Source organism: Gammaproteobacteria bacterium, assembly GCA_035546635.1.
Lineage (GTDB): Bacteria > Pseudomonadota > Gammaproteobacteria > JAURND01 > JAURND01 > DASZWJ01.
Map to the genome: position 1 here is coordinate 1 of DASZWJ010000028.1, position 57,671 is coordinate 57,671.

Annotated in this window: 59 protein-coding genes and 1 tRNA gene (1 of these 60 running past the window's edge); 42 read left to right on the top strand and 18 right to left on the bottom strand. The window is 41.6% G+C overall.

Translation table 11 applies throughout. The features are described 5' to 3' along the window. Positions 1-399 precede the first annotated feature (399 nt). Positions 400-675, top strand: coding sequence for a type II toxin-antitoxin system Phd/YefM family antitoxin (locus tag VHE99_06695; GenBank protein ID HVV68701.1), 276 nt, complete (start codon positions 400-402; stop codon positions 673-675). Next, complete coding sequence (locus VHE99_06700; protein HVV68702.1) at positions 675-1,001, top strand: type II toxin-antitoxin system RelE/ParE family toxin; 327 nt, start codon at positions 675-677, stop codon at positions 999-1,001. The genes VHE99_06695 and VHE99_06700 overlap by 1 nt, the downstream gene beginning before the upstream one ends. A 15-nt stretch (positions 1,002-1,016) precedes the next feature. Here the strand turns inward: VHE99_06700 and VHE99_06705 are convergent, their stop codons facing one another. Next, the gene (locus VHE99_06705; GenBank protein ID HVV68703.1) at positions 1,017-1,724 is read right to left on the bottom strand and encodes a TerC family protein; all 708 of its coding nucleotides are present in this window, start codon (positions 1,722-1,724) and stop codon (positions 1,017-1,019) included. A gap of 94 nt (positions 1,725-1,818) precedes the next feature. Further along, a complete protein-coding gene (locus VHE99_06710) occupies positions 1,819-2,103 on the bottom strand; it encodes a YhbY family RNA-binding protein (protein ID HVV68704.1) in 285 nt (94 codons plus the stop codon). A 106-nt stretch (positions 2,104-2,209) separates the two neighbouring features. On the opposite strand from VHE99_06710, the gene rlmE reads away from it, so the two are divergent. The 22 genes from rlmE to nuoN all read left to right on the top strand — a co-directional run bounded on the left by rlmE (position 2,210) and on the right by nuoN (position 24,558). Then, positions 2,210-2,842, top strand: a complete 633-nt coding sequence (gene rlmE, locus VHE99_06715; protein ID HVV68705.1) for a 23S rRNA (uridine(2552)-2'-O)-methyltransferase RlmE — start codon at positions 2,210-2,212, stop codon at positions 2,840-2,842. 235 nt (positions 2,843-3,077) lie between these two features. Then, on the top strand, positions 3,078-4,985 hold the full coding sequence (gene ftsH / locus VHE99_06720) for an ATP-dependent zinc metalloprotease FtsH (protein HVV68706.1): 1,908 nt from the start codon (positions 3,078-3,080) through the stop codon (positions 4,983-4,985). A 211-nt stretch (positions 4,986-5,196) separates the two neighbouring features. Then, positions 5,197-6,072, top strand: a complete 876-nt coding sequence (folP, locus tag VHE99_06725) for a dihydropteroate synthase (protein ID HVV68707.1) — start codon at positions 5,197-5,199, stop codon at positions 6,070-6,072. Positions 6,073-6,090: 18 nt separating this feature from the next. Next, the gene (gene glmM, locus VHE99_06730; GenBank protein HVV68708.1) at positions 6,091-7,431 is read left to right on the top strand and encodes a phosphoglucosamine mutase; all 1,341 of its coding nucleotides are present in this window, start codon (positions 6,091-6,093) and stop codon (positions 7,429-7,431) included. 73 nt (positions 7,432-7,504) lie between these two features. After that, positions 7,505-8,296, top strand: a complete 792-nt coding sequence (locus VHE99_06735; GenBank protein ID HVV68709.1) for an ankyrin repeat domain-containing protein — start codon at positions 7,505-7,507, stop codon at positions 8,294-8,296. A gap of 26 nt (positions 8,297-8,322) precedes the next feature. After that, on the top strand, positions 8,323-9,081 hold the full coding sequence (gene tpiA, locus VHE99_06740; GenBank protein HVV68710.1) for a triose-phosphate isomerase: 759 nt from the start codon (positions 8,323-8,325) through the stop codon (positions 9,079-9,081). Further along, complete coding sequence (gene secG / locus VHE99_06745) at positions 9,069-9,458, top strand: preprotein translocase subunit SecG (GenBank protein ID HVV68711.1); 390 nt, start codon at positions 9,069-9,071, stop codon at positions 9,456-9,458. Before tpiA ends, secG begins: the two co-directional genes overlap by 13 nt. A gap of 9 nt (positions 9,459-9,467) precedes the next feature. Next, positions 9,468-9,552: transfer RNA gene (locus VHE99_06750), tRNA-Leu, on the top strand. A gap of 210 nt (positions 9,553-9,762) precedes the next feature. Continuing rightward, the gene (locus VHE99_06755; GenBank protein ID HVV68712.1) at positions 9,763-10,119 is read left to right on the top strand and encodes an NADH-quinone oxidoreductase subunit A; all 357 of its coding nucleotides are present in this window, start codon (positions 9,763-9,765) and stop codon (positions 10,117-10,119) included. Continuing rightward, a complete protein-coding gene (locus VHE99_06760) occupies positions 10,110-10,616 on the top strand; it encodes an NADH-quinone oxidoreductase subunit B family protein (GenBank protein ID HVV68713.1) in 507 nt (168 codons plus the stop codon). The genes VHE99_06755 and VHE99_06760 overlap by 10 nt, the downstream gene beginning before the upstream one ends. 16 nt (positions 10,617-10,632) lie before the next feature. Further along, positions 10,633-11,331: an NADH-quinone oxidoreductase subunit C gene (locus VHE99_06765; GenBank protein HVV68714.1), complete on the top strand. Its 699-nt coding sequence runs from the start codon at positions 10,633-10,635 to the stop codon at positions 11,329-11,331. Then, entirely contained in the window at positions 11,324-12,577 is a 1,254-nt protein-coding gene (locus VHE99_06770; protein HVV68715.1) for an NADH-quinone oxidoreductase subunit D, read from the top strand. Before VHE99_06765 ends, VHE99_06770 begins: the two co-directional genes overlap by 8 nt. After that, complete coding sequence (gene nuoE / locus VHE99_06775) at positions 12,574-13,122, top strand: NADH-quinone oxidoreductase subunit NuoE (GenBank protein ID HVV68716.1); 549 nt, start codon at positions 12,574-12,576, stop codon at positions 13,120-13,122. The genes VHE99_06770 and nuoE overlap by 4 nt, the downstream gene beginning before the upstream one ends. Continuing rightward, on the top strand, positions 13,115-14,383 hold the full coding sequence (gene nuoF / locus VHE99_06780) for an NADH-quinone oxidoreductase subunit NuoF (protein ID HVV68717.1): 1,269 nt from the start codon (positions 13,115-13,117) through the stop codon (positions 14,381-14,383). The genes nuoE and nuoF overlap by 8 nt, the downstream gene beginning before the upstream one ends. Before the next feature lie 76 nt (positions 14,384-14,459). After that, positions 14,460-16,841, top strand: coding sequence for an NADH-quinone oxidoreductase subunit NuoG (nuoG, locus tag VHE99_06785; GenBank protein HVV68718.1), 2,382 nt, complete (start codon positions 14,460-14,462; stop codon positions 16,839-16,841). A 96-nt stretch (positions 16,842-16,937) separates the two neighbouring features. Next, a complete protein-coding gene (gene nuoH, locus VHE99_06790) occupies positions 16,938-17,963 on the top strand; it encodes an NADH-quinone oxidoreductase subunit NuoH (GenBank protein HVV68719.1) in 1,026 nt (341 codons plus the stop codon). A 23-nt stretch (positions 17,964-17,986) separates the two neighbouring features. Beyond that, on the top strand, positions 17,987-18,475 hold the full coding sequence (gene nuoI / locus VHE99_06795) for an NADH-quinone oxidoreductase subunit NuoI (GenBank protein ID HVV68720.1): 489 nt from the start codon (positions 17,987-17,989) through the stop codon (positions 18,473-18,475). A gap of 27 nt (positions 18,476-18,502) precedes the next feature. After that, positions 18,503-19,093 (top strand): NADH-quinone oxidoreductase subunit J, encoded by a 591-nt coding sequence (locus VHE99_06800; GenBank protein ID HVV68721.1) that lies wholly within the window; start codon positions 18,503-18,505, stop codon positions 19,091-19,093. A gap of 17 nt (positions 19,094-19,110) precedes the next feature. After that, the gene (nuoK, locus tag VHE99_06805; GenBank protein HVV68722.1) at positions 19,111-19,416 is read left to right on the top strand and encodes an NADH-quinone oxidoreductase subunit NuoK; all 306 of its coding nucleotides are present in this window, start codon (positions 19,111-19,113) and stop codon (positions 19,414-19,416) included. Between the two features lie 5 nt (positions 19,417-19,421). Next, positions 19,422-21,392 carry an NADH-quinone oxidoreductase subunit L gene (nuoL, locus tag VHE99_06810; GenBank protein HVV68723.1) on the top strand — a complete coding sequence of 657 codons (1,971 nt, stop codon included), beginning with the start codon at positions 19,422-19,424 and terminating at the stop codon, positions 21,390-21,392. A gap of 189 nt (positions 21,393-21,581) precedes the next feature. Next, on the top strand, positions 21,582-23,102 hold the full coding sequence (locus VHE99_06815; GenBank protein ID HVV68724.1) for an NADH-quinone oxidoreductase subunit M: 1,521 nt from the start codon (positions 21,582-21,584) through the stop codon (positions 23,100-23,102). Between the two features lie 4 nt (positions 23,103-23,106). Then, positions 23,107-24,558 carry an NADH-quinone oxidoreductase subunit NuoN gene (gene nuoN, locus VHE99_06820; protein HVV68725.1) on the top strand — a complete coding sequence of 484 codons (1,452 nt, stop codon included), beginning with the start codon at positions 23,107-23,109 and terminating at the stop codon, positions 24,556-24,558. Here nuoN and VHE99_06825 read toward each other — a convergent pair. After that, complete coding sequence (locus tag VHE99_06825) at positions 24,555-24,908, bottom strand: hypothetical protein (protein HVV68726.1); 354 nt, start codon at positions 24,906-24,908, stop codon at positions 24,555-24,557. The genes nuoN and VHE99_06825 overlap by 4 nt on opposite strands. Before the next feature lie 103 nt (positions 24,909-25,011). Here VHE99_06825 and VHE99_06830 point away from each other — a divergent pair, with 103 nt between their 5' ends. Next, positions 25,012-26,832: a monovalent cation:proton antiporter-2 (CPA2) family protein gene (locus tag VHE99_06830; protein HVV68727.1), complete on the top strand. Its 1,821-nt coding sequence runs from the start codon at positions 25,012-25,014 to the stop codon at positions 26,830-26,832. Between the two features lie 96 nt (positions 26,833-26,928). On the opposite strand, the gene VHE99_06835 is transcribed toward VHE99_06830, so the two are convergent. The 4 genes from VHE99_06835 to VHE99_06850 form a co-directional block, all read right to left on the bottom strand. Continuing rightward, positions 26,929-28,896, bottom strand: coding sequence for an ankyrin repeat domain-containing protein (locus VHE99_06835; protein HVV68728.1), 1,968 nt, complete (start codon positions 28,894-28,896; stop codon positions 26,929-26,931). Between the two features lie 82 nt (positions 28,897-28,978). Continuing rightward, positions 28,979-29,710 carry an MIP/aquaporin family protein gene (locus VHE99_06840; GenBank protein HVV68729.1) on the bottom strand — a complete coding sequence of 244 codons (732 nt, stop codon included), beginning with the start codon at positions 29,708-29,710 and terminating at the stop codon, positions 28,979-28,981. Between the two features lie 35 nt (positions 29,711-29,745). Continuing rightward, on the bottom strand, positions 29,746-30,312 hold the full coding sequence (locus VHE99_06845; protein HVV68730.1) for an NADPH-dependent FMN reductase: 567 nt from the start codon (positions 30,310-30,312) through the stop codon (positions 29,746-29,748). A gap of 198 nt (positions 30,313-30,510) precedes the next feature. Then, positions 30,511-33,468 carry a hypothetical protein gene (locus tag VHE99_06850; protein HVV68731.1) on the bottom strand — a complete coding sequence of 986 codons (2,958 nt, stop codon included), beginning with the start codon at positions 33,466-33,468 and terminating at the stop codon, positions 30,511-30,513. Between the two features lie 324 nt (positions 33,469-33,792). Here VHE99_06850 and VHE99_06855 point away from each other — a divergent pair, with 324 nt between their 5' ends. Continuing rightward, positions 33,793-34,368: a hypothetical protein gene (locus VHE99_06855; GenBank protein ID HVV68732.1), complete on the top strand. Its 576-nt coding sequence runs from the start codon at positions 33,793-33,795 to the stop codon at positions 34,366-34,368. Between the two features lie 87 nt (positions 34,369-34,455). On the opposite strand, the gene VHE99_06860 is transcribed toward VHE99_06855, so the two are convergent. Beyond that, a complete protein-coding gene (locus VHE99_06860) occupies positions 34,456-35,676 on the bottom strand; it encodes an MltA domain-containing protein (protein ID HVV68733.1) in 1,221 nt (406 codons plus the stop codon). 228 nt (positions 35,677-35,904) lie between these two features. Between VHE99_06860 and VHE99_06865 the strand changes: the two genes are divergently transcribed. Next, positions 35,905-36,213, top strand: a complete 309-nt coding sequence (locus VHE99_06865) for a hypothetical protein (protein ID HVV68734.1) — start codon at positions 35,905-35,907, stop codon at positions 36,211-36,213. Between the two features lie 14 nt (positions 36,214-36,227). Here the strand turns inward: VHE99_06865 and VHE99_06870 are convergent, their stop codons facing one another. From VHE99_06870 to VHE99_06885, 4 genes are all read right to left on the bottom strand, one after another. Further along, the gene (locus tag VHE99_06870; protein ID HVV68735.1) at positions 36,228-37,148 is read right to left on the bottom strand and encodes a DNA ligase; all 921 of its coding nucleotides are present in this window, start codon (positions 37,146-37,148) and stop codon (positions 36,228-36,230) included. Positions 37,149-37,191: 43 nt separating this feature from the next. Continuing rightward, positions 37,192-37,854 (bottom strand): hypothetical protein, encoded by a 663-nt coding sequence (locus tag VHE99_06875; protein ID HVV68736.1) that lies wholly within the window; start codon positions 37,852-37,854, stop codon positions 37,192-37,194. Between the two features lie 264 nt (positions 37,855-38,118). Continuing rightward, the gene (locus VHE99_06880; protein HVV68737.1) at positions 38,119-38,667 is read right to left on the bottom strand and encodes a ferritin-like domain-containing protein; all 549 of its coding nucleotides are present in this window, start codon (positions 38,665-38,667) and stop codon (positions 38,119-38,121) included. Positions 38,668-38,773: 106 nt separating this feature from the next. Continuing rightward, positions 38,774-39,046: a hypothetical protein gene (locus VHE99_06885; GenBank protein ID HVV68738.1), complete on the bottom strand. Its 273-nt coding sequence runs from the start codon at positions 39,044-39,046 to the stop codon at positions 38,774-38,776. A gap of 119 nt (positions 39,047-39,165) precedes the next feature. Here VHE99_06885 and VHE99_06890 point away from each other — a divergent pair, with 119 nt between their 5' ends. The 7 genes from VHE99_06890 (at position 39,166) to VHE99_06920 (ending at position 43,566) form a co-directional block, all read left to right on the top strand. Then, entirely contained in the window at positions 39,166-39,459 is a 294-nt protein-coding gene (locus VHE99_06890; GenBank protein ID HVV68739.1) for a hypothetical protein, read from the top strand. A gap of 83 nt (positions 39,460-39,542) precedes the next feature. Continuing rightward, complete coding sequence (locus VHE99_06895) at positions 39,543-39,974, top strand: hypothetical protein (protein HVV68740.1); 432 nt, start codon at positions 39,543-39,545, stop codon at positions 39,972-39,974. Positions 39,975-40,088: 114 nt separating this feature from the next. Then, positions 40,089-41,006, top strand: coding sequence for a LysR family transcriptional regulator (locus VHE99_06900; protein ID HVV68741.1), 918 nt, complete (start codon positions 40,089-40,091; stop codon positions 41,004-41,006). Positions 41,007-41,095: 89 nt separating this feature from the next. After that, positions 41,096-42,028 (top strand): L,D-transpeptidase family protein, encoded by a 933-nt coding sequence (locus VHE99_06905; GenBank protein ID HVV68742.1) that lies wholly within the window; start codon positions 41,096-41,098, stop codon positions 42,026-42,028. 88 nt (positions 42,029-42,116) lie between these two features. After that, positions 42,117-42,455, top strand: a complete 339-nt coding sequence (locus VHE99_06910) for a hypothetical protein (protein HVV68743.1) — start codon at positions 42,117-42,119, stop codon at positions 42,453-42,455. Between the two features lie 155 nt (positions 42,456-42,610). Next, complete coding sequence (locus tag VHE99_06915; protein ID HVV68744.1) at positions 42,611-43,171, top strand: biotin transporter BioY; 561 nt, start codon at positions 42,611-42,613, stop codon at positions 43,169-43,171. Then, complete coding sequence (locus VHE99_06920; GenBank protein HVV68745.1) at positions 43,168-43,566, top strand: DUF1284 domain-containing protein; 399 nt, start codon at positions 43,168-43,170, stop codon at positions 43,564-43,566. Before VHE99_06915 ends, VHE99_06920 begins: the two co-directional genes overlap by 4 nt. 7 nt (positions 43,567-43,573) lie before the next feature. Here the strand turns inward: VHE99_06920 and gcvA are convergent, their stop codons facing one another. Then, positions 43,574-44,479: a transcriptional regulator GcvA gene (gene gcvA / locus VHE99_06925; protein HVV68746.1), complete on the bottom strand. Its 906-nt coding sequence runs from the start codon at positions 44,477-44,479 to the stop codon at positions 43,574-43,576. 111 nt (positions 44,480-44,590) lie between these two features. Between gcvA and VHE99_06930 the strand changes: the two genes are divergently transcribed. Both VHE99_06930 and VHE99_06935 read left to right on the top strand, forming a co-directional pair. Beyond that, on the top strand, positions 44,591-45,175 hold the full coding sequence (locus tag VHE99_06930) for an isochorismatase family cysteine hydrolase (protein ID HVV68747.1): 585 nt from the start codon (positions 44,591-44,593) through the stop codon (positions 45,173-45,175). 23 nt (positions 45,176-45,198) lie between these two features. Beyond that, positions 45,199-45,609, top strand: a complete 411-nt coding sequence (locus VHE99_06935; GenBank protein HVV68748.1) for a carboxymuconolactone decarboxylase family protein — start codon at positions 45,199-45,201, stop codon at positions 45,607-45,609. 266 nt (positions 45,610-45,875) lie between these two features. On the opposite strand, the gene VHE99_06940 is transcribed toward VHE99_06935, so the two are convergent. The 3 genes from VHE99_06940 to VHE99_06950 all read right to left on the bottom strand — a co-directional run bounded on the left by VHE99_06940 (position 45,876) and on the right by VHE99_06950 (position 48,912). After that, positions 45,876-46,226, bottom strand: a complete 351-nt coding sequence (locus VHE99_06940; protein ID HVV68749.1) for a hypothetical protein — start codon at positions 46,224-46,226, stop codon at positions 45,876-45,878. A 298-nt stretch (positions 46,227-46,524) separates the two neighbouring features. Next, positions 46,525-48,207, bottom strand: coding sequence for a thiamine pyrophosphate-binding protein (locus VHE99_06945; protein HVV68750.1), 1,683 nt, complete (start codon positions 48,205-48,207; stop codon positions 46,525-46,527). 162 nt (positions 48,208-48,369) lie between these two features. After that, on the bottom strand, positions 48,370-48,912 hold the full coding sequence (locus VHE99_06950) for a VOC family protein (GenBank protein HVV68751.1): 543 nt from the start codon (positions 48,910-48,912) through the stop codon (positions 48,370-48,372). 126 nt (positions 48,913-49,038) lie between these two features. On the opposite strand from VHE99_06950, the gene zwf reads away from it, so the two are divergent. The 4 genes from zwf (at position 49,039) to VHE99_06970 (ending at position 54,388) form a co-directional block, all read left to right on the top strand. Beyond that, positions 49,039-50,574 carry a glucose-6-phosphate dehydrogenase gene (zwf, locus tag VHE99_06955; protein ID HVV68752.1) on the top strand — a complete coding sequence of 512 codons (1,536 nt, stop codon included), beginning with the start codon at positions 49,039-49,041 and terminating at the stop codon, positions 50,572-50,574. A 312-nt stretch (positions 50,575-50,886) separates the two neighbouring features. Beyond that, positions 50,887-51,795 (top strand): DMT family transporter, encoded by a 909-nt coding sequence (locus VHE99_06960; GenBank protein HVV68753.1) that lies wholly within the window; start codon positions 50,887-50,889, stop codon positions 51,793-51,795. After that, on the top strand, positions 51,780-52,907 hold the full coding sequence (gene proB, locus VHE99_06965; protein ID HVV68754.1) for a glutamate 5-kinase: 1,128 nt from the start codon (positions 51,780-51,782) through the stop codon (positions 52,905-52,907). Before VHE99_06960 ends, proB begins: the two co-directional genes overlap by 16 nt. A gap of 215 nt (positions 52,908-53,122) precedes the next feature. After that, on the top strand, positions 53,123-54,388 hold the full coding sequence (locus VHE99_06970) for a glutamate-5-semialdehyde dehydrogenase (GenBank protein HVV68755.1): 1,266 nt from the start codon (positions 53,123-53,125) through the stop codon (positions 54,386-54,388). A 3-nt stretch (positions 54,389-54,391) separates the two neighbouring features. Here VHE99_06970 and VHE99_06975 read toward each other — a convergent pair whose 3' ends face one another. Next, positions 54,392-54,817 carry an SRPBCC family protein gene (locus VHE99_06975; protein HVV68756.1) on the bottom strand — a complete coding sequence of 142 codons (426 nt, stop codon included), beginning with the start codon at positions 54,815-54,817 and terminating at the stop codon, positions 54,392-54,394. A 27-nt stretch (positions 54,818-54,844) separates the two neighbouring features. Further along, positions 54,845-55,501, bottom strand: coding sequence for a hypothetical protein (locus VHE99_06980; protein HVV68757.1), 657 nt, complete (start codon positions 55,499-55,501; stop codon positions 54,845-54,847). Between the two features lie 140 nt (positions 55,502-55,641). On the opposite strand from VHE99_06980, the gene VHE99_06985 reads away from it, so the two are divergent. Further along, a complete protein-coding gene (locus VHE99_06985; GenBank protein HVV68758.1) occupies positions 55,642-56,541 on the top strand; it encodes a hypothetical protein in 900 nt (299 codons plus the stop codon). A 448-nt stretch (positions 56,542-56,989) separates the two neighbouring features. Continuing rightward, positions 56,990-57,671: the 5' portion of a hypothetical protein gene (locus VHE99_06990; GenBank protein HVV68759.1), read on the top strand. Its footprint extends 53 nt past the window's final position; only the first 682 of its 735 coding nucleotides appear in the window; its start codon is at positions 56,990-56,992; its stop codon lies off the right edge, out of view.

The window sequence follows — 57,671 nt, forward strand, 5'->3', positions numbered from 1 at the left end:
TGTCGCCCACAACCTTACCCACACTTCGCCCACAGATAATATTGATAATATTACTATAAAATTTTTACTTATTTGGGTTAGGTGATTTCTGAGTCAACGTTGGAGCCTCCTAAAGTTAGGTAAAATGATGAGGCAACGCGACATTAATTGCCGATAGGGTTTGATATGGGATTAAAATACGTTTTGGAAGTCGCACAAAACGGCCAGATATTTCCAAGGTCACCCCTAAAAATTTAGGGAAAAGCGCAGCATACACAGTATGTGAGCATTTTTACTAAATTTTTAGGGGTGAGATTGGGAGAATATGGGCGTTTCAATCCTGTGGTGAATAGTTACTTCTTAATTTTGACAAGGGTCTAAATTAAGACTATATTTAGTCTAACATTGCAGGAGATCATTATGAAATTTTCAGAGCAAGTTCAACCTATTAGTTATCTCAAATCCCACTGTGCTGAAGTCGTCAAAAATTTGCAGGAACAGCAAGAACCCCTGATTATTACTCAGAATGGCAAAGCGGTTATGGTTATTCAGGATATAGAAAGCTATGAGAAAACTAAAGAAACATTGGCATTATTAAAAATTTTAGCTTTGGGCAATCGCCAGATTGAAGAGGGTAAAGTTCAGGTGGCTACTGAAGCATTAAATAAGTTACGTAGTGGCAAAACGAGCGGCTAATGTCTTATCGAGTATTAATTACTGATAGCGCTGCAATGGATTTAGAGGATATTTATAACTATATCGCCATGCATGATGCGCCTCGAAAGGCTGATTACATATTAGGAAAAATTGAAGATGCTTTCCAGAGCTTATCTGAGTTTCCAGATCGTGGGTCTTATCCCAAAGAATTATCAGCTATTGGGATATATGAATATCGAGAAATATATTTCAAACCTTATCGCATTATCTACAAAAGAGTTGAGAAAATAGTTTACATCTCTTTGATTGTCGATGGTCGACGTAGTTTCCAAACAATATTAAATCGCAGGCTATTTGAGGTTTGACTAATCTTACTGGATTCAACTTTTCTTCTGCATTTTCCGCTGTCGCAGCATATTTAAGACCTCAACCAGCAAAGAAAAGCATATCGAGCAATAAATGTAAGCTCTGGGTATATGATAGTGGAATCCGTCAGCGACCAGCACCACGCCTATCAACAGTAAGAAACTTAAGGCCAGCATACGCACAGTAGGGTGGGCATTAATAAAGCGGCTTAAAGGTTCGCTGCATATTATCATTAAAATAATAGCGATAATAATAGCAGTTGCCATAACAAAATAATGCTGCGTTAGGCCGATGGCGGTTAATATAGAATCCAGAGAAAAAATGATGTCTAAAATGACGATTTGCGTTACTACGGCTAGAAAACTTGAATATTTGGCTTGGGTTTTCTCAGGGGTGCTGGATTCAAACTCGTGGTGAATTTCTACGGTGGCTTTGTAGAGCAAAAACAGTCCGCCCAAAATCAAAAACAAGTCTCTTACTGAAAAGGACTGTTGCATAATGGTAAACAGTGGCTTGGTTAAACCGATAATCCAAACCACGGAAGCCAAAAAAATCAGGCGTGTAAATAATGCGAACAATAATCCTAGTCGACGGGCAGTTTTTTGTTGTGCAAGCGGCAGACGACTGCTGGTAATTGAAAGAAAAACCAGGTTGTCAACTCCAAGAATGACTTCAAGTATAGTCAGGGTAAATAGGCTAACTAGTATATTTGTAAAATCCATAATTTTTTATTTAAATGAGTTGGTTGATATTTATACCCATTACACCTCTAGAGGTGTAATGGGTATATCATTGTGTCAGTCAAAAACGGGTTCATTATTTAGATTCTTGCTGTGGACGGTAAATCACGCTAACATGACCAATAGAGTCGATCAGGGCAGCATCATGGTATTCGCAGATCAAAAGAACGGCCTGTTTATGGAAAGCGCGGTCTTTGCTATGGAAACGGATTTTAATCAGCTCATGGGCAGTTAGTGCTTGGGCTATTTCTTTTTGCACAGCCTCCGTTAAGCCTTTATTTCCTATCAGTATTACAGGATTTAATCTTGTAGCCTGGATTTTTAGCTGTTTTTTTAATTTTGGAGTGATAGAAAGCAACATTTGACTCACTGGATGTTTATTGGATGGATCCCAGCAGTTTCTGGGAGGCAGAAGATTACCATTTGCCGAGTGATTTTAAATCTAATCCATAGTAAATGAAAGAGCTATGCGCCGAACCAACAGCAGTGCCCGCTGGCTAGATGAACACTTCAATGATCCTTATGTTAAACGTGCCCAAAAGGCGGGTTATCGATCCAGAGCAGCGTTTAAGCTTTTAGAGATTCAGGAGCGCGATAAACTGCTCCGTTCTGGAATGACTATAATCGATTTGGGTGCGGCGCCTGGAGGATGGGCGGCAGTAGCCAAGCAGTTGGTGGGCGAAGGGGGCAGAGTCATTGCCCTAGATATATTGCCTATGCCCGCATTAGCTGGGGTTGAGTTTATCCAGGGTGACTTCAACGAGGAAGCAGTAGAAGCCAGGTTGTTGACACACATTGACAATTGCCCAGTTGACCTTGTAATGTCTGATATGGCACCCAATATGAGTGGTATAGGCGACGTAGATCAATCACGCTCCATGCTGCTTGCGGAACAGGCCTTAGCTTTTGCGGAAAAGGTACTAAAGCCAGGGGGTTGTTTATTGGTTAAAGTTTTTCAGGGAGCTGGATTTGATGAGTTTTTGCGGGATATGCGGGTAGGTTTTTCACAGGTGAAAATCCGCAAACCCAAAGCATCGCGTGCACGTTCAAATGAAATTTATCTACTAGGGTTTGGCTATAAACGAAGTAGGAACAGCTGATAGGTAACTATTCAGCATATTGAAGGTAACCGTTCAGGACCCTACTAAACTAGGCATAAACGGTCAGAATTTTCCAAGGCTGCCCCTAAAAATTTGGGAAAAAGCGCAGCATACGTGGTTGGTATGCGAGTATTTTCCAAAATTTTTAGGGGTGAGATTGGGAAAATCTGACCGTTTCCATCTAGGGGCTGAATGCTTATGAAGTTACATTACCATCACAACGGGTTTAAGGGGCATGGCTAAAAATTTATTATTATGGCTCATCGTAGGCATAATCCTTATCACAGTGTTCAGTAATTTTGGGCCACGTCGTGAGACCGGCCAAAGACTGACCTACTCACAATTCTTACAGGCTGTAGATCAAGGTAATGTGACCAGCGTCACTATCGAAAACCAGTCAATCACGGGTACTACGCGTAGCAATACCACTTTTACCACCTATATGCCGATACAAGATCAGTATCTCTTAGGTGAGCTGATGAAAAAGGGCGTCAATGTTGAAGGCAAGCCTCCAGAACAAGAAAGCCTCTTGATGCATATATTTATTAACTGGTTCCCAATGTTGTTACTGATAGGGGTCTGGGTATTTTTCATGCGTCAGATGCAAGGTGGGGGCAGTGGTCGAGGTGGTCCGATGTCATTTGGGCGTAGTCGCGCCAGAATGTTGACTGAAGACCAGGTCAAAGTCACCTTTACTGATGTAGCCGGTTGTGACGAGGCCAAAGAAGAGGTACAAGAATTAGTCGAATTTTTGAAAGATCCCACTAAATTCCAGAAGTTGGGCGGTAAAATCCCTTGTGGTGTTTTATTAGTAGGCGCACCTGGTACGGGTAAAACCCTGCTGGCAAAAGCGGTGGCGGGGGAGGCCAAAGTGCCATTTTTCACCATCTCAGGTTCGGATTTTGTGGAAATGTTTGTAGGTGTCGGCGCCTCAAGGGTGCGTGACATGTTCGATCAGGCCAAAAAACATGCGCCATGCATTATTTTTATTGATGAAATCGACGCAGTAGGCCGTCATCGCGGTGCTGGTTTAGGCGGCGGACATGATGAGCGTGAGCAGACATTAAACCAGTTGCTGGTGGAGATGGATGGTTTTGAAGGTAAGGAAGGCGTCATTGTGATGGCAGCAACCAATCGACCGGATGTGTTGGATCCTGCACTATTACGTCCTGGACGTTTTGATCGTCAAGTGGTGGTGCCGTTGCCGGATATCCGTGGACGTGAGCAGATACTGACGGTACATATGCGTAAAGTGCCATTAGCCAATGATGTGAAACCTGCAGCGATTGCGCGCGGTACACCTGGGTTCTCTGGCGCTGATTTGGCTAACCTGGTTAACGAAGCGGCTTTATTTGCTGCACGTTCCAATCGCCGTCTGGTAGGTATGGAAGAGTTTGAAAAAGCCAAAGATAAACTAATGATGGGCGCTGAACGTCGTTCCATGGTAATGAGTGAAGAGCAGAAAAAACTCACGGCCTATCATGAAGCCGGTCATGCCGTAGTTGGTTTATCTGTGCCCGATCATGATCCAGTTTATAAAGTCAGTATTATTCCCCGTGGTCGTGCATTGGGAGTGACCATGTTTTTGCCGGAGGAAGACCGCTATAGTTATTCCAAACGGCGTTTAGAAAGTCAGATTTCCGGTCTATTTGGTGGGCGTTTAGCGGAAGAATTATTCTTTGGTTTAGATCATGTGACCACTGGCGCATCAAATGATATTGAACGTGCGACTGAGATTGCTCGCAATATGGTTACGAAATGGGGATTATCTGATAAGTTGGGTCCGTTAACTTATGGTGAAGAAGAAGGTGAGGTGTTTTTAGGTCGCTCTATGACTAAACGTCGCGAGGTTTCCGATGCGACTGCTGAAACAATAGATGCTGAAGTACGTCTTATCATCGATCGTAATTATCAGCGGGCTAAATCGATTATTATTGAAAAAACCCCGATAATGCATTTGATGGCTGCAGCTTTGATAAAATATGAAACGATAGATGAAGATCAAATTAAAGACGTGATGTCAGGTAAGCCAGCGCGTGCACCCAAGGATTGGGACGATTTGCATCTGGAGCCAGTTAAGGAAACTACTGAGACAAGCGGTTCAACAGGAACAAATACAACGGATCAGGAAGGGGTGAAGTAGTAGGTTAATTTTTAATTTCTCATACAGCTGTAGCTTTTTTCCTTCTCCCCTTGTGGGAGAAGGAAAAAAGCTACAGCTGTAAGAAGTTGTGCCACAAACTGGTGTTGAGACTACTTGCTTTGATAATAAAAATATAAAAATAATAAATTTCCCAGCGCAAATTGCATCACTTTCAACGTTCTCCAACCTAGTATAAACATAGAACAGACTAATGACATCTTTAAGCTGCGCCGGAAAATATCTCGATTTATCTATGCCTTGCGTCATGGGCATTCTCAACATCACTCCCAATTCTTTCTCTGCCGTTGGACGCTTTCAATCTGTAGATCAAGCGGTAAACCATGCCAAACAAATGGTTGCCGATGGCGCCGCTATTATTGATGTAGGTGGTGAACCCACAAATCCAGGGGTACATCCAGTAGTTTCCTTGCAGGAGGAGTTGGAGCGTGTTATTCCCGTTATCACGGCATTGGCGCGTGAATTATCAGTGCCGATTTCTATCGATACCAGCAAGCCTGAAGTGATGCGTGAAGCGGTTTTGGCAGGAGCAGGTTTTATTAATGACGTGCGAGCATTGCGGGAGCCAGGGGCGCTAGAGGTTGCTTTGCAGTTGGGAGCTGCCATATGTATCATGCATATGTCTTTTCCTTATGGTAAAGACGTTGCAGTTGCGGCAGACCCTTTAGGCGTTTTTCCTATAGATAGCGTGAGTGAGTTTTTACAACAGCGTCTGGAAATTTGTGAGTCAGCTGGCATTCCACGTAGCCAGATTGTAATAGACCCAGGCATAGGTAGTGGTAATTTTGGCAAAGACCTACAGCAAAATTTGCAATTATTGGCACATTTGCATAAATTTAGAAAACTAGGCGTACCTATTTTAGTTGGGGTATCGCGAAAGATGTTTATTGGAGAGTTGCTGGATTTGCCGGCAGAAGAAAGGCTTTACGGTAGTCTAGCTGCCGCTGCAATCGCAGTAAATAATGGCGCATCTATTATTCGTGCGCATGATGTTAAGGCAACGGTAGAGGCGATCAAAGTGGCAGGGGCTATTTCTTGTGCAGTTAACACATATTTGCCAGCACAATAACTTCCGAGGTAAATGATAATGGTTCAAACTCCAAAATATTTTGGCACTGACGGTATTCGTGGCTCTGTCGGTGCGTCATTGATTAACCCGGAATTTATCCTTAAGTTGGGTTGGGCGGCTGGCATGGTGTTAAGTCGTGGCAATGGTGGCAAGGTACTAATAGGTAAAGATACCCGGATTTCCGGTTATATGCTGGAGTCGGTGTTGGAGGCGGGTTTATCTGCAGCCGGCATAGACATTCACTTGTTGGGGCCTATGCCTACCCCTGCCATTGCTTATCTGACCCGCACTTTCCGTGCCCAAGCCGGCATTGTCATCAGTGCATCGCATAATCCTTATTACGATAACGGCATTAAGTTTTTTTCCATTCAAGGCGTGAAGATACCTGTTGCCATTGAGCAAGCCATAGAAATTCAGTTAAGTCAGCCCATGGTCACGGTGGATTCAGCAAAACTAGGCAAAGCCGTGCGTATTGAAGACGCTGCCGGTCGCTATATCGAATTCTGTAAAAGTACCGTACCTAATGGACTGACGCTCACTGGTATGAAAATAGTCGTTGACTGCGCACATGGTGCGACTTATCACGTAGCTCCGCATGTGTTTCGTGAATTGGGAGCTAAGGTGGTTACTTTAGGTGCGGAACCGAATGGTTTAAATATCAATGCAAAGTGCGGTTCTACTTGTCCCGATGTATTAAGAGAAAAAGTATTGGCAGAAGATGCGCATCTAGGTATTGCATTTGATGGCGATGGTGACCGTGTGATTATGGTGGATCACAAGGGTGAGATTGTCGATGGGGATGAATTATTGTTTATCATGGTGCGTGACAGCTACCAAAAAGGACGCTTAACAGGCGGGGTGGTAGGCACCATTATGAGTAATTTTGGCTTTGAGCTAGCAATGCGTGATTTGAAAATTAATTTTATCCGCGCTCAAGTTGGTGACCGCTTTGTGATGGAGCAACTCAAAGAGGCGGGTTGGATGCTAGGTGGTGAACCTTCAGGACATATCGTGAATTTAGGTTTAACGACAACGGGTGATGGAATTATCTCAGCATTACAAGTCCTGCGTGCCATGTGTGAAGCCGGACAGTCTTTGCATGAAATTAAACAAGGTATGGCTAAGGTACCGCAAGTATTGATTAATGTCCCAGTGACACAACCATTTGCCGTTGCCAATCATGAAACGATCAAACAAGCAGTGACCTATGCCGAACAAAAACTTGGCGCCTCTGGCCGGGTGTTATTGCGTGCTTCTGGGACAGAGCCGGTTATTCGTGTTATGGTAGAAGGGGAAAACGACGATCATGTCAATACATTGGCTAAAGAATTGGTTGAGGTAGTTAAGAAACAGCAATAATTATAAAAATAATGTGCTCTGATGATTCTGTGGGTAAGTAGCAAAAATAACAATAAAAATTGGAGAACATCAAATGAGTTACGAACTTGCTGAAGATAAAAAAAATAAATTTGATAAAAAATTTGATGCTAATGTTTTTAAATCAGACGAGCGTTTTGAGGATTGGGTTGAATCATTAATCTTTAGTCAATCAGAACGTGATGGAATGTGTTTGCTTTATGCAGCAATGCGGGGTGAAGCTGGCGTAATAAAAGCTATCATTGCCGGTGGAGTGCCTGTTGATTTCAAATCACGTAGACGTTGTGATTTTCCTCTAGAAGGCAGTCACCCTGATGATGTGCATTTTAATGTTTTGTGTGGGACTACTGCGTTGCATCTTGCTAGCACTGATAAAGTTAGAACATCATTGGTTCAGGAAATGAGGAAGAAGGGTTTACCTATTGACACCCGAGATGCTTCTGGAAGAACGCCTTTGATATGTTGTGTCATCAATAATGATATTAGGGGAATTCAATTTATGATAGATCGGGGGGCTTATGTAAGCGATCGCGATCCCACAGGTTATACTGTCTTACATCATGCCGTGTTTACTAACAATGCTGAGACTGTAAGATGTGTGCTTAATTATAGGCCTAGAATAGTGCCTGATGCATCAGGCTTAACCCCGGCCGATTATGCTCGTAACTATTCGGAGTTTTCAGCGTCTCACCCGCTATTTGTCCTGTCCCCAGCGGCAAGGCAAGGTTTCAGATCGGATTCTCCAGTGACTGCACCCAGAAACAGACTCGCAAGAACAACCCATTTAGCCTCTTCGCATTTGAAAGAAATGGCTGAATTAGATTCTTTATCACCCTCTCCGCTTTAATATTTTGAATTTATTTGTAGGAAAAAATAATGCGTAAACCTTTAATTGCCGGTAATTGGAAAATGAATGGCAGCTGTGCCAGTGTAGATGCCTTATTGCGTGCCTTAAGCAAAGGTGCGGCTTCAGTTACAGCCGAACTTGCGGTATTCCCCGCATTTGTGTTTTTAGAGCGGACTCGGCGGTTGCTAGCCAGTGGTACTATTGCCTGGGGTGGTCAAAATTTAGCGCCAGAGCCATCGGGTGCGTTTACTGGTGAAGTTTCCGCAGAGATGTTGCGTGATTTTGGCTGTCGTTATGTATTAGTAGGTCATTCAGAACGCCGCACTTTATTTGGTGAGACCAATGAATGGGTGGCTGCTAAATATCAGGCAGCACTACGCGCAGGCCTATCGCCAATCTTGTGTGTAGGTGAAACCTTGCAAGAACGTGAGCAAGGATTAACTTATGATGTATTGCGAACCCAGTTGAATGCCATATTGACTCTACCGACTGGCGTTAAAAGTTTGGAGCAAGCGGTGATTGCCTATGAACCGGTTTGGGCAATAGGCACCGGTTTGACAGCACAGCCGGAAACAGCACAAGAAGTCCATGCGAAAATTCGCAGCTGGGTTGCAGAATATGATATAAAGGTTGCTGAAAACTTGCGAATCTTGTATGGTGGCAGCCTCAAGCGCGATGGTGCTGCTCTACTATTAGCCATGCCGGATATTGATGGCGGATTGGTGGGTGGCGCTTCTTTAAATGCTGAAGAATTTTTGGATATTGCACTATCATGCAACAAATAATTACCCTATTACATATTTTAGTGTCGATTTGTATTGTATGCTTGATTTTGATTCAACGTGGTAAAGGCGCAGATGCTGGCGCAGGTTTTTCTGGTGGCGGTTCTAGCACAATGTTCGGTAGCCAAGGCTCAACACCGTTTTTAGTGAAGTTGACTGGCGGGTTGGCTATTGTTTTTTTTATTACCAGCACGATATTAAGTTTAATTATTGGTCGGCAAGCGCCACAACATAATCCTTTACCGCTTCCTGTAAACCAGACTCAGGAAATACCAACATCGATCAATGCAGGAGAGAGTACAGCGCCAAAGGCAACACCGCCACTGGAAGGAACTACTACCCAGTCGCCTATGCCTGCTCAACCTGATAAAGCGAAGTAAAAAATAATAGCCGGAGTGGTGGAACTGGTAGACACGCTGTCTTGAGGGGGCAGTGGCGAAAGCCGTGTCGGTTCGAGTCCGACCTTCGGCACCATATTGGATCATCCTAACATTGTTATTATTAGTTTAGGTTCAGAATGGCAGGTTACGACGACAGCTATACTTCAAGGGCGACTACTCCCTAAATAACAAAAAGAATATAAAGCATTGTCATTCTAGCGCAGGCGGGAATGACAGTGTGTTTTAAAGTGTAAGTAGTTATTTTCAAGGAAGATTTTAAAAAAATGCAGAGGGTTTTTTCGTCATGCTTCAAAATTATCTGCCCATTCTTATTTTTATCGGCGTAGGCGTGTTATTTGGTTTTGCGCCGTTAATTGCCGGTTTTGTTATAGGTCCACGTCGTCCCAATCCTGCCAAAAATTCTGCTTATGAATGTGGCTTCAGCCCATTTGAGGATGCGCGTTTACCATTTGATGTGCGTTTTTATCTAGTTGCGATCCTGTTTATTATCTTTGATCTAGAAACTGCATTTTTATTTCCCTGGGCGGTTTCTCTTCGCGATATTGGCCATTTTGGTTTTTATGCTATGTTGGTATTTTTATTTATTTTGCTAGTTGGCTTTATTTATGAATGGAAAAAAGGTGCATTAGAATGGGAATAGTTAAAGAAGAGTACGCGCATATTGTCGATGCAGAATATCCCGGATTTTTTACCACTTCCGTTGAAAAGCTGTTTAACTGGGCGCGTTCTGGTTCGCTTTGGCCTATGACTTTTGGATTAGCTTGTTGCGCTGTTGAAATGATGCATGCAGCGGCTTCGCGTTATGACTTAGATCGTTTTGGCGCTGGATTGTTCCGCCCAAGTCCAAGACAGTCGGATGTCATGATTGTGGCAGGCACGCTGTGCAATAAAATGGCGCCGGCTTTAAGAAAAGTCTATGACCAGATGGCTGAGCCGCGCTGGGTTATCTCTATGGGCTCTTGTGCAAATGGTGGTGGTTATTATCATTATGCCTATTCAGTGGTACGTGGTTGTGACCGCATTGTGCCAGTGGATATTTATGTGCCCGGTTGTCCGCCTACGGCTGAGGCACTGGTTTATGGTGTGATCCAGTTACAAAATAAAATTCGCAATCAGAATGTGATTAGGCGGGATTGAGGGAAGGCTTTTACCTATGAGCGACATTCAACAACTCACTGAATTAATTCAACAGCGCTTTGTCGAGCAGCTTTCTGCATCTGTCGTTGCCAAAGGCGAATTGACAGTTGAGTTGCCTTCACAACACCTGCGTGAAGTCTGTCAAGCGTTGCGTGATGAAACACCATTCCAATTTACCCAGCTGATTGATATTTGTGGCGTTGATTACTTAAAGTACGGTCTTTCAGAATGGGAAACTGAAGAGACTACTTTCACAGGTTTTAGTCGCGCTGTTGACACTTCAGGCGCTGAAAAAGTATTTGCTTGGCAAAAAGGTCGATTTGCCGTGGTTTACCATCTATTGTCATTGTTGCATAACCAACGTATACGGCTACGAGTTTTTCCTGATGCTGATGCGATGCAGGTGGATTCAGTTCTAGATATCTGGGCGTCTGCTGATTGGTATGAACGTGAAGCATTCGATCTATTTGGTATTTCATTCAAGGGTCATCCTGATCTCAGGCGTATATTAACTGATTATGGTTTTATCGGGCATCCATTCCGCAAAGATTTTCCATTAATTGGACAGGTCGAAATGCGTTATGATGCGACATTAAAACGCTGCATTTATGAACCTGTCAGTATCCAGCCGCGTACCTTAGTGCCCAAGGTGATACGTCAAGACAATCGTTATATCCATCCCGATAGCAACCAAGGGTCACCCAACAATGGCTGAGATCCGCAATTACACCTTTAATTTTGGACCACAACACCCGGCAGCGCATGGTGTGCTGCGTCTGATTTTGGAAGTCGACGGGGAAGTGATCAAAAAAATTGATCCGCATATTGGCCTGTTGCACCGCGCTACTGAAAAACTGGCAGAAACCAAACCTTACAATCAAAGCATAGGCTACATGGATCGCTTAGATTATGTTTCCATGATGTGTAATGAGCATGCTTATGTGATGGCCATAGAAAAGCTGCTAGGTATCACACCGCCTGTGCGTGCCGAATATATTCGTGTGATGTTCGATGAAATCACGCGTATTATGAATCATCTGTTGTGGTTAGGTGCACATGCCTTAGATATTGGCGCCATGAGCGTATTTCTGTACTGTTTTCGTGAGCGAGAAGATTTAATGGACTGCTATGAAGCAGTTTCAGGCGCGCGCATGCATGCAACTTATTTTCGCCCAGGTGGTGTCTACCGTGACCTGCCGATAAAAATGCCTAAGTATAAACCTTCCAAGTGGCATAATGAGAAAGAAGTTAATAAGATTAATGCAAATCGGAACGGGAGCTTGCTGGATTTCATTTGGGATTTTACTGAACGTTTTCCTGGATTGGTGAATGAGTACTCAACCTTATTAACTGAAAACCGCATTTGGAAACAACGCACGGTAGGTATCGGTGTGGTATCGGCAGAACGTGCATTGCAGTTGGGTTTTACCGGTCCAATGTTGCGTGGCTCAGGCATTCCCTGGGATCTCAGAAAAAAACAACCCTACAGCGTGTATGATCGCATTGATTTCGAAATCCCAGTAGGTAAAACCGGTGATTGTTATGATCGTTATCTAGTGCGTATGGAGGAAATGCGTCAGTCCAATCGCATCATCCGCCAATGTGTGGAGTGGTTGCAGAAAAATCCCGGACCCGTGATGGCCGATGATGACAAAGTGGTGCCGCCTAAACGCGCTGTTATGAAGCACGATATGGAAGCATTAATACACCATTTTAAATTATTTACAGAAGGCTATGCTTTGCCGGTAGGAGAAGTCTATGCGGCAGTGGAACAACCTAAGGGCGAATTTGGTATTTATTTAATTTCTGACGGTGCAAATAAACCTTATCGCATGAAAATCCGCGCCGCAGGTTTTCCGCATCTTGCGGCCTTGGATGAAATGTGCCGTGGACATATGATTGCGGATTTAGTCGCGATTTTGTCGAGTTTAGATATTGTATTTGGAGAGATTGACCGATGAGCGCGTCCCAACAGTTATCGGTGCAAAATAGCAAGTGGGATGATTCAGTGTTATCCCCTGAAGTGCGTGTCGAAATTGACCATTGGATATCCAAATTCCCTCCCGAACGTAAGCGTTCAGCAGTACTAATGGCTTTGCGCTTGGTGCAGCAACAAAACGGCGGCTGGGTTACGGTAGAGTTGATGGATGCCGTTGCAGATTATCTAGATTTGCCAAAAATAGCGGTATATGAAGTCGCCAGTTTCTATACCTTAATACAAACTGAGCCGGTAGGAAGGCATAAAATTGCAGTTTGCAACAGTATTTCCTGCATGTTAAACGGTTCAGGAAAATTGCTCGAACATTTGGAACAGCGTTTAGGTATTCATCCAGGTGAAACCACTGCCGATGGTGAATTCACGTTAAAGGAAGTTGAGTGTCTTGCCGCTTGTACAGGTGCGCCTATGTTGCAAATTGATGATCGAGAGTACCATGAAAATCTGACCCTTGAGCGTGTTGATGCTATTTTAGAAGAAATTCGCGGCCTGGAGTCAAACAATGTCTAATGAAGTGTGTTTTCGCAGCCTGCATTTAGATCAACCTTGGACTTTAGCCACGTATGAAAGTATTGGTGGTTATGCACAATGGCGCCGCATATTACGTGAGAAAATTCCTCCGGAAGTCATCATTGACGAACTTAAAAAAGCCGCGCTGCGAGGACGGGGTGGGGCAGGATTTAGCACTGGTTTAAAATGGAGTTTCATTCCGCGCAATGCACCTGGTCAAAAGTATGTATTGTGCAATTCCGACGAAGGCGAACCTGGAACTTGCAAAGATCGCGATATATTGCGTTTTAATCCGCACCAAGTCATTGAAGGTATAGCTATCGCAGGTTATGCCATGGGTGCGACTATAGGATATAACTATTTACGCGGTGAATTTTGGGAGCCGTTCAATCGCTGTGAAGCGGCTTTGCGTGAGGCCATGGCGGCTGGATTATTAGGCAAAAATATTTTGGGATCAGGTATAGATTTTGAATTATTTAATACCTTAGGTGCAGGCGCTTATATTTGCGGTGAAGAGACCGCATTGATGGAATCTCTGGAGGGTAAAAAAGGTTTGCCGCGCTTTAAACCGCCGTTTCCCGCGTCTTTTGGTTTGTATGGTCGCCCCACCACGATTAACAATACTGAAACTTTTGCATCTGTGCCGGTAATTATGGAGAAAGGCGCGGACTGGTTTTTACAACTAGGCAAGCCTAATAATGGCGGTGTGAAGATCTTCAGCGTCAGCGGCCATGTCAATAAACCTGGAAATTATGAAATCCCTTTGGGGACACCCTTTGCTGAAGTACTGGAATTAGCCGGAGGGGTGCGCAAAGGACATCAATTAAAAGCAGTCATTCCTGGTGGTACATCTATGAAGGTATTACCCGCAGCTGTGGCGATGAAAACCAATATGGACTATGACAGCTTGATGCAAGCGGGCTCCATGTTGGGCACTGCTGCCGTGATTGTGATGGATGAGACGGTGTGTATGGTGCGGGCATTGTTGAATATTTCCACTTTTTACAAGCTGGAATCCTGTGGTCAATGCACCCCCTGCCGCGAAGGCACGGGCTGGATTATGCGCATGGTTGAACGCATTGAACGCGGCGAGGGTGTGCCTGGTGATGTGCAAAAACTGGAACAGGTCGCAAAAAATATCGAAGGCCGCACCATCTGCGCCTTTGGCGATGCCGCTGCTTGGCCGGTTGCTGGATTTTTAAAATATTTTGCGGATGAGTTTGAATATCACATTAATCATAAAAGATGTTTAGTAGATTAAAATACTCTCACCTTCTTTTTCAAAGGGTGTGAGTAGTTAGTTACGATTAATCACAACAAACTTTAGAATATTCATCATGATAGAAATTGAAATAGACGGCAAAAAATTACAGGTTGAACCTGGGACTATGATTATCCAGGCGGCCGATAACGCGGGTATTTATATTCCGCGGTTTTGTTATCACAAAAAACTATCCATTGCTGCCAATTGCCGAATGTGTTTGGTAGAAGTCGAAAAGGCTCCCAAAACCCTGCCTGCCTGCGCAACCCCCGTCACACCAGGAATGAAAGTATTTACCCAGTCTGAAAAAACCATTGCTTCCCAAAAAGCCGTCATGGAATTTTTGTTGATTAACCATCCATTGGATTGTCCTATCTGCGATCAGGGTGGGGAATGTGAACTTCAGGATTTGACGATGGGTTATGGAAAAGGTATTTCCCGTTATAATCAAGGTAAGCGCTCGGTCAAAGATAAAAATTTAGGGCCGTTGATTTCTTCTGAAATGACACGTTGTATCCAGTGCACACGTTGCGTGCGTTTTGGTGAAGAAATAGCCGGTCTGCGTGAGTTAGGGGCAACTGGTCGTGGTGAACAAATGGAAATTGGCACTTATGTGCAACACGCAATTCGCTCCGAATTATCCGGTAATATCATTGATATTTGTCCAGTGGGTGCTCTGACATCCAAGCCGTTTCGTTTTACGGCACGTGCTTGGGAAATGCGCCAACATGCAGCGATTGCCCCCCATGATTGCTTGGGTTCCAATATATTTATTCATACCCGCGGTGAAGAATATTCAGATGTTCGCCATGTGATGCGTGTTGTGCCGCGTGAAAATGAACTGATTAATGAGACCTGGCTTTCTGATCGTGATCGTTTTAGTTATGAAGCCGTGAATAGTCCTTTGCGTGTGACCAAACCGTTGGTTAAATACCAAGGTCAATGGCGAGAAGTGGATTGGGAGACCGCGCTCAATGCAGCAGTTACCCGCTTGCGGGCAGTGATACAAACGAGTGGCCCTGAAAATATGGGTGCTTTAATTTCACCTAGTGCCACAGTAGAAGAAGGTTATTTATTACAAAAACTCCTACGTAAAGTGGATTGTCATAATATTGACCATCGAATTCGCCAAGCCGATTTTCAAAAACAAGAACAGCTGCCACATTATCCAACTTTTCCGCTAGCTGATTTAGAAACCCTGGATAGCATTTTGTTAGTGGGCAGTGATATACGCTTTGAACAACCGTTGGCAAATCATCGGTTGCGTAAGGCTAATAAAAACGGTGCAACGGTTTTGTGTGTCAATCCAGTAGATTACGATTCCAATCTAGTCATTAGCACAAAATTATTGGCAGGTGGTGAACATTTTATTTTGGCATTAGCCGGCATATTAAAAGCATTGCTTACGCAAAGTGATCAAATAGTACCCAGTAAAATTGCATCAGCGTTGCAATCCATTGATCCAAACACGGAAGAGCAGTCAATTGCCGCGCAATTACTGAAAGGCCAGAAATCTGCTATTTTATTAGGCGCTTACGCCATTAATCATCCACAGGCTTCATTAGTACATGAACTTGCACTTTGTATTGCTAAGCTTTGCCAGGGTCATTTTGTTAGCTTGACGGAAGGAGCTAATAGTGCAGGTGTTGCGTTAGCTGGCGCAGTACCCCATTACACAGAAGCTGGCCAGAAGGTCGCGACGCCAGGGTTGAATGCGAAACAGATGTTAGAGCAGGGCTTGCAAGCTTACTTATTATTAGGCTTAGAGCCTGAATTAGATTGTGCTTATGCCGCTTTCGCATACAATGCCTTGGCTAAGGCTGATTCAGTGATTGTGCTTTCTGCATTTCGCAGCCAAGCAATGGAAAATTATGCTGATGTTATTTTACCGATAGCAACTTTTGCAGAATCTTCAGGAACTTATGTCAACCTAGAAGGCAAATGGCAGTCTATGTCGGCTGCGACTCTGCCGATGGGTGAAGCGCGTCCAGCTTGGAAGGTAGTGCGAGTATTGGCAAACTTGTTGGGATTATCGGGGTTTGATTATGTTACTTCTGAACAAGTACGGGATGAGTTAAAACTGCAAATGGAAAGACAGGTGCATATCCCAGATGAGGCTTGGCCTGATTTACAACTTCCTGGGTCTAGGATTTCAGGATTACAGCGTATTGGCCAATGGCCTATGTATCGAGTAGACAGTTTAGTGCGCCATGCGAAGTCTTTGCAGGCGACTATTTTGGATGATGTGGCGGTGATACGGGTTAATTCCAAATTGGCTAAAGAGCTGCAGTTATTGGAAGGAGTGAGGGTGACGGCAATTCAAAAAGACAGTCGCGTATCTTTGCCCTTGGTGATTGATGATCGTATTGCGGATGGTATGGTGTCTATTCCGGCAGGTATAGATGCTTGCGCTGGGTTTGGTGAGGCATTGGGTGAGGTTGAATTGTCGGCAAAGTAGTAATTAGCATCTCTGGTACGAAAAATGACTGTCATTCCCGCGTAGGCGGGAATGACAGTCTTTTTAGCATTAATTTTCCATAATACGAGGCCAAATGTGCTGGAAGGTTTAATATATCTAATTTGGGTATTAATAAAAATTATTGTTCTGGTCCTGATTTTAGTGACTATGGTTGCCTACCTCACGCTCGCAGAGCGTAAAGTCATCGGTTATATGCAGTGTCGTTATGGACCAAATCGTCTGGGGTTGGGTGGATTTTTACAACCTATTGCCGATGCCATTAAACTGATTTCTAAGGAAATTATTGTTCCTACATCTTCTAACCACTATTTATTTGTGATTGCGCCGGTGTTAACGATGGCGCCGGCATTGGCTGCCTGGGCGGTTATTCCCTTCAGTCCTGGCATCGTAGAAGCGAATATTAATGCGGGTATATTGTTTTTATTTGCCATGACTTCACTCGGAGTCTATGGGGTGTTAGTGGCTGGTTGGGCTTCAAATTCTAAGTATTCTTTGTTTGGCGCTTTGCGTGCTTCTGCTCAGACAATTTCCTATGAAATTGCCATGGGTTTTGCGTTAGTTGGGGTGTTGTTGGCCGCTGGAAGTATGAATTTACAAGAAATTGTATTGCATCAGTCTGGGGGAATATGGCATTGGTATTGGTTACCTTTGTTGCCATTGTTTGTTGCCTACTGGGTTTCAGCTTTAGCTGAAACTAACCGCGCACCATTTGACGTGGCTGAAGGTGAATCTGAAATTGTTGCTGGTTTTCATGTGGAATATTCTGGCATGGGTTTTGGCCTATTTTTCTTGGCTGAATATGCCAATATGATTTTAATCTCAACGATTGCTTCCTTAGTGTTTTTAGGTGGATGGTTGTCACCATTTGAGGGGATACCTTGGCTTGGGTCGCTGCTAGCTTTTGTGCCAGGATTTTTCTGGTTATTACTGAAGATTTGCTTTTTCTTGTTTCTGTATTTATGGATACGCGCGACATTTCCACGCTATCGCTACGATCAGATTATGTATCTCGGGTGGAAGGTATTAATTCCAGTGACTTTGGTATGGATTTTAGTTGTGGCTTTTGCAATACAGTTTAAGATAGGACCTTGGTTTAGCTGATATCTTTTTGGGACTTAAACCCTATGAAATACTTTAGAAAAGTGATGAGAAGCTTCCTCTTGCTGGAATTATTTCAGGGGCTTGGAGTGACGGTGCGTTATTTTTTCAAACGAAAAATCACTGTCCAATATCCCGAAGAAGAAACGCCTATTTCACCACGCTTTCGCGGCATGTTGGCCTTACGTCGTTATCCCAATGGTGAGGAACGTTGTATTGCCTGTAAATTATGTGAAGCAGTTTGTCCAGCATTGGCGATTACCATTGAAGCAGAACCTCGAGCCGATGGTTCACGTCGTACGACTAAATATGAAATCGATGCGTTTAAGTGTATCAATTGTGGCTTTTGTGAAGAAGCTTGTCCTGTCGATGCAATTGTATTAACCCAGGAAATGCATTATCACCAAGAAAACCGCGGTGAGAATATTTTAACTAAAGAAAAATTGCTGGCAATTGGTGATCTTTATGAGTCGCAAATTGCGGCGGATCGACAGGAGGATTCTGGCTTTCGGTGATGGATTTTCCTAACCTGAGATTAATTTATGTACGCTAACCTTATCCCTCAATTAACCTTTTATATATTTTCGGCAATACTACTGATATCTGCTGTCATGGTCGTTTTTTCACGGCAACCGGTTAGGGGCGTGCTATTTTTAGTATTGGCTTTTTTTGCAAGCTCGGTGTTATGGATGTTATTAGAAGGTGAGTTTCTGGCATTGGTGTTGATATTTGTGTACGTGGGTGCCGTCATGACATTATTTTTATTTGTGGTCATGATGTTAAATTTAGATACGGCGCCACGCATGCAGGGTTTAGTGCGTTACCTGCCGATTTTTGCTGTGGTCTTGGCGTTATTAGTTTTTTTAATGATTAAAGTCATCAATCCATCGTACTTCCCGGATCAGGTTTATCATGTGGTGAGTCATCCTGCTGATTATAGTAATACTAAACAACTGGGTATGCTGTTATATACGCAATTTGCATATCCATTTGAATTGGCGGCAGTGCTATTGTTAGTGGCTATTATCGCGGCGATCAGTTTGGCATTTCGTGGCCCAAGGCATAGAAAAGCGCAGCGTATAACGCAGCAGTTAGCGGTGAAGCCAGAGGATAGGGTTCGGTTAATAAAATAATCTAGCGTTGGAAAAAAATGATTCCACTTACACATTATCTCATAGTCAGCGCGATCCTGTTTGTGTTAGGTATGGCAGGTATTGTTTTAAATCGCAAAAATTTAATCGTTTTGCTGATGTGTATTGAACTGATATTACTCGCAGTCAATACCAACTTAATTGCATTTTCTCATTATCTAAACGAATCCAGCGGTGAGATTTTCGTGTTTTTTATTTTAACAGTTGCGGCGGCCGAATCTGCTATCGGGCTAGCTTTGCTTGTGCTACTGTATAGAAATCGCGGTGGTATACGAGTCGATGAAATACATTCATTAAAGGGTTGAGAATCGTGCAACAGACAATTCAGACGGTGGTGCTGATCGTTATATTCGTTCCTTTATTGGGGGCAGCCATTGCTGGAATCGGCGGTAAACTCATTGGTCGTTCCGGCGCACATTGGGTGACTATCCTAGGCATTGCGATTGCTTTTTGCGGCGCGCTTTATCTGTTTGGCAAGATGATTGTGCAAGGAATGCCGGCGTACAATACCAGCTTGTATACCTGGGCAATTAGCGGCTCAATACAGCTCAATGTCGGATTTCTGATCGACAGACTGACTGTGGTCATGATGCTGACGGTGACCTTCGTATCCTTGTTGGTACATATTTACAGTATTGGTTATATGGAAGGAGATTCGGGTTATCAGCGTTTTTTCTCCTACATGTCATTGTTCACGTTTTTTATGCTGATGTTGGTCACAGCTAATAATTTCATGTTGTTATTTTTTGGTTGGGAAGGAGTAGGGTTGGTATCTTACTTATTGATCGGTTTTTGGTTTCAGAAAGAATCGGCAGCTTTAGGTAGTTTAAAAGCTTTTATTGTCAATCGGGTAGGGGATTTTGGATTTATTTTAGGCATTGGGGCGATTTTAGCCTATTTTGGATCGTTAGATTATGCTGTAGTTTTTAATAAAGCCTCTTCATTGGCTAATGCGACAATGACTGTATTCCCGCATACCCATTGGTCGGTCATCACCTTAATTTGTGTATTATTATTTATTGGCGCCATGGGTAAATCTGCTCAGATACCCTTACATGTCTGGTTACCTGAATCAATGGAAGGTCCAACGCCGATTTCAGCCTTGATACATGCAGCCACTATGGTGACGGCAGGTGTCTATATGGTGGCGCGTTTATCGCCGTTATATGAATATTCTCAAACTGCCTTGAGCTTGGTATTGATTGTAGGTGCTTCTGGCGCTTTGTTTTTGGGATTGATTGCTTTGGTGCAAAATGATATCAAGCGCGTGATTGCCTATTCAACTATGTCGCAGCTAGGTTATATGATGGCGGCGAATGGTGTTTCCGCATTTTCTGCGGGAATATTTCATTTGATGACGCATGCCTGCTTCAAGGCTTTGTTATTTTTGGCGGCAGGTTCAGTGATAATTGCTCTGCATCATGAACAGGATATGCGAAAAATGGGTGATTTACGTAAACATATGCCCATTACCTATTTAACCTTTTTAATTGGCGCATTGGCTTTAGCGGCTATTCCACCATTTGCCGGTTTCTATTCCAAAGATGCGATTATTGAGGCAGTGCAGTCAGCGAATATTCCAGGTGCTACTTACGCTTATTATTGTTTGTTGTTGGGGGCTTTTGTCACAGCGCTTTATATTTTCCGCGCTTTTTTTATGACCTTCCACTCGGGTGACCGTACTGATGCGAAATTACGTTCACACATTCATGAGTCGCGATCGGTCGTTATTATACCGCTGATTGTTTTGGCGATCCCTTCTATGCTGTTGGGTGTGTTGATGGCTAAGCCTATGTTATATAACACGCAATTGTCATTGTTAGGCGGTAGTATTTTTGTATTACCGCAATATGATTTTTTTGTGCAGGCAGCGGCTGAATTTCAGGGGGTTTTTTATGCAGCAGCGGGTGCGTTTTTGCATTTGCCTTTTTGGTTTGCGCTCCTTGGGGTTGTGTGTGCCTGGATCGCTTATGTACGCTTTCCAGGATTGCCGGGAGTATTACGCAGGAAGTGTCACTGGTTATATTGGATATTGATGAATAAATATGGTTTTGATGCGTTTTATCGTCGGGTGTTTGTGAAAGGCGGTTTGGTGCTGAGTCACTTTTTCTACAATACCGGTGATATGAAGTTAATAGATGGAGTAGCCGTCAATGGCACGGGGCATGAGGTTTCACGAATTTCCAGTTGGGTGCGTCGTTTACAGTCAGGCTATCTTTATCATTACGCGTTTGCCATGATTTTGGGGTTGTTTGTATTTTTGGTGTGGTTGTTAGTTTAGTTATTGTAACTACTACTCACCTGTATAAAAAGCACTGTCATTCCCGCGCCGGCGGGAATCTATCCTGATTTTGGCTCAGTGCCAGAAAAGAAATAGATTCCCGCCGGCGCGGGAATGACAGTGCTTTTTATAGGGTGAGTAATTATAAATTTATTTATCATTTAAAAACATGAATTCTTAGGACACGCAATGTTTGCACATTGGCCATTACTTAGTTTACTCATCTGGGTTCCCGTGCTAGGCGGTATCGCCGTATTGCTGACGGGTGGTGATGCCTCAGCCAATCGTGCGCGTTGGATTGCTTTATTCTTTTCCTTGATTAATGTTGCGCTGTGCACAATTTTGTACCTAAATTTTAATAACCATCAATACACCATGCAGTTTACTGAAACCTATAACTGGATTCCGGCTTATGGCATCCATTATGCGTTGGGGGTAGATGGAATTTCTTTGCCATTGGTGATGCTCACCGTATTTACCACGTTGTTGGTGATTCTCTCTTCCTGGGAAACCGTGCATAAAAAAGTATCGCAATATTTAGCGGCTTTTTTGATTATGCAAGGTATGGTCATTGGCGTGTTTGCGGCATTGGATACGCTGTTATTTTATATTTTCTGGGAAGGTATGTTGATACCTATGTATTTAAGTATCGGTATCTGGGGTAGTGATAATCGTTCTTACGCCGCCATTAAGTTTTTTATGTTTACCTTTTTAGGCTCGGCCTTGATGCTGGTAGCCTTTTTATATTTGCGCATCCAGGTGCGTAGCTTTTATATCCTTGATTTATACGCAGCACCGCTCGGTATGACGGTGCAAATATTTATATTTTTGGCGTTCTTATTGGCCTTTGCGGTAAAAATTCCTATGTGGCCGGTACACACCTGGTTGCCTGATGCACATACGGAAGCACCGGCTGGTGGCTCTGTGGTGTTGGCGGCGTTGATGTTGAAGATGGGTGGCTATGGATTTTTACGTTTCAGTCTGCCGATTGTGCCGGATGCTTGTCGGGCGCTTGAGTGGGTGATGATTATCTTGTCGTTAATTGCCATTGTGTATATTGGTTTTATTGCCTTAGCGCAGACCGATATGAAAAAGCTCATAGCCTATTCATCTGTGGCGCATATGGGCTTTGTCACTTTAGGCTGTTTTATGATTTATGTCATCGTGCAAAAAACCGGTAATTTGCTTGATGCATCGATGAGTTTAGATGGGGCTTTGGTGCAGATGATTTCGCATGCCTTTGGATCAGGCGCTATGTTCTTGAGCTTTGGTATGTTGTATGAACGTTTGCATACGCGTTTGATTTCGCGCTTTGGCGGTATTGCGCGGCCTATGCCGGTGTTCGCGGCATTTTTCATGGTGTTTGCATTGTCCAATGTCGGCTTGCCGGGCACTTCAGGTTTTGTGGGAGAGTTTTTAGTGATTATTAGCAGTTTCCAAGGAAATGTGTGGGTAGCATTATTTGCTGCGCTCACATTGGTCATCGGTGCTGCTTATACTTTATGGATGTATAAAAGAGTGTTTTATGGTCACATTGTCAATGAAGAAGTGGCCATGCTGCAGGACGTCAATCCACTGGAATGCGTGATTTTTATTTTGACCGCCGGTGCGGTGTTTTTTATAGGACTTTATCCGGCGCCGTTATTAGATATTTTTCATGCCTCGGTAGGGCATTTATTAGAAATCAGTATGCGATCGAAGTTGGGGTAAAACAATGGGTGTTAGAATAACGTATTTCGCGCCGGCTTTCGCTGAGATTTTTGTGCTGGGCATGGCGTGTTTGACCTTGCTAGTTTATCTATTTGTTCCTAAGCGCGCCAAAATTGTCACTTATATTTTAGTGCAAGCAACTCTGGTTGTGGCCGCTATCATTACCTTGTTGCAGTTTGGCCAATCTCCGGTAACGACTTTTAATGGCACATTTATTCTCGATAATCTGGCCGTGATGCTGAAGTTGTTTATTTATTTATCGAGTTTCTTTGCTTTTATTTATGCTAGATCATATTTACCTAAGACATCTATGCCTTACGGCGAATATTATTTGCTGGGATTATTCTCGGTTCTGGGTATGATGGTCATCGTTTCCGGCCATAGTTTTATCACGTTGTTTTTAGGCTTGGAACTGTTTTCGTTGCCGGTCTATGCCATGGTAGCCCTGCCGCGTAAATCTGCTATTTGTTCTGAAGCCGCCATTAAATATTTTGTGATTGGTTCACTGGCCTCGGGCATGTTGCTGTATGGTCTTTCTATGTTATACGGTGCTACCCGCAGCTTGGATATTAGTACGGTGGCACAGGCCATCATGCGTACACCGGTGGATCATGAGTTGATCCTGCTATTTGGCATGGTTTTTGTGGTGGTAGGTATTGCATTTAAGCTTGGGGCTGTGCCTTTTCATATGTGGGTACCCGATGTTTATGAAGGTGCGCCGACACCGGTGGTATTATTTCTAGGCACTGGTGCTAAAATTGCTGCGGCAGGGCTGGCTTTTCGTTTATTAAATGACACGTTGTTTGGTTTGGATATGCAATGGCAGCAGTTATTAATTGTGATTGCCGTTTTATCTATGGCTTTAGGTAATCTGGCTGCAATTGTGCAAACCAGCATTAAGCGTATGCTCGGCTATTCGTCGATTGCGCATATGGGCTATATGACATTGGGTTTGTTGACTGCGACACCTGAAGGTTATGGCGCGGCATTATTTTATGTCATTACCTATGCGTTAATGACCTTAGGTGCATTTGGTCTGATTACCATGATGAATAATTCAGGTTATGAAGCCAGCAATATTGATGACCTGCGTGGCTTAAATTCACGTAATCCTTGGTTGGCGCTCATGATGTTGTTCACTATGTTTTCATTGGCGGGTGTGCCGCCGATTGTAGGATTTATGGCGAAAGTAGCCGTTTTGGAAGCCTTAATTGGTGTGCATATGGTATGGCTGGCGGCGATTGCTTTGTTATTTGCGGTAATAGGTGCGTATTATTATATTCGCGTCGTGAAGGTGATGTATTTTGAAAGCCCGCTGGATGAGACGCCGATTAAATATCCCCGAGATACGCAGCTGGCTATTACAGTGAATGGATTGCTACTCCTGGTGCTGGGAGTAGTGCCGGGGTTTTTATTTACCCTTTGCCAAGCTGCGTTTAACTCGAAGTTTTATTAAGGTCTTGGTGCTCGATCTCTAGCAGCTTCTTCTTCAGCGATTTGGGCTCTGCGATTACCAGCATAGGCTTCTACCCCCACAGCACCTGCCATTAAGAGTACTCCGGTTGTGCCTATTATTGCTGCTGCGATATCAGTGCTTCTATTTGTCCCAAGTTCAGGTGTAATATTGGATTGTCGCGTAGCTGCAAATGTTATAGCTATAGTGCCAGCAAACCATAAGGTATTTGCAACAAGCCGGGAATTTTCTACCAGAGCTTGTGAAAAACCTTCCCTAAGATTTTCAATCCCACCTAGAATTTGATTAGCCACTCGTACCCCGAAATCTTCACGTTCACGTTGATTTAGCATAGTTACCTCTGTCTCTTGTATATCATTCAAATAGGCTAACAAACAGAGATTAAGGTAGTATTATTCAAAGGGTTGTCGTCAATTCACGAATTTAACCAAAAATATGGAAAATAACTTCTTATTCAATGTGTTTGTTTTTCTAGCTGCTACCTGCATAGTGGTGCCACTGGCGGGTAGTTTGCGCTTGGGCTCAGTATTAGGCTATTTGGTGGCGGGAGTGTTGATTGGGCCCTTTGGCATGAGCTTAATCAGTAACGGTGAGCATATTTTGCGTTTTGCGCAATTTGGTGTGGTGATGATGTTGTTTATCATCGGGTTGGAACTGGATCCATTTGCATTATGGCGGCTACGTAAATCAATCCTGGGGCTTGGGGGATTACAGTTGGTGGTTACCACGCTGGCGTTTAGCGCGCTTGGTATGGCGCTTGGGTTTGATTGGCATGTTAGTGTCGCTTGTGGGTTGACGTTATCACTTTCTTCCACGGCACTGGTGCTGCAATTGTTGCAGGAAAAAGGTTTGCTGCACACTGCAGCAGGTGAGGCGTCTTTCTCAGTGTTGCTGCTACAAGATATGGCAGTTATTCCGATTTTGATCATTTTTCCATTATTGGCTCCGCAGGGTGTTGCCGTCTCAGCGCAAAATCCTGGTTTTCTTACTGAGCTTCCCGCCTGGGCCCATGCGTTGATGATAGCCGGTGTAGTAGCTATCATCATATTTGGTGGTCGCTATGTTTCGCGGCATATATTACGCTATATTGCTAAAACTAATCTACGTGAATTATTTACAGCCGTTTCTTTGGCATTAGTGGTCGGTATTACGCTATTGATGAATGCGGTGGGTGTATCTCCGGCATTGGGTGCGTTTTTAGCTGGTGTAGTGCTGGCTAAATCGGAGTATCGCCATAGTTTGGAAACAGATATCCAACCGTTTAAAGGTTTATTGTTGGGTTTGTTTTTTATATCTGTTGGCATGGGGATGAATTTTGGTTTGTTGGTGCATAATCCGGTGTATGTACTGACGGCCGTGGTGTTATTGATTGTTGTTAAAGCAGTTATTTTATTTATCTTGGGTAGCTTTTTTAGTCTGAATGGTTCACAGCGTATTTTATTTGGATTGGCATTGGCGCAGGGTGGTGAGTTTGCTTTTGTGCTATTGCAATTTGCTTCTGGCTTACAGATTTTACATTTGGATCAGGCGGCATTTTTAACGTTAGTAGTGGCATTGTCGATGGCAGTTACGCCGTTTTTGATGATTTTCAATGAGCGTTATATCGTGCCAAGGTTTATGAGCAAATTGCCGGTACGTGAATATGATAGGATTCAGGAGAGTGATAATCCGGTCATTATTGCGGGTTATGGGCGTTTTGGGCAAATTATTGGTCGATTTTTGCGGGCACAAGGTGTGGGGTTTACGATTCTAGAAAAAGATCCAGATCAGGTAGAACTGGTGCGGCGTTATGGTAATCGCGGTTATTTCGGCGATGCCAGCCGCATGGATTTGCTAGATAGTGCCGGAGCGCGTAAAGCTAAATTGCTGATAGTTGCAGTAGATAATGCCAATGAGGCTCTGGAAATTGTGCGTTTAACACGTGAAACATTTCCTGGGCTGACTATTTTTGCGCGTGCGCGCAATCGTCGTCATGCGTATGAGTTGCAAAAAGCCGGTGCTGATCTTTTTCGACGCGAGTTGTTTGATTCTTCACTGTGGATGGGTCAGGAGGTGATGAAGTTTCTAGGGCAAAGTGCTGAGGAAACGGCTAATAAGGCACAGCGTTTTATGCAGCATGATGAACAAACATTAAAGACTTCTTTTGAGTTTTTTGAAAATGAGCCGGAGTTAACGGAGTTTGCTAAGCAGGCGACTGATGAATTAGAGCGTATCATGCAAAATGATATAAATGATATAAATGAGGAAAAGAAGTAAATTAGGTATTTCCCCCTTTGCACTCTTTAAATTCCCTCGTAGGCCTCCTTATGAGTCTACGCTCCCTTTTTTCAAAGTGGGTAAGCAACGAGTAGTTTACCCAGGTGCATATTTTTTTTTGCCTTCGCGATCATTGTGTTCTTCTTCTGCTCGGGTGTTGATTTGTGCTAATAAATCTTCACCTTGCGTTATTTTCGCTATTTTTAAATCATGCGCAGGACCGCGGGCATAAACTGGGCTCTTGTTTAGATAACCCGCAATTTCCTGAAGTGTGTTATGTATCATTTGATGCTGACAAAAACTTTCTAACTGTGAGAAATCTTCCAGGCGCGCTATATCAAGTTCTAAATCCTGAGGGTTATCTAAAAACTCCTTAGCTAATTTTATTAATGCTAATTTTGCTACAGCAATTGTCAATGGGGCCCTCTCTTCTTTTGAATCAGTGACTTTAGGCGTGCCGGAAATAGGTTGGCTGTTGGGTGAAAAAAATCTTGCGGCTTTTTGGGGTAAGGCTGGGGATGGTATTGGTTCATCGGATTTATTTTTTACATTGGTTAGTACTTTAATGTCGTGAGAAAAATAATCGTGAAAGAATGTAAAGCTTGTCGGCTGAGTCTTAAGTTTTTTTTCTTGACCACTTGAAAGTGATTTAGCGTCGAGGGAAAAATGATTTTCCAACAGTCTAAGTCCGAGCGGTTGTGTCTTAAGTTCTTGTGCATCTTTGATGAGTGCTAATACTTCAGAGGCAAAACTCTTTTCTACCAAGGTATTGGGACAGCTTTTTAGAATTTCATTCATTAAATATTCTTGACCGACTATTGTACTAATAGCTAGCAGGAAATGTAAATTCGGATGTCTTACAAAATTAATTGCATTGACTACACGGTCAGCTAGAAATTTTTTAATTCTTTCTGTTCCTAATAATGTATCTGATTCTCTTAATGTTGCAAATGCCAAATCAAGTTGTGTACTAGCTTCTTCTGAAAATTTAAATCTGTCTAAAGCTTGTTGCAATTGAGGATAAAAGGTGACCTCCCTCTGCCTTCTTGCCAAGTTTAAAATATTTAATCTAGTTTCTATTATTGCCTCACCTTGCATTTTCGGGTCGTTTAAAGCGGGTAAGCATTCTAAAATGATATCAATTAAAACCTCTGGGAGATTTAAATAATCTAAGATTGAGGTTTTTAGATAGGACAATGCATCTGATGATAACGATTTTAAATAGGATAGATGGGCTATTGTTAAGGGATTTTCATCGCTTAGAGTTTTTAAACTATCAATCCAAGCACCTTGACTGATAAGATACGTAGTAATTGTTTCAAATGTAAGTGATGGGTATATTTCTGGACGTGCGCCTGCCTCTACCAGCAGATGTATAAAAGGCAAAAAATTCCTTAATAAATCATCAATAGGTGATCTAAAAATTAGATCAGTTTTAAATTTAAATGATTTTTGTGCATAGAGTAAGGCGGTTTTTTCGTATTGGGTGAGGTTTAGTTTGGCTCCGGCATAAATCAGTTCATGAAAAGCTGCCTGAACTAGAGGATTGTTAGCTGAACTCAATTGCCAGATATTCTCCAAAAAACTCATGAGTGGGGTTCTTGAAAAATAACTTTCAGATAAATGATTCACCTCAGCTTTGCTGTCAAGCAAATTACGCAATACTTCCAGGTGGTGTGTGTGGAAGCCGCCAATTTCTGCTAGTAGACTCAAGGCAGTACTGCCTTTTTCAGTTTTGGCATTAACATCTGCCTTAGCGTTAAGCAGTGAGCGAGTTACTTCTGGGCTGTTAATTGCATTATGTAATGGTGTTTTGTCATAATTATCTCTGGCTTCAATTTCTGCTTTTGCATCCAGCAGAGCAGCAACTACCTCATGACGGCCATAATAAGCAGCGACATGCAAGGCGGTGCTGTTATGAATATTTATGTCCTTATTTTCTTTTAGCAGTTTTTTTATTGTAGCTAAATCTCCTTGAGCTGCGGCATGCCATAACCACTCTTCTCTGGATCTGAATTTAATTTCGTCATCAATAGATGTAGTTTTTTCTGAGGTTGTTTCCACCTATAAGTACCTATTTTTCGCGCAATGCACCAATGAATGCTAATGGAGATAATTTCTTATTGTAATTCTTGCGTAACGGTATTTAGCCGTTGAGCATTTTCCAAAAAATCGCTCCGATGATTGCACCTAATAAAGGACCTATGACCGGTACCCAGGCATAAGGCCAATCCGAAGGACCTTTTTCGCCCAGCGGTAAAATCGCAAATGCAATGCGTGGTCCAAGATCACGGGCTGGATTGATAGCGTAGCCGGTAGGACCACCTAAAGACAAGCCTATGCCCCAGACTAACATCCCAACTAAATAGGGTCCAACGCCCAGAGGCACCATGCCGTTTTTAGTGGCTGGACCAAAAATAGCCGCGACACCGATGACGAGTACTGCAGTGCCAATGATTTCGTTTAGCAGATTGCAAGAATAGTTACGAATGGCAGGTTGGGTTGAAAAAACCAATAACTTGACCAGCGGATCTTCTGTTACGCGCCAATGGGGTAAATACGCCAGCCACACGATGACTGCACCCACAAAAGCGCCGCATAATTGCGCGAGCTGCATGGCTAGCATTTGCGGAAGGGTGTAGCTGCCTGTGGCTATATGGCGTGCCAGGCTGATGGCGGGGTTAAGATCAGCATTGGGTGAGCCAAAGGACTGGGCGACAAATACGCCCACCATGACAGCAATTCCCCAGCCGGCAGTGACGGTTATCCAACCGCCTTGTTGGCCTTTGGAGCGGTCTAATAAAACATTGGCGACTACGCCGCCGCCTAAGATGATTAAGAATAAGGTGCCTAGGAATTCGCCGATGATTGGGGTCATAAAATAAATCCATAGTAAATTGTTTAAATGGGTAATTATGTAATTGTTTGCCGATTTTGATGATGCAGCTCAATCCATTGTGCGAAGCGCTCCAAAAAACCTTGGAGAAATTTTTGGGTGGACTCTACAGTAATATTGAAAGCCTCATCAATTAATCCTTCTTTATAGATGAGATAAACCTCAGGAAGCCCTAAGAGAATAGCATCTATTGCAACCATAATACTGCGTAAATGGGCTTGTGCACAGGCTGTGGCGACGTTGCCTTGGCTGGTGCCGATAATTGCCGTTGGTTTGCCCCTCCAGGAATTCTGACCATAGGGTCTAGAGCCCCAGTCTATGATATTTTTTAACACGCCAGGTATTGAGCGATTATATTCCGGCGTTACTAACAAAATAGCATCAGCTTGGGAAATTTCTTGTATTAATCTAACGACAGCAGCGGGTAAATCCTGTTCAAGGTCTTGATTAAATAACGGGATATCATTGATTTGTGCAAGTGAAAATTTTGACTGTGGATGATTGAGCTTATCTAATGCAAGGGCTAATTTTCTATTGAAGGATTCTTTGCGGAGACTACCGACAACAACCAGTATATTGAACATAAATATTCCTTGTTAGTACTTTTCCTTGCCGCAAGCTGAGAAAGAAAAAGTTTGATTGGAAAGGGAGCGGATGACAACAGCTAAAATGCTACCATTAACCGTCCCCAGCTTCAATTTATTATCTTTTTGAGTATTGGCTCAAGTGGAGGGTGATAGGGAATACTCAGAATGAGTTCATTTAAGAAAAGTAATGGAGATTTATTTTGTTGTTCCAGGTGATAAGCTATCAGAAGAGCTGGTTTCAGCTGCCAGCTTTTTGTCTTTATTCAATTTAAGCCGTTTTAAGGTGTGGGTTGTCATTAGTTCATTTATAGGCCTAACCAAACCAACTAGCAATTCTTTATTAACTGGAGGTTGGTTTGCTTCACTTTGTAGCTCGCTGAGTGTGTTTATTGCCGTTCCCAATCGAGTTAGTTCAGGATTCTCCCAATTCACTTGAGTTAAGTTCCTCCAAACTTTAGCCAGAGACTGCCGTTGAGTGAGGGAAGCAGGAAGTTTTTCCATTGCCGTTTTGACAAGAAGTGGGATTTTTTTGGCGTCCTCTTTATTTTGAGTATATGCATAATCTAAGTTTTTAGAAATTTCTGAGTCGATTAATTCTTGAGTAGATTCAGCTTGTTTCAGCGGAACAAGCAACTTATATCCGTCATAGCCATTATGTTTTATGGCTAAAAATTCTACGTTTAAACGGGCAATAAAGTCTTTTTTTTGTTCCTCCAATTCTTTTTTAGGAGTTGATGTTTTATTTTTTTGATATCTTAATAATGCGGCAGTTTTAAAAGAATTAACTATAAGCCAAGCTGTTTCCAATTCAGAATGATGAAAAAGAGTAGACTTTGTTTGGGATGGCTGCTGTGGAGGTGATTTTTTCTTGGAATCATTGGGAGCAAATATATCTTGATTAAGAAACTGAAAATTATAGGGTCCAGGTGCAGGGATCGAGGATTTTAATTGAGTTTGCAATTCTTTTTGCAACTGAATAAAAGGTGGAGAATTAGGGAGTTGTGATTTGCTTACTGTGGTGAGAGTGCCCGAAAATACATGTAATTTCAATTGGTTTAATTTTTCTAATGCTTCGATGGATGGAGGCTGAAGTGACTTTCGGCATTTTTCGATAGAAATTAAAAAAGCTGCTTTATAAGCTTCAGTAGGCCACATAAAAACTACCCAGTGACCTTGACGTTGATCGATATAAGCGTAATGTACACCAATAGTATTCAGTGCATGTTCAACTTGGTCAGTAGTCACTGCTGCAGGCTTAGTGTTTTTGATTCCTAGAATGTTTAATAATGCTAGGGCATGTGTGTTTGAAATCTCAATCAGCACATGATCTAACAAAATACATAAATCATCTAAAAAACGTTGAAATCCAAATTGTTGAGAACGATCCAGGAGGCCGTCCATCAGGCTGAGTTTTTGAAAGGCATTAAAACCTTTTTGGTTAAATATCTGTGATTGCAATATTGAAAAAGAATTACCAGCCAGAGAGCTGGTATCTAAATGATGACCCTCGGCTATGTTTAATAGTGCAGTGAAGACTGTGGAAATAAGATTATAGAATTCAATTTGTTGCGGTTTCAGAGGATGATCTAAATTAGGAAAAATTTGTGGATGTTGTTTATACAGTGATTGCAAATCTTCTATTGTATCTGCACCACCCTCATATACGTATTCACTCACGAATTGCATAAGTGTGCTGGGTAGCAGAAGTAATGATTCAAGACTTTGTTGAAGTTTGCGGTCGAATAAAGTGATATCAAGCAATGGAATTTGTAAGGGTAAGCGTGCTTGTTGTAATGGATTGAATTTAGTAAATACATATTCGACTGTAGCAGGTTGTTCTCCTGTTTGCGTTTGGCGTTTTTCAAAAAGAATAAGTTGATACTTCATGCATAAGCGCTGAGCTACAGAAATTTTTTCTGCAATTGGATCGGAATCGGTAGATTCTGATGGAGTTTTACTTTCTAAACTAGGCCCAAATTTGACATCAGATAATACAGTTTGAGTTGTAGATGATAAAGCTGCTGAAGAAGGTTTAGTTTTTAGTTTTTCAATGATATCGGGTAAATTTTCGCTTAGGAATCTATGTAGTTGACTGAAAATTTCCTCGTATTTTTTTGATGTCTCTTCAATATCCTTTAATCGTTGAGATAGCGTTGAAAGTTCATGTGAATTATCGTGTGAGTAATCAATTTGCATAATGGAACGAATAATTTCTCGGAATTCATCGAGAAATTTCTTTTTACTTAAAGTTTCTTGAGAATGTGCATTAGTTAAAATTTTAAACAGATTAAGAAAATTATGACGAAATTTCTCTAAGTCAAATGAGCTCTTATTGCTTTTAGGATTAAGAGAGTCTTTTTCAAATTGTTGTAGGTAATGCAGGAGTTGATTTCGAGTAAATAATCTTTTGTCCTCTCTGGGTGTGTTAGTTTTTTTCTCCTTTATTTCAAAGGCGCTTTCATTGATTATGGATTGACTAATACATTCTCTAATTGAATTATCAATGTCTTTTTTATGAAATTTTTTCTCGGTTTTTTGGAAAACCTCTAGAGGTTTCATGCTGTCTAATAGCATTTTATTTTTGCTAAAATTGCATTTTACAAAGGTTTCTCTAGTGATTTCTGGTGCAGTACTTCGCACCGTTATTTTAACGGTAAGTTCGATGTGTGGTGGGTTGTTTTCAATAAAACGAACGAAATTCACTTCTAGTTTAAGTATACCTGTGAGTGTCGTTTTATCGTTTGAAAAAGTTAGATTAAATCTACTATTTTCTTGATTGCTGGCTGTTACTAGTAAATCTGGACTTTTCCTGCCTAAGGCTTTTTCAATTTGGGTATAGCGGGTCATGGCTATGGCATAAAGGCCTATACCATCAAAAAAGGGAGTTATAAAAACAGAATTTTCTTTAACGCCTAATTTTTCTGATAATATTTGCTTAGTCAGCTTGTGATCGGTTTTGTTATAAAAAATCTCGTCAAAATTTGTGCCTGGTGTAAATACGGGAGTCCCGTTTATATCAAGTGTTCGGGAAAGCTCTCTATTGATAGCTTCAATAGAAGGGACATCTCTTTGATAATCTTGATCTGTAAGGGTATATACTGGTGAGTCAATAGTATCTTTTGTTAGTATACCTAAGCCATATAACAACTGCATAACAATATCTCTCTAAAATATTTTTTATGTTCTCATTTTTGCTATCATTAGGCAAATATAAGCATTGAATAAGCTTAAATTTTTAACAAAAGCTTAAAGGAATATTAAAAAAATAGGTATATTCTATAGGTTGCACAAATTTAATTCCTGATCGTCATTGCGAGGAGCATAGCGACGAAGCAACTCAGAAAAAATTAGCTTAACTGGGTTGCTTCGTCGCTATGCTCCTCGCAATGACAGCCACGGGGAAGTGAAAGGGCATGATTTTTAACTAATCTGGCATTATAATGAGAAGTGTTTTCTTATTGTCGAGGATTTTCACGGATGAAGTATATTGATCGAAGGACAAAAATTATCCTTTCAGTCTTATTTCCTATTTTATTTATTGCTTGGAACGTGGGTTTTGATTTAGGTGTTTTTGGTACAGTTTTGTACCGAAACCTGATGAATGCCTGGATGTTCGCCGTGGCCACGTTTTTTGCTTTGCTTTATTTCAAAGTTACTGGCAGAACGACAGTTCGCTTCGCAACCTTAGTCATTATATTTATCCCCATGCTTTGGCCGGTAATAGATGCGTTGGATCAGCATTTGGATAATGCTTATTTTAATGCTTTAGTAGGTATTTATTATTTTGTGATGGCCTGTTGTTTGGGGTTTACGCTGTATATTTTTTTAAAGTTGATTAAGTATGATATTTTTCAACCACTGAATAAGAGAAATCTGGCTTTTATTGTTTTTGTTGTGGCATTGACGACGTTTGTCAGTTATGAAGTTGGTTTACATCATTATCTGTTTTTTGCGTGTGGACATTTTAGGATCAGCGGGGAGTTTATTCCGCCTAATTGTTATAGGCATCCTAATCCGCATTTTCATACGTTTTATCGTAAGTCTTGGGGGTAGGTGGGCTGCGATAGACTTCTCCTTCTCATTCACCTCTCCCATCCCACAAGGGGATTCCCTTCAGTCACAGGCGGAAGAGATAAATAACTAGGATTTAAGCTTCGGCAACAAAATCCAATACTCGCCATTTTGCCGCATATGGCCAGCTTGATATTCAGCGTCAAGCCCCGGGCCAAAATAAATATCTCCGCGAATAATGCCTTTAATTGCGCCCCCTGTATCTTGCGCGATGAGTAAATGTTGGAAAGGTATGGTTTGCGCATTAGCCTTATTTTGGGGAATTTTGGTTGACAGCCAAATGGGCGCTCCTAGGGGAATGTAGTCAGTATCTACTGCCAGTGAACGCTGTGGTGTTAAGGGAATTTTTTGCGATCCTAATGGGCTTGATCCAGTTAAAAATTTAAAAAACACATAGGAAGCATCTTGATTTAAAATATCATTTATTTGTTCGGGATTTTTATTTAGCCATGTTTGTATAGCTTCCATGGACATTTGGTCTTTTGGTATGGCTTTTTTCTCAATTAAAATCCTCCCAATGGCTGTGTAGGGTTGGCCATTTTCTCCAGCATAGCCGATTAATTTCTGTTCATGATTAGGTAACTGTACGAGCGCTGAGCCTTGTATTTGTGCCACAAAAAACTTTACCAAATCATTCGTCCAAAGTAACACAGCAGCATTTTGTGAAATAGCACCATTATTAATTTCAGCTCGGCTAGGGTAGGGTATCAGAGTTTGATTTTTCAGGCGGCCAATAATTTTTTTGCCGGTTAATTCGGGTTTAAATAACCCTAGATCAACCTTGATTAGGTCCTTAGGTAGTGCATAAATGGGTATGTTATAGGTTTTATCAAATTTCAGACTGCCGGCAATGGCTGGTAAATAATAGCCGGTAAATAATCCTTTGGGGTTTAAATTATTTTTAACCTGATAGGGGATAAACCAGGCCTCAAAAAAGCGTCGGGCATTTTCTGGATCTGTCGATGTGAGCTTTAGGGCTGCATGGCAAATGGTTTGCCAATTGCGTACTGATGCGGTTTCTTTAGTTTCGCCGAAGGCAGTTTGTGGTGGTAGTTCTAGAATTTTGGTACAGGAAAGTTTAAAAGCTTGTAAGGCTTGGCTTTGGTCATCTTGTTCCCAGCCAGGTAATTGGTCGAAGTGCCTTTTGCTGAGTTGTAGGTGGGGGCCAAAAGCACCGAAATAGTATAGCGTTCCGGCTATGATTAGAATAATCACGGGTATTAGATATTCTTTGCTGAAAAGTTTTCTAAAAGGCAACACAATTTGTTTTCCTTTAAAAATGGCTGTCATTTTCCGTAAGTGCAGGCTCTAATGTGGGGGCTACTACTTGGCTCTGCCTTAGGGTGTTACTTGTGTCATAGCGCCTGTTCTTTGGGCGTGTAACTTGGCTGCGGTGATACTCATACTATAAACTATGATTTAAACACATAACAAATATAAAAGTTGTGCTTTTTTTGCAATAAAACTAATCGGAGCTTAACTATACTTATATTAGGTATTGAAGAGGAGCGAGAGAAAATGCTAAAAATCATAGGCTTAGGTGTTAGTTTAATGGGAATATTGTTGGCAGGTTGTGCTACTACAACTTATGTTGCGCCTTATCCAGCCGCAACTGTGACGGCTTATCCTGCAACAGTGACAACTTATCATCCGGCTAAAACTTATAATACAACGACTAGAACGACTACGACCAGTTATAGCTATCCTGCTAGTGGAGCTACAACGATACAATATTATCCTGCGGGCTATTATACAGATTATTATGGCTATTATTATCCAGATGCTGTGTACTATACGCCAAGCAGTTATTATTATTTAGATTACTAGTAGATGACTAGAGCTTACTCCTCCTCCTTTTGTGGAGGAGGGGTGGACAGATCGTATCTAATTCGGACAAAACCTGCAAAGCGCGGGATATTATTTTTTGTTTTGCCAAAATATTTATAAGTTATAATACTGCCAATTTGTGGTGGATTTTTTCTTTGTGCGTCGCTAAAACCACTGCCAATTTTAAAGCGTACTTTGTCAGAATTTTCAACTAACAGTGCGCCAAGCATATTTTTGTATTTACCTTTACCGGGAATATGCGCAATCACCACCGCTTCTGCATCGACAAACGCTTTTAACTTTAATAGATCATTATTGCGCACAGCTTGGTAATGGGATGTTTCCCTGTGTAGCATTAAGCCTTCACCGCCTGCTTTGAGTACAGTGTGGAGTTGTTGCATTAATTCCTGTGGGCTCTCCACTTTATACTGCGGTATCACCTGCAAATATTCGGAGTGAATAGCAGCGATCAGTTTTTTCATCATTTCCAGACGTTGAGTAAAAATATGGGGATTTTGCGGCATATCAAAAACCATAAAACGAATTTTTTTCCATTCGGCATCATTAGGGTTTTGTTGTCTTATAATGCCGGATACGCGCTCGAATTGATTGTGACCAATCCATAATTCTCCATCCAGGGGTTCTTGAGGAAAGTTTTCAACAAACCATAAAGGTGCATTGATCCTATGGCCTTGTCGGGAGATGAGGTTTTTACCATTCCAGTAAGCTCTGACGCCATCAAGTTTTTCGCTAACCCAGTAATTTTTTGGATTGATATGGTTAGAGTAGATATTGGCTAATTGCAGCGGAGGCGGTTGCTGACAAAAAGCGGTTAGCGTTAAAAACAGAAAAACTAAGGTGACAAAAAAATAGTAGCGGGTTTGCTGCCATCTGTGAATAATCGTATAAAATTTAAGCGCGGATTGTTGACTCATTCCGCGATTATAGTGAGCTCTTGAAAGGGTGCAATACCGTAATTTACAATTTTGTTATACGCCTAATCCAGACAATGGGAGCGACACTGAACACAGTATCTGCTGATAGAGTTTGAGTTTGAGTTTGGGTCTTAGGGTCTAGGCAGCTTAGAATATATTGATCGGGTTGTTGACCGTTTTGAAATTTGCGAATCAATACTTCCCCACTGGTTAGCTGAATGATGCAAAGTTCGTCTATAGCCTTTGATAATTCTGTGCCAAAATAACGTTCACCTGCAACTAAATCACCTGGTCGCAAATAAGGCTGCATACTGTCATCTGCGAGAATGGCATCAACGGTATTGGGGTGTAATTTACGGAATAAGCCCAATTCTTGTGCTACAGCTCGGCTGGTAGGAAGGTCAGTATGTGTTGTTTGCTGGAGGGCGCCGCCCGGTTGAACACCGATTCCATATAACAACCATTCGACTGAACAAGGCACGCCATCCTCTTTAAAAGCTGCCACGAGTTTTAATGCGCCTTTTTCGGTCAAGCCACCATATTTACCGGTTTCCCAATTCTGTAAAGTGGGGGCGGGTATGCCAAAGCGTTGGCTAAATTTGCGGCGAGTATAACGTAGTAGTGTTTGGCGAATATGTCGCACCCTGTTGCCTCGGGTTTCTGGGGAGGTGGGGGCTGGGGGTGGGGTCTCTGGGGTCGAATTCATGGTTTTTTAATCCCTTGGAAAGATATTTATTGTTCACCCATTAGACTTTAGATGCTTGAGGTTTTGATTTAAATTTTATTTAAAACTTGATATTTAATGTAGGCAAGGGAATTATACTGCTTAAGATTTCTAATGTCCAACGGGCATAATTAAAACTTGAATGTCATCTTGAATGCGAGCTGTCATCCTGAGCACAAGCGAAGGATGACAGTCATCGAGAGGGATTGTTTCAATATGAGGAGGGAGAGTCTGCTTTGCAAGCATTTAATCACGTTTGACTCTTAACAGTTCAGATAGATCATCCGCATGATCTTCCTCATCTTTCAGGATAGCTTCCAGCATACGTCTGGTAGTCGGATCACCAGCGCCAAACCATTCAATCATTTCACGATAGACCATCACTGCGATTCTTTCAGCGATTAAATCTTCTTCAACGAGTTTTAATAGATCAGTTCCGGTGCCGTATTCTGTGGCAGTTCTTTCTTGTATGGTGCCGGGGTTGAAATCTGGATTGCCACCTAATTGATTAATGCGTTCTGCGATCATCATCATGTGTCTTTGTTCATCATCGGCATGTTCTTTAAATTCGGCAGCAACTTGCGGGCGGTCAATACCATTGGCGATAACTTGATGGTGGCGGTAGCGCATAACACACATGATTTCAGTCGCTAGGGCAGAATTTAAAAGTTGATAGGCTTGTTCAAGATCTAAAGGGTAATCTTGGGTGACGGCGCCTTTTTCTATTGATTGTTTGGCTTGTCTTTTGATTTCAGCAAGACTGCTGAGTGGATTTTTTTGTTGGGATGCTGCCATGCGTAGACTCCTTTAAGAATTCTTTTGAATGAAATGAATTATAACCCTAGCGTTTAGCTAAAAAACAGCTCGATTTTAAAAAATTATACTTTATAAAATCAGCAAGTTAAAAATTTCCAAAAAAGCCTGCTTCATAATAATTAGCATTGCTAGGTCCATAGCCATTGATATTAATGCCTACGCCGCTGGGATAATAAGTATTAACCACGGGGATATCATTTGGATTCGGAGAATTATCGGCAGTAATCGCTGGATGCGTCTTAACGGCGGGATTAGGTGTTACTGCTGGATATTGCCGTACAGTGCTTGGATTGGTGGTGCAAGCGGATAACGATGTGATGACTGCGGCAATCAATATGCCGATGACTTTCTTCCTCATGGTTTTCTCCCTGTTTTATACCAGACGTATCTAAGTATAGTAGAGAATTTTTTTTATTTTCTAAAAATAAAAAAATTGTTAGCTATACTTGCATTTAGGGTAGAAAGAGGAAGAAAAAAATGGCAAAAATTACTTACGTAGGTTTAATTGTAATGATGGCTGCATTGGCAGGTTGTGCTGCTGCAGTGCCAGGCTATGTGCAAAAAACGCCGCCACCGACAATTTCTCATCCAATTAAAACCCAAGGTTCTTCTTCTGTAGTTGCCACAGCCAACGATAATGATCTTTATGCTATTTATAATACCCCCATTCTGACCTCCTATTACCCTGCAAGCGTTGGCATAGACGGAGGTGTGTCTTATGGCCCTGGGACGTTTCGATATAATCCCACCAGTTATTATGGAGGTTTTTAACGTTTATCTTGTGTTTTTTCTATTAAGTGGCAATCCCTTTGCTGTGATCTATAGTTATTGATATACAACAAAGGAGGTGTTTTATGGATATAAAAATTCTACAAAAAGGATTGGTCTTAGGTGGTTTGATTGCCTTTGGTTTAGCAGGATGCACAACGAATCCCTATACCGGACAGTCTCAGTTATCTAACGCGGGTGCTGGTGCATTGATCGGTGGAGCTGGAGGAGCGATTATTGGTGGTGTTGCAGGTGGAGGTACAGGCGCAGCCATAGGTGCGGGTGCAGGTGCTTTAACAGGCGCCATTATTGGCAGCACTATCCCCAATACATATTACAATCCCTATGGTTATTATTACTATCCTAATTCCTACTATAGCTCTTACTACCCCAATTCTTACTATCGTTCATATTATCCTAATGGCTATTATCGCAACAATTATTATTATAATAACCGCTATACGGGTTATAGAAATTATTACGGATTTCCAAGATACGGAAGTTATTATCGCCGTTAAAAATATCAAGAACAGGTATTTTAGTAGCTGTCACTCTTTTGAAGAATGACAGCTATTTTTTTGGGGATGGTTGCATTTGACTAAATGATACTGCAAATATAGTATATCATCCGTATGAATATCTATAGAATCAACCTCAATCTTTTAAAAGTATTTGTTGTGCTTATGCGGGAACAACAAGTATCGGCTGCGGCCAAATGTTTGCATCTGACGCAGCCGGCTATCAGTAATTCCTTACAGCAACTGCGTGAATTATTTCAAGATGAATTATTAATCCGTGCTCCTAAAAAAATGGTGCCGACGCAAAAAGCTTTGCTTTTGGCGCCGCAAATTGATCAAGCGTTGACTCAATTAGAAAGTTTAATTTTTTATGAGGATGAATTTGAGTATAAAGTTTCAACGCGCACCTTTCACCTAGGCATGAGAGATTATGCGGAATATGGATTGTTGCCAAAAATTTATGCTGAAGTCAAAAAAATAGCACCAAATGTATCGTTAAAAATTCATCCCTTTGATGATTTTACTGCTGAAAATTTCGAGAACGAAAAGCTGGAGTTGGGCATTGGTGTAGAAAAAAAATTTCCCAAACAGTTAATGAGTGAAAGACTGTTTAGCGATAGCCCTGTGTGTGTGGCGCATGTAAACCATGCTCTATTTAAACGACCGTTGACATTAGAGGCTTATTTGCAAGCAGAGCATCTGGCTGCTTGTGTTTACTCTGAAGAATTATCTCGCCCTGATTCAGCTTTGAAAAAGCTTAATTTGAAACGTAATATAAAATTGACTTTACCTAATGTCCTGCCGGCGTTTCAAATGCTGGCTACTTCTAATTTAGTTGGAACCTTTTCCAAAAGTATCGTGATGCAGCACGAAAAGAAATATCAACTGAAGTATGCACCTCCGCCATTTACAATCCCAGGGTTTCATATTGCGCAAATTTGGCACCGTCAGCAAAATAATGATAGTGGGTTAATTTGGCTGCGTAGTTTGATAAAAAATATTTGTAAAAAATATTTTTCAAATATCATTTAAAATGATAATTATCATTTGATAAATCAATTTCACTAAAGTAAACAAATAAAGTCATAATATTTCATGTTTCTTTATCAAGAGAGTGAGACATGAAAACTATTTATGGATTTTTATTCCCCTACAGCTTTTTTTTAATCCTGTTCGCTTGTTGCGTGCAGGTACAGGCTAGAACTTTTCCTTTGCCGGCAGAGGGTGATGTGGTAGGGCAGTTGGAAGTCGCTGTGGTTAAATCGGGTGATAGCTTTGCGCAAATTGCCAGAGACCATGATTTGGGTTATACCGAATTGCAGGAAGCCAATCCTGAAGTCGATCCCGATCATATTCCAACAGGGACAGTTCTGGTAATTCCTAATCAATTTATTCTGCCTAATGCCCCTCGAAAAGGCGTGGTCATCAATTTAGCCGAAATGCGTCTTTATTTTTATCCAGGAGCCGGCAGTGTCATTACCCATCCTTTAGGAATTGGCAGAGAAGGGGAGGATACGCCGGTGGGTGTTATGAAAGTCATAGAACATATCCCCAATCCCACCTGGACGGCAACGCAAACCATGCGAAAACTACGTGCCCAAGAGGGGATCATTTTGCCAAAAAGTGTGCCACCAGGCCCTGATAATCCTTTAGGTAAATTTGCCATGCGCCTATCTAGCCCCACCTATTTAATACATGGAACCAACGATCCTTTGGGCGGCATTGGCCGACGTAGCAGTTCTGGGTGTATGCGCCTTTATCCTGAGGACATTGAAACGTTATATCACCAGGTGAAAAATGGCACCCCGGTTTATATGGTTAATCAGCCTTATAAGGTGGGCTGGTCGGAAAACCAGTTATATATTGAATCACATGCAGCGTTGGATGAGAGCATAGAACAAGGTAAAAGCGATGTGGATGCGATTAAAGCGGTCATCAGTCAGAGGGTGAGCAATAAGCAGGCGCAGGTTGATTGGGATAAAGCCGTGGTGATAGCGGGTGAAACGCAAGGGTGGCCGCAATTAATTGGCGGGTTGCCGCGAAATACAGATTAAATGGGTAAAAGTAAAGATTTCCTTATTAAATATAAATTTTGTTATACTTACTGCATATGGAAATAAATAAACAAAAAGGAGAAGTTCAATGCAGAAAGAGCTTATGGGTCGTTTTGTGCCATGCGTTTGTACTATTGATGATATGCATATGCCGGCTATCAGCGTGGTCAGTGTTAGCGATGTGCACCCGCCTGATGTCATAATTGAAAGCGTACGTATGGATTATAAAACGCCTGACATTATGAGTGCCTACCGGCAGGCGGTTGAGGATTATGAAGATAGTTTGTCTGAGTGTCGTAATGTAACCGATATCAATCAACGTATACAGTCGGTGGTGTCAGGGTTAAAAAAGAAGAAATATGTGCTGACGCCTAAAACGATTAGAAATCTCTTGTTCAATACGGCTACACCTGAGGTTATCCATTGACGGTAATCGGGGGCTGTAGAGGATAAAAATTTACAAATGAGTGCTAGCTTAAGTTTTTATCATCTACAGAGGATCAGTTGCAGCTTTGGGTAGATTGACAATAGCCAGTGTTACTTTTATTCTCGCCGGATCAACCACTATTTAGGAAATAAATTATGTTGAATGTTTTGCGAAAATCTATCAGTCAACCGCTGATTAAAATTCAAGACAGCCCGTGGCTTTATAGTTTGTGGGGGGCTTTTTTACTGTTTTTATGTTCGCAGGTTTCAATTCCATTGCAGCCGGTGCCAATTACCCTGCAAACTGTGGGTGTCATGCTGGTGGGCATTACTTTTCCGCGGAAAATAGCTGTTCAAGCGGTTTTAAGCTATTTAGCTTTGGGTGCTATTGGGGTGCCGGTTTTTGCAGATTTTTCTGGGGGTTTAGCGGTATTTATTGGTCCGACGGCAGGGTATTTAGTTGGTTTTTTATTTGCTATTTTGGTCATGAGCACTATTGCTGCAAAGCAAAAAAATTCTCGCAATTTATGGTCAATGTTTGGCAATTGTTGCATAGGAACTTGCGTTGTTTTTCTGTTTGGAATCCTAGGGTTATTACCATTTATGAATTTAAATCATGCTGTTCAGGTGGGCTTGATTCCTTTCATATTGCCTGGATTGATAAAAATTGTTTTGTTAACCATTTGCTTAAAATTCCTAAAACCCAGGCAGCAATGATTAAATTCAGGCCGCATCATTTTATGTGTACCTTGGGGTTTCAAGGAAAAGGTTATTCCAAGGTATTTGTAGATAATTATGCTACCATCGTTTCTCAGCTAAACAGTGACCCAGATACTTTAATTGAAGTTGTTTCTCACCTGGATAATATCTGCCAGGCTTGTCCTCATCAAACTAAAAATGATCTTTGTAACTCTCAAGCTAAAATTGAAAAGCTGGATGCTGTGCATCAGAAAATTTTAGGATTAGTAGTGGGGCAAGTGATTTCTTGGCGGCAGGCTAAAAAACGGATTACCGATCGTATGAGTGTTTCAAAGTTTCATTCAGCTTGTGAGGGATGTGAATGGAAAGGACTGGGAGTCTGTGAAACTGCTTTAAAGAATTTGATAAAATAGTTGTTACTTAACTAGTTTGTAAGTTTTTAAATTCATTCAATAACCATTTACGAAAAACCTTAACTTTCTTTTTGCGCAAAGTGCGTTCAGGACACACCAAATAATAATTTTTAGCTGTCTTTACTTTAAGTGAAAAAGGTGCAATCAATTGTTGAGACTGTAAATCGTCACTGACCAGCAGCTCATGAGCAATGGCCAGCCCAAGCCCAGATTGAGCTGCCTGTAAGGCTTGCATGGTCGTCTGAAAATACAAACAAGCAGATTTGGGTGGTTCGGGAATTTTCGCGGCTTTAAGCCATGATGACCAATCTTCGCTGCGTAATTCGGCGCTTACATAAATCAATTTGTAGCGCTGGATATCTTTATGTAAATCAATTTTTTTACTGCCATCCAATAAGCGGGAACTGCACACTGGAAAAAGATAATCGTGTAGCAAGAAATCTTTATGGAGCTCCGGCCAATCGTTTTCATTCCCATAATGAATCGCTAAATCAATGGTGCCGCGCATCAAATCCACGCCTAACTCTGATGTGGACATGCGGATTTCAATATCGGGATGTAGACTTTGAAAGCTATGTAAGCGGGATATAAACCAGCGCAAAGTAAGCGTGGTGGGAATGCTGACTGTCAAAACATTATCATTTTTATTGAATAGGTTTTCCGTTGCTTGTTGAATATTAGCAAAGGCCAAATTTAGGGCAGTAGCATAAGTTTTCCCGATATCGGTTAAACTGATGCGTTTGCCGTGGCGTTCGACTAATGAAATTTCCAAATAATTTTCCAGTTGCTTTAGTTGCTGGCTAACGGCAGCGTGGGTAACATGCAGTTCATGGGCGGCTTTAGTGATGCTTAAATGTCTGGCGATGACTTCAAAGGTGCGCAGTGCATTTAAGGGAGGGAGTCGAGTGACCATGATGTTAGAATTAGTTACATTAGGTAAGATATTATTGCTTTTTTTTCGATAATTTTCAATATAAAATATTAATATATCTAACGATTTCTAATGTTTTAAACGGGAGAAACTATGAAAAAAACCGCATTAATTGTTATAGATTTTATCAACGATATCGTCGATCTTAAAGGCAAATTTACTGCTACTGCAGAGTTTGTCGATAAGCATAAGGTCATAGACCAGGCTAACCAGGTAATACGTTTTGCACGAGAACAACAAATACCCATTGTGTTAGTGAAGGTAGGGTTTAGTGCGGGGTATTTGGAATGTCCGGCACATTCACCGGTATTTGGGCGGGCGAAAGAACTGCAAGTATTGCAGTTAAATACCTGGGGCACTGAATTCCATGAAAAATTGGCGTATCAGCCTACAGATTTAGTCATAGTCAAGCCGAGAGTGAATGCCTTTTATTCAACAGCTTTAGAAGCTTTTTTGCGCGCTAATGCAATTCAGAATGTTATCATTACTGGAGTTTCAACTGATATGGCTGTGCAAACGACCGCACGTGAAGCTCATGATCGTGATTATAAAGTATTTATTCCGGGTGATGCCTGTGGTGCTGGTTCGCTTGAAGCGCATGAAGCCACATTAAAAACCTTGCAAAGAGTAGCGACGGTTATTGCTGCCAATGAATTGACTGTAGAGCTGTTAAAATAATTATCACTGAAAGGAGTAAAGCCATGAGTCAACCAGATTACAAAAACACTGAAGGCTACAAGAAAGGCATCGCTTATTTTATGAGTAAATATGATCCCAAGCATATTGAAATTCTGGATAAGTTGTACGAGTTCTCACCTGCGCTGGCTGATGTAGTTGTTTCATTCGGATTGAATGATATTTGGAAAAATAAAACGCCACTTTTGACAGATAAAGAAAAAGAAATTGCCGTTTTTGCTACTTTGATTACTTCTTGTACGGTGCCTAAAGAAATTAAAGCACATACGATTTGTTTATTGAATGTAGGAATGACTAAAGATCAAATAAAGGAATTGTTGGTATTAATGACTTTATACATCGGAGTACCTAATGTGATTACGGCTTCGACGCTGGTTGCTGAAGCGTTTGTGGAATATGATGCTTTGCATAAATAAAATCTAGTTACTTCTAGAGGCTGTAGTCCTCCTCTGCTCCTGGTGAGAATCAGGGGAGTGGGCGAGACAGTTAACCCTTTATTAACAGCGTTAACCTGCAGCATAGGAGTGCTATTCCAACATGTATTTTGAAATGTTTTCTATAGAAAATTGATTGTTTGTTGTTGTAATCGGTTGCGGCGAGGGGGTTTTAGTCAGGAGTTGCCTGATGGAGCTTTAAAAAATATTTCGATAGTATTGATGCGCTTGTTGGTTTGCTTAAGATTTTAAGAATATCTACAACTAATTGTTGAATAAGTATTCGAGATTTTTTCTTCTTCTACAGGTTCTTGGGAATTATCATCAAAAGCGCGGTAGCATGCATTTTTTCTAATGATAGGAGGTGGCAATCTCCATGCGGTCAAATCTTTTTTAAACCTTTCCACTTCTTGATAATGCTCTATTTCTTTATAAGCACAAATAATTATACAGTCAGCGTAGCCCTCCATTGATGGAGCGTTGTATCTTCTTGCATATTGGCTACAAAAATAAGCTAAATAGTTACATCTTTCCTCCATAGACTTTACAACAGGTGCACTTCTACGATACTTATCATAAATAGGATCAGTTGATTTCATGGGACTTGCTAAATCTAGTGTTTTATATTAAATATAATTGTATAAATTTCATTATTTGCATTCAACTGCTAAATATGTGTCCGTCGTATCAAAATAAAAATGTCCCTTAGTTCACTATTTGCCTTGCAACAAATAGAGCGAGGACATGAAAGGGGAGATGAAGTAAGAAAGGTGACGTCATTTGATATTGAGAGGTTTCTTGGAGGGAAAAAAGACATTTATACCTGATAGAAGCAGGCTTATCGGAGAAAAAGAGCGCTCCCACAAGGGGAGCGGGATGATACGAAAAGTTGATCTGCTAAAATGGTGACCTTTGCTCAGCATTATCGTAATTGCCGGTTTGCACATCGATTAATACGGCTTTATTCAAAGCTAAGGCTTGGGTAAATGCGGCGTTAAGTTGTTCAGGCTTGGTCACTGATATGCCGATAACACCCAATCCTTCTGCGATTTTCGCCCAATCATGAACAGGTAGCTTTAGAAAGTCGGCTTGAAATTGGCCTACTTGTCGGGCACGTAACTGGGGATTTCCATGGGCGCCATTATTGAATACTATAAAAATAACGGCTAAGCCATAACGCGCGGCGGTTTGAATTTCTAAGCCATGCATTAACATGCTGCCGTCACCAATAATAGCGACTACCGGGACATTGGGTTTAGCTACTTTACCGCCGATGGCAGCGGCGATTGACCAACCCATAGGGCTCATATATTTTACCTGGCTAAAATGTTGTCTGGGACCGTAGGTTGTCCAATAGTGAGAGGCGATAAAGCCACTTGCGCCCTCGCCTGAAAATAAAATGGTATTTTCAGGCATCACTTGCCGTAATTCTTTAATAACCCGCGCAGGATGAATGGGAATCAGATCGCTAGAAAAATGCTCAATATTATAAAAATTAGGGCCGGATTTGCGAATTTGTTCTAACCATTTTTTACGTTCTGTCACAGTTTCTAATAGAATTTGTTGTTGTTGAGCGGTGTTTAAGGCGCGTAAAAATGTTTGACTATCTCCCAAAACAAAATGATCTGGCTGATAGTTCGCATAATAAGCATTGGCTTCAATATCATTTAGAACCAGGGCTTTTTTGGGTTTGAGCGTTGGAGACCATTTGACTGTTGAGGTCTGATTAAGTCGGGAACCAAGGACGATAAGTACTTCAATCTCATCGCCGTGTAAAGTTTCCATAGCGTAAGGATTGCCAAACCAGCCTAATACGCCTAGGGATAATCTATGATTCTCGGGAAATACGCCTTTACCCCCTAAAGTTGTAGCAACGGGTATTTCGTAGGTTTCAGCGAAGCGTATCAATTCGTCAGTGGCTTCAGAAAATAAACTGCCCATGCCCGCCAGAATCGCAATTTTGCTTGCTCCGCGTAAAAAGTCCCAGGTTTTGTCGCAGGTATTTTGGTCGAGGATACGTGGGTGGTATAGGCTATCAGGTAATTTGCGTAGCGTTGTTATGTCCACGTCTTTTGGTTGTAGGTCTTTAGGAAAATCCAGTTGCACAGGGCCGGGGTTAGTTCCTAACATATTATGAAATAATGAATCAATTTGTGGTTCCAGTTGAGCTAACTCAGTGACTGCCAAGTGTTTGTTGGTTACGGGAGTTAAAAAAATATTGCTGTTATAGGAGCCGTCGCTGGTATCTTGAAAGGCGCCGCGTCCTTCCATATAGGTTGGGGGTTCGCCGGTGATAACGAATATCGGTGTATGATCGCTATAGGCAGTGGTGATACCAGTCATCATATTGGTAAGACCAGGGCCACCAATGCCAGCAGCAATGCCAAATTTCCCGCTGACTTTTGCATAGCCATCGGCCATATAAGTTGCCCCACTTTCATGTCCGGCAACAATAGCCTGGAATTCGGGACAAGCTTCAAAGGCAACGAGCATAGGGTCAACATGACCTCCCGGTACCATAAAAAGATGCTTGACGTCTTCCGTTATAAAGCGCTTTATCAAGTATTCGATAGCTTGCATGATTTCTCCCGGGAAAATCTTGTGAATAAGTGTTATTTTATCACCTATGCTGGAAGGTACACAGTACGAACATTTTTGTGACCTAATATTCAAAATTATACTAGGCTAGGGAGAGGAGTGGGTGGCAGTAGACTAGAGTTGCCAGTCAGGATGACAGCCAATTTATTTATTAAATAATTCTGCCGCCCGCTTGCGCATTTTCGCAGGTGTAACATCTTCAATATGGGTGGAAATAAACCATTTGTGACCATATGGGTCTAAAATAGCACAGCTGCGATCACCATAGAACATATCTTCAACCGGTTTTTGTATTTTTGCGCCATGTTTTACAGCAGCTTTCGCTACAGTATCAACATCTTTAATATAAAGATGTATGCGAACGGGAGAGCCACCATAATTTTGCGGACCACGGAAATCCATTCCTAGGCACTCATCGGCCAACATAATTTTAGCATCGCCAATTTTAAGTTCAGCATGTGCAATTTTGCCGTCAGAAAATTCCATTTTCTTAATTTCTTTTGCGCCAAAGACTTTTTTGTAAAAGTTAATTGCGTCAGCTGCATTATTATCGATAGCTAGATAGGGGGTGATGCTGTGATATCCCTTAGGAATAGCGGATACTTTTTTTCTTTTAACTTTCGTAGCAACGGTTTTCTTTTTTGCTGTGAGGGGTTTTTTCTTTAGGGTGGATGATTCTTTAGGCATGATTTGACTCTCCGTAGTAAATTAATTATTAAATTATAACTGTGACGTAAGTTGCCTGGCAAGTTGCGTGAAATCTTGAACAGATTGGTTTATTATTGTTTTAACTAATCAAATCGGGAGCTTTATATGGATTTAATGGATGGTTGTTCTAAGCCCGTCGGAAACGAATCACCGACTGTTTTAAAACCGGCAACGCCTTGTGTATTGGTGATTTTTGGAATTACGGGTGACTTAGCGAAACGTTTATTAATTCCAGCTATTTGCAATTTGGGTAGTCATGGGTTGCTGGATGAAGCTTTTAGTATAGTCGGTATCGGTAGAAAACCCTTCAACACGGAATCTCTCCATGCTGAAATGCAAAAAAACCTTAAAGATTTTGTAAAAAATCCAGAGGCTATCAAGTTCGGTCAAACCTTAGTCAATCGCATAAGTTATGTTCGAGGTGATATAACGGATGCTAATCTATTTTCTGATTTAAAAAAACAGTTGGAAGCATTGGCTTCTTCGCAATCCAGCAAAAACTATTTATTTTATTTGGCAGTGCCGCCAGATGCTGTTACGGATATTACGATTGGATTGCACCAATCTGGATTGCTTAAAGAAGCAGAGAATACTTTTAAAAGAATCATTGTAGAAAAACCTTTTGGCCATGATTTGGCATCAGCCAAAAAATTAAATCAACAATTACTCACCGTGTTGAATGAACAGCAAATTTATCGTATCGATCATTATCTGGGTAAAGAAACAGTACAAAATCTGATGACCTTTCGGTTTTTAAACAGCATATTTGATTCGGTCTGGAATCATCACTATATCGATCATGTGGAAATCACTGTAGCAGAAGCGTTAGGGGTGGAATCAAGAGGGCGTTTTTATGAGGATGCGGGTGCTTTACGCGATATGGTGCCTAATCATTTGTTTCAAATATTAAGTTTGCTGGCGATGGAGCCGCCGCTTTCTTTATCCTCAGACCCCATCCGCGATGAAAAAATCAAGTTGCTGCGTTCTATACAAATGATGAGTGTTGAACAAGTCCTTGAGCGCACGGTGCGGGGTCAATATGTTACAGGTATTATGGACGGTAAAGAGGTACCGGGCTATCTTTCTGAGCAGGATGTTTCACCGCAATCTACCACTGAAACTTATGTGGCAATGAAACTGTTTATTGATAATTTACGTTGGTTGCATGTGCCTTTTTATTTGCGTACCGGCAAACGCTTGCAAGAACGTACTTCAAAGATTGTGATTAAATTTAAATCTCCCTCAACCACATTATTTGGTAAAGAAATTCAAAATGTTTGTCCAAATTTATTGCGAATCAATATTCAGCCCCAAGAAGGTATTTCCTTGCGTATTGCAGCAAAAATCCCGGGGATCAGTTTGCAAGTAAGCCAGGTAGATATGAATTTTAAATATTGTGACTATTTTGGCATGAATACGCAAACTGGCTATGAGGTGCTTTTGTACGATTCCATGAATGGCGATCATACTTCCTTCCAAACAGCAGATATGGTTGAAACCAGTTGGGCTTTGGTGCAGCCGATTTTAGATAATTGGGCAGGTTCAAATCCGGCGCCGCTTTATACTTATGCAGCTGGAACCTGGGGGCCAAAGGCAGCTGATGAGTTGTTGAGAAAAGATGGTAGGGTGTGGCTGGCCTAGAGTGAGGCTTTTTGTAATTGCTAACGGCAATATATCGTGATAAATTCCTTTTTATAGCTCTTAGCTCTATCAATAGGTAATGCCTATGTTTAATTTTCCAATTTCTTTATCTTTCCAAATGCATTCTCTGCAATCGACAATTCAAGCTCATTTGGTTAATACTAACCCTCCAAGTCCTCCTCCTGATCTTAGCTTTATACACCAGTGATAAATCATAAGTAACCTTTCCACTGTTATCCATATCATTCCTTCCCGTAGGCGAAGGATGCAGTGGAACTTATCATCTAAAATTAACTATGTGAGGATTTAACCATGCTAATCCCAAGTATTTTCATCGTGCTGTGGAGTAGTGGTGCTATTTTTGTTGAAAATGGTCTTAAGTACAGCGATCCATTTATCTTTCTATCCTTGAGATTATGGCTTGCTTGGTCAGTTGTTGGATTGATTTTATTTTTTACTCGGCCAGAATTTCCCAAATCTTTTCAACAGCTCAGCTGGATGAGCCTAACTGGGATGACTCAAGGGCTTTATTCAGTATTTTTCTTTGTCGCATTATATGAAGGTATTTCTCCAGGCATATTAGCTATTATTTTAGGTATGCAACCTTTGTTGACGTTACTTGTCATGCGAGAAGCGATGCGTCCTTTGCAAATGGTTGGGATATTGCTGGGTTTTATTGGATTAGCATTAACTGTCATTAATACCGTTATGACTGGAGTAACTAGCGTATGGGGGATTATAAATGCTTTGCTTTCGTTGGGTGCGATCACCCTAAGTACCATTTGGCAAAAAAAATATTGTTCCTCCATCTCATTAACCGCAAATTTATTTATCCAATATCTTGCAAGTTCCATTTTGGTTACCTTGATATATGCTGCATTTGGCAACAGACATGTTGATTGGAGACCTGGTTTTATCGTGTCACTGTTGTGGGTCGCATTAGTGATTTCTATTGCTGCAATTTATTTGTTTTATCATTTACTCAAGCGGGGAAAAGCTGCCAATGTGACCAGCTATTTGTATTGCGTGCCGCCAGTGACTGCGGTAATGGATTATTTGATGTTTAAACATGTTTTGTCATTGACCACTGTTTTTGGCATGATGCTGGTTATAATGGGGTTAGCACTAATTCATTATAAGCACTATGGACGTTTTTCAAGCCAACAAAAGACGACCGATAAGCGCAATACTAAAGGAGAGCCCAAATGTCCCAACAACTAGCCACGGCAAAGCGCATTGTCATTAAGGTGGGTTCTGCTTTACTGGTAGATAATGACACAGGCACAATCCAACAGGCATGGTTTAATAGTTTGATTGCTGATGTAGTCAAATGTTGGCAGGAAGGCAAGGAGGTGATCTTGGTTTCTTCTGGCGCTGTGGCTTTAGGTCGCAAGTTTTTAAAAAATACCAATCCACAATTACAGTTAGAACAAAAACAAGCCGCTGCTGCGATTGGGCAGATTCAATTAGCCCATGCTTATCAAGAAGCTTTGGCTAAAAATCAAATCATTGTGGCACAAGTGCTGTTAACGCTAGATGACAGCGAAAACCGTCGGCGTTACCTCAACGCTAAAAATACTTTGGAAAGTTTATTAACTTCGCGCATCATTCCGGTCATCAATGAGAATGATACTGTCGCCACAGCTGAAATCCGTTATGGCGATAATGATCGCTTGGCGGCACGGGTCTCGCAAATGGTAAGCGCCGATGTCTTGATACTACTTTCGGATATTGATGGTTTATATACGGCTGATCCTCGGCAAAATCCACAGGCTAAGTTTATACCTGAGGTTAAAGAGTTAACGTCAGAAATTCTGGCAATGGCGGGTAACTCGGGGTCAATATATGGTTCAGGTGGCATGATTACTAAGCTTGCCGCGGCCAAGATTGCTTTAGCTTCAGGTTGTAAAATGGTGATTGCACTGGGCAAGCCTCAAAATCCTATCATGCAAATTGACAAAGTAGGCCGCAATACCTGGTTTATCCCCAAAACGACGCCCATTAGCGCCCGAAAAAATTGGATTGCTCAACACCTCAAGCCCTTGGGCGCTTTAAGCATCGATGATGGGGCAGAAGCAGCTTTGCGGCAAGGTAAAAGCTTATTGGCGGCGGGGATGGTGAGTTTGACTGGGGAGTTTCAAAAAGGCGATTGCGTGTGTATATTAAACAGTGGCCAACAAGAAATCGGTAGAGGCTTGGTTAATTATCCTGCGCGCGAAGTGCGAAAGTTAATTGGCCATAAAAGCAGTGAATTTGCTGATATTTTAGGCTATCCGGGTTGCGAGGCGGTAGTGCATCGCGATGATTTAGTGTTGCATGAAAAGCTTAATTAATCGCTGGCGCGAAACATAAAAATAATGTCATTCCCGCGCAGGCGGGAACCTATCCATCCATTGAATTTTTTATATTTTTTGGCAGATTCGATACTTCATGCTGATGAATCATGAAAAGCCATGGAAGAATGGGTTCCCGCCTGCGCGGGAATGACAGACTTTTGAATTTCGCGCCAGCGACAACTAATAATTAAGCACCCTATTAAAGGCAAAATATGACTGAAAATCATGATATTTCTCAAACCATATTGCATCTCTGCCAAGCCGCCCGTGAAGCGGCATATCGTGTGGCCAATGCCAGTACAGAACAGAAAAATCAAGCGTTATACAGTATGGCTGCCGCTATTCGTCAGCAGCAAGACTTGATCCTTGCGGCAAATGCGGAAGATAGGCATAGAGCAGAGCAAGCGGATATTTCTCCAGCATTTCTTGATCGCTTATTATTAAATGCCGAACGCATTGAAGCCATGGCCGCTTCATTGGAAGCGATTGCTACCTTACCCGATCCTGTGGGAACTGTATTGGCAACTATTGAACGTCCTAATGGTTTGCATATTCGCCGTGTGCGAGTGCCTATCGGTGTGATTGGGGTCATTTACGAATCAAGACCTAATGTCACTGCTGATGCGGCTGGCCTATGCCTTAAATCCGGTAATGCGGTGATTTTGCGTTGCGGGAGTGAAAGCTTTCATTCTGCTACTGCAATTTTGCGGGCATTACAGCAAGGATTGCAGGCAGCCCAATTGCCACTTTCAGCAGTACAAATGATAACTACCCGTGATCGTGCGGCAGTGAAAGCGCTGTTATCAATGGATAAATATATCGATGTCATTATTCCACGCGGTGGCCCGCAATTAATTGCCAGTATTATGGCTGAAACGCGTATTCCTTTGTTTAAACATCTCGCGGGAATTTGTCACACTTATGTACATCAAGAGGCCGATTTAGCGATGGCGCGTAAAATTGTGTTTAATGCTAAATTACGCCGCACTGGCATTTGCGGGGCTACTGAGGTGTTGTTGATCGATCAGGCGATTGTGGCTTCACATTTATCAGGCATCTTGCAAGATTTATTCGCGGCAGGTTGTGAAATTCGCGGAGACCAGCAAGTGGTAGAGTTCGATTCCAGAGTTAAACTGGCAAAAGCGAATGATTATGATACTGAATTTCTGGCGCCGATTTTAGCGGTGAAGATTGTTAAGGATTTGTCTCAGGCGATTGCGCATATTGCTGAGCATGGAACGCAACATACTGATGCGATTATCACGGCTAATGAACAAGCGGCGCAGCAATTTTTGCAAAAAGTGGATAGTGCGATTGTGATACATAACGCCTCAACACAATTTGCTGATGGTGGAGAATTTGGTATGGGAGCAGAAATCGGCATCGCCACGGGGAAATTACATGCGCGTGGACCAGTGGGGGTAGAGCAACTCACTACCTTTAAATATCAAGTGCAGGGCAGTGGTCAGGTCAGATAAAGATTAATTTAGTTGTTCTGTACACAGAACAACTAAATTAGCCATGGCTTGTTTCATTACTGATAAAATGGCTTTTTTCTGCTTAAGAAAAAAGTATTTTCCTAAAAGTCCGCTAAAGTTGGCCAAGAAAGTCACTCGACAGGTAGAGGCGAGTTCTTCAATCTGATGAGTAAAGTTTAATTTGCTAAAAAACGGATATTGATAATAATTGCTGTAGTAATCAGGTTCTTGAATGTGTGTGATAAAAAAAGTAGATATCTTGTCGTCCATAGAGACTAATGTTCCTTTGGTTCCGGCAGCAAAACTTCCGTGTAGCTGAGCAGATTTTACATCTTTATCCCATTGCTTCCACTGGTTGACGTCAATAAGCACTTTCCATATTTCTTCTTTAGTCGCGTTAATTGAAACGCTATGTTCAAGCTGATACATAGTATTTCTTCCCTAGGACTTTACTATCTAAACTGTATTCGTTGAGTTTAGGTCGTGATCTGCTTCACGATTTTGTTGATTTTGTTTTGCTGCTTTTGACGCCCAACTCACATTATTTTGGGTGTTACCTGGGTTCTTGTTATTTTTAAGATCTTCATTTTCACTACACAACTTTTCGATAAACTTCTTAAGCAAGTCTAGTAAGGAAAAATTGGACGTAACTTTTGAATCACTGCTATTCTGAGAGGCTTCGCGTTCAGATTTATATGACGGGCTAAGATAATCAGTATTTATGCTTTTGCCACGTGTATTTTTCAATGCCTCGGAGCGAGCAATCTCCCATGCCAGTTCACGAATAGGTTTATCTTTTTCATATTGCTGCTCTTTTAGTTTTTGTATGAGGTTTTTTCGAAATTCATTGGCTTCGTTTATGAGTGATATTTGCTCATCACTTATTTTAAGTCCTTCCTGGCCTTTGAGGGCTTTAGGGTCAATGGCTACTCCTTCGCTAAGTAATTCTACAAGCACCTTTTGTGCGTTATCTCCAGTCCAATCACCTGTAAGCTTTACAGGTTTATTGAAAAGATTCCCTTGTTGCTCAAGAAGATCGGAAGCTGCTCCAGGGTCTAAAGTCTTAATGGAGGAGTTTTCTGGTGCTTGGTGTTCTATTTTTTTATCTGACATAACAATTATCCTAAGAAAACGGTAGCAATATTTAATTCTATCCGATATATATTAACAAATTATTAAGATAAGTGTTGATTTTTTTGTTCGATTCTATAGGGTGCGAAAAAAGACTTTACACAAACATTAAGGAGCCTTCTATGCGAAGGAGTGTTATTTTTAAAATTTTAATTGTATTTTTCAGCTTTAGTGTTTATGTGGCGAAGGCTGATAACAATTCACCAGAGGAAGCGGGGGGGCAAGAACAGCCGCCTAGTATAGGTAATTTCGCGTTGCCCACCTCGCAACAGCCCGGGCCTTTAGTCGGTTTTGGACAAAATATTATTGATCAAAATGAAACGCAAATATTTTTATTAGCCGATGATTTTAGCGGTGTAAATAAGCATGCGGTGGATATAGCACCCTCTATTTTGTACGGGATTACCAACAATCTTTCGGTGTGGCTAAATATGCCGATAGCAGCAAGCTATAAGACGAATCAAGACTCTTCTTCTGGTTTAGAGGATGCGGCTTTACAATTTGAATATGCTTTTTACCATCAAGACACACATGCCTTTTCTGAGCAGGCGACTATTGTTTCCAATATGACTTTTCCGACAGGTTCCAGCACCAAAGAGCCTAATACGGGTTTTGGCTCGCCGAGCTTTTTTTTAGGCTTTACCTTAAATCGTATGTATGTAGATTGGTTTGTTTTCACTTCGCATGGGGCAGTCTTGACCACATCAAATGATAATACTAAATTTGGCAATCAGTTTTTATATCAAGCAGGGTTTGGAAGAAATATTTTAGATATCGATTCTAAATGGATTTTAGCCTGGATGGTTGAGGCAGATGGTCAATATACGCAAAAGAATAAAATAAGTGGGGTAACTGATCCTAATTCGGGGGGAAATATCGTCTACGTTACTCCCTCATTATGGGTTTCCTCAAAAAGATTGATTGTGCAGCCTGGGGTTGGTTTTCCTGTGGCGCAGCATTTATATGGAAATCAAAAAAGAAATAATTATTTGCTGTTGCTAAGTTTGGGTTGGCGTTTGTAGCTTAAAATTGAAAGGCCCCCAAGAGATCATCTTAACAAATTGATTTCATGCAAAAATCTAGTATTGATTCATGATAATTATTAAAAATTAGCAATTCTAAATCTAGTGCATTTTGGGAATTAAAATGAAAGATAAATTTGTCCGAAAATTCTTTAACTGCTGGGAAATGGTTTTTTTCTAGGAAAAAAAGAATGTGTTGTTGTACAGGCTGGGGCAAATCGACTGTTATCATGTTCATAGCTCTCGAGACGTTGATTTAAGTATTTTCAGAATTTTTCCATTTTTTGCTTGGTATTTTGCTTTTGAGTCATTAGAACATATACTTCATAAGGAAAATGTAGTCCAAAAGCGGTATGTATAGAAAACGCACAATACAGGGGGCTCTAAGATAATATTAATAATGCGATGCTAAGATGATATCTTTTACAACTATATGTAGAGGTATCAAATGAGTACTGAAGGGCGAGAAGGCTATATAGGCATAGAAATACATGATTTAGATACGGTGGATGAGAAAAAAAATAGTAAGAATTTTCAAGATTTACCTGCAGATTCACTAAAGGTTATGGCTACTTTTTTTGCGCCTGCTGACCTCCACAAAATCACACAAGTATCTAAGCAAGTTAAAGACGATATATATAAAAGCCAGGCATATAATATTAAAGAAGCTGAAGCGTGTTTAAAAACCCTCATTCGTACAATAGAGGATTGTAGTAAGGGTTTTTTTGATAAAAACGCGGCACGAACACTTTCAAATCTATGGGAAAAAGTCTCAATTTTAACCTCAAGTTCAGCTTTATTCTCAAACGATACAAAAGATAATTTATTGAAACTACTAAAAGCCATAGACGACTGCAGGGCGCGACAGAACATAATTCTGAGTCAAATGCAAATTATACCAGCAGCGTTGTGTTCTGTGGGCACTTTGGCCATGGGCGCACTTTGTGGCTATGGTGCTTATGTGACTGATACAAGCCCCAATCCTTATATCACCGAATCTCCAGCCTCAATTTTTCTGGGCATAGCTAGTGGTATTACAGGCTTAATTGGGCTTGGTACAGCCCATAGTGTTGGTAAGTATTTAAAGAATCAATGCGCTGCTTCAAATACTAGAGATTTATTTGAAGAGA

Excerpts from the sequence above, each read along its gene's own strand:
- VHE99_06695 (HVV68701.1), top strand. The coding sequence starts at position 400 with ATGAAATTTTCAGAGCAAGTTCAACCTATTAGTTATCTCAAATCCCAC.
- VHE99_06700 (HVV68702.1), top strand. The coding sequence starts at position 675 with ATGTCTTATCGAGTATTAATTACTGATAGCGCTGCAATGGATTTAGAG.
- VHE99_06705 (HVV68703.1), bottom strand. The coding sequence starts at position 1,724 with ATGGATTTTACAAATATACTAGTTAGCCTATTTACCCTGACTATACTT.
- VHE99_06710 (HVV68704.1), bottom strand. The coding sequence starts at position 2,103 with ATGTTGCTTTCTATCACTCCAAAATTAAAAAAACAGCTAAAAATCCAG.
- rlmE (HVV68705.1), top strand. The coding sequence starts at position 2,210 with ATGCGCCGAACCAACAGCAGTGCCCGCTGGCTAGATGAACACTTCAAT.
- ftsH (HVV68706.1), top strand. The coding sequence starts at position 3,078 with ATGGCTAAAAATTTATTATTATGGCTCATCGTAGGCATAATCCTTATC.
- folP (HVV68707.1), top strand. The coding sequence starts at position 5,197 with ATGACATCTTTAAGCTGCGCCGGAAAATATCTCGATTTATCTATGCCT.
- glmM (HVV68708.1), top strand. The coding sequence starts at position 6,091 with ATGGTTCAAACTCCAAAATATTTTGGCACTGACGGTATTCGTGGCTCT.
- VHE99_06735 (HVV68709.1), top strand. The coding sequence starts at position 7,505 with ATGAGTTACGAACTTGCTGAAGATAAAAAAAATAAATTTGATAAAAAA.
- secG (HVV68711.1), top strand. The coding sequence starts at position 9,069 with ATGCAACAAATAATTACCCTATTACATATTTTAGTGTCGATTTGTATT.
- VHE99_06755 (HVV68712.1), top strand. The coding sequence starts at position 9,763 with ATGCTTCAAAATTATCTGCCCATTCTTATTTTTATCGGCGTAGGCGTG.
- VHE99_06760 (HVV68713.1), top strand. The coding sequence starts at position 10,110 with ATGGGAATAGTTAAAGAAGAGTACGCGCATATTGTCGATGCAGAATAT.
- VHE99_06765 (HVV68714.1), top strand. The coding sequence starts at position 10,633 with ATGAGCGACATTCAACAACTCACTGAATTAATTCAACAGCGCTTTGTC.
- VHE99_06770 (HVV68715.1), top strand. The coding sequence starts at position 11,324 with ATGGCTGAGATCCGCAATTACACCTTTAATTTTGGACCACAACACCCG.
- nuoE (HVV68716.1), top strand. The coding sequence starts at position 12,574 with ATGAGCGCGTCCCAACAGTTATCGGTGCAAAATAGCAAGTGGGATGAT.
- nuoF (HVV68717.1), top strand. The coding sequence starts at position 13,115 with ATGTCTAATGAAGTGTGTTTTCGCAGCCTGCATTTAGATCAACCTTGG.
- nuoG (HVV68718.1), top strand. The coding sequence starts at position 14,460 with ATGATAGAAATTGAAATAGACGGCAAAAAATTACAGGTTGAACCTGGG.
- nuoI (HVV68720.1), top strand. The coding sequence starts at position 17,987 with ATGAAATACTTTAGAAAAGTGATGAGAAGCTTCCTCTTGCTGGAATTA.
- VHE99_06800 (HVV68721.1), top strand. The coding sequence starts at position 18,503 with ATGTACGCTAACCTTATCCCTCAATTAACCTTTTATATATTTTCGGCA.
- nuoK (HVV68722.1), top strand. The coding sequence starts at position 19,111 with ATGATTCCACTTACACATTATCTCATAGTCAGCGCGATCCTGTTTGTG.
- VHE99_06815 (HVV68724.1), top strand. The coding sequence starts at position 21,582 with ATGTTTGCACATTGGCCATTACTTAGTTTACTCATCTGGGTTCCCGTG.
- nuoN (HVV68725.1), top strand. The coding sequence starts at position 23,107 with ATGGGTGTTAGAATAACGTATTTCGCGCCGGCTTTCGCTGAGATTTTT.
- VHE99_06825 (HVV68726.1), bottom strand. The coding sequence starts at position 24,908 with ATGCTAAATCAACGTGAACGTGAAGATTTCGGGGTACGAGTGGCTAAT.
- VHE99_06830 (HVV68727.1), top strand. The coding sequence starts at position 25,012 with ATGGAAAATAACTTCTTATTCAATGTGTTTGTTTTTCTAGCTGCTACC.
- VHE99_06840 (HVV68729.1), bottom strand. The coding sequence starts at position 29,710 with ATGACCCCAATCATCGGCGAATTCCTAGGCACCTTATTCTTAATCATC.
- VHE99_06845 (HVV68730.1), bottom strand. The coding sequence starts at position 30,312 with ATGTTCAATATACTGGTTGTTGTCGGTAGTCTCCGCAAAGAATCCTTC.
- VHE99_06850 (HVV68731.1), bottom strand. The coding sequence starts at position 33,468 with ATGCAGTTGTTATATGGCTTAGGTATACTAACAAAAGATACTATTGAC.
- VHE99_06855 (HVV68732.1), top strand. The coding sequence starts at position 33,793 with ATGAAGTATATTGATCGAAGGACAAAAATTATCCTTTCAGTCTTATTT.
- VHE99_06860 (HVV68733.1), bottom strand. The coding sequence starts at position 35,676 with ATGACAGCCATTTTTAAAGGAAAACAAATTGTGTTGCCTTTTAGAAAA.
- VHE99_06865 (HVV68734.1), top strand. The coding sequence starts at position 35,905 with ATGCTAAAAATCATAGGCTTAGGTGTTAGTTTAATGGGAATATTGTTG.
- VHE99_06870 (HVV68735.1), bottom strand. The coding sequence starts at position 37,148 with ATGAGTCAACAATCCGCGCTTAAATTTTATACGATTATTCACAGATGG.
- VHE99_06875 (HVV68736.1), bottom strand. The coding sequence starts at position 37,854 with ATGAATTCGACCCCAGAGACCCCACCCCCAGCCCCCACCTCCCCAGAA.
- VHE99_06880 (HVV68737.1), bottom strand. The coding sequence starts at position 38,667 with ATGGCAGCATCCCAACAAAAAAATCCACTCAGCAGTCTTGCTGAAATC.
- VHE99_06885 (HVV68738.1), bottom strand. The coding sequence starts at position 39,046 with ATGAGGAAGAAAGTCATCGGCATATTGATTGCCGCAGTCATCACATCG.
- VHE99_06890 (HVV68739.1), top strand. The coding sequence starts at position 39,166 with ATGGCAAAAATTACTTACGTAGGTTTAATTGTAATGATGGCTGCATTG.
- VHE99_06895 (HVV68740.1), top strand. The coding sequence starts at position 39,543 with ATGGATATAAAAATTCTACAAAAAGGATTGGTCTTAGGTGGTTTGATT.
- VHE99_06900 (HVV68741.1), top strand. The coding sequence starts at position 40,089 with ATGAATATCTATAGAATCAACCTCAATCTTTTAAAAGTATTTGTTGTG.
- VHE99_06905 (HVV68742.1), top strand. The coding sequence starts at position 41,096 with ATGAAAACTATTTATGGATTTTTATTCCCCTACAGCTTTTTTTTAATC.
- VHE99_06910 (HVV68743.1), top strand. The coding sequence starts at position 42,117 with ATGCAGAAAGAGCTTATGGGTCGTTTTGTGCCATGCGTTTGTACTATT.
- VHE99_06915 (HVV68744.1), top strand. The coding sequence starts at position 42,611 with ATGTTGAATGTTTTGCGAAAATCTATCAGTCAACCGCTGATTAAAATT.
- VHE99_06920 (HVV68745.1), top strand. The coding sequence starts at position 43,168 with ATGATTAAATTCAGGCCGCATCATTTTATGTGTACCTTGGGGTTTCAA.
- gcvA (HVV68746.1), bottom strand. The coding sequence starts at position 44,479 with ATGGTCACTCGACTCCCTCCCTTAAATGCACTGCGCACCTTTGAAGTC.
- VHE99_06930 (HVV68747.1), top strand. The coding sequence starts at position 44,591 with ATGAAAAAAACCGCATTAATTGTTATAGATTTTATCAACGATATCGTC.
- VHE99_06935 (HVV68748.1), top strand. The coding sequence starts at position 45,199 with ATGAGTCAACCAGATTACAAAAACACTGAAGGCTACAAGAAAGGCATC.
- VHE99_06940 (HVV68749.1), bottom strand. The coding sequence starts at position 46,226 with ATGAAATCAACTGATCCTATTTATGATAAGTATCGTAGAAGTGCACCT.
- VHE99_06945 (HVV68750.1), bottom strand. The coding sequence starts at position 48,207 with ATGCAAGCTATCGAATACTTGATAAAGCGCTTTATAACGGAAGACGTC.
- VHE99_06950 (HVV68751.1), bottom strand. The coding sequence starts at position 48,912 with ATGCCTAAAGAATCATCCACCCTAAAGAAAAAACCCCTCACAGCAAAA.
- zwf (HVV68752.1), top strand. The coding sequence starts at position 49,039 with ATGGATTTAATGGATGGTTGTTCTAAGCCCGTCGGAAACGAATCACCG.
- VHE99_06960 (HVV68753.1), top strand. The coding sequence starts at position 50,887 with ATGCTAATCCCAAGTATTTTCATCGTGCTGTGGAGTAGTGGTGCTATT.
- proB (HVV68754.1), top strand. The coding sequence starts at position 51,780 with ATGTCCCAACAACTAGCCACGGCAAAGCGCATTGTCATTAAGGTGGGT.
- VHE99_06970 (HVV68755.1), top strand. The coding sequence starts at position 53,123 with ATGACTGAAAATCATGATATTTCTCAAACCATATTGCATCTCTGCCAA.
- VHE99_06975 (HVV68756.1), bottom strand. The coding sequence starts at position 54,817 with ATGTATCAGCTTGAACATAGCGTTTCAATTAACGCGACTAAAGAAGAA.
- VHE99_06980 (HVV68757.1), bottom strand. The coding sequence starts at position 55,501 with ATGTCAGATAAAAAAATAGAACACCAAGCACCAGAAAACTCCTCCATT.
- VHE99_06985 (HVV68758.1), top strand. The coding sequence starts at position 55,642 with ATGCGAAGGAGTGTTATTTTTAAAATTTTAATTGTATTTTTCAGCTTT.